This window comes from Nostoc sp. (assembly GCF_036917935.1).
Lineage (GTDB): Bacteria > Cyanobacteriota > Cyanobacteriia > Cyanobacteriales > Nostocaceae > Nostoc.
Window position 1 is genome coordinate 1 of the sequence record NZ_JBALEL010000033.1, and the last position, 57,671, is coordinate 57,671.

Sequence of the window (57,671 nt, forward strand, 5' to 3'; positions counted from 1 at the left end):
CGGAACGAACATTTGAGTCAACGGATTTATCCCTGAGGATGTCAGCGATGTCTTTGACGTAGGGTTTGGCAGCCTCCCCCAGATTTCCCAATGCCGATGCTGCACCGGAACGAACATTTGAGTCAACGGATTTATCCCTGAGGAAGTCGAGGATGTCTTTGACGTAGGGTTTGGCAGCCTCCCCCAGATTTCCCAATGCCCATGCTGCACCGGAACGAACATTTGAGTCAACGGATTTATCCCTGAGGATGTCAGCGATGTCTTTGACGTAGGGTTTGGCAGCCTCCCCCAGATTTCCCAATGCCGATGCTGCACCGGAACGAACATTTGAGTCAACGGATTTATCCCTGAGGATGTCAGCGATGTCTTTGACGTAGGGTTTGGCAGCCTCCCCCAGATTTCCCAATGCCTCTGCTGCACCTCTACGAACAATTGAGTCAACGGATTTATCCCTGAGGATGTCAGCGATGTCTTTGACGTAGGGTTTGGCAGCCTCCCCCAGATTTCCCAATGCCACTGCTGCACGGGAACGAACATTTTTGTCAACGGATTTATCCCTGAGGATATTGGCAGCTTTCTCGGCAATTCCCTCTGCTTTGTTGCCCACGGATTTTAAATCTTTGAGATTATATTCAACTAATTTATCCAGAGCATATCCCTTAACTTGGTCGTATCCGTCATCAAGGGCGGCTACTATCCCGTTAATCTGCCAATCTTGGGGTTGGGGTTTGGGGGTTTCTTTAGCGTTTACCCAAGGTAGAGAGAGGAGGAGAGTTAGGAGTAGGGTGAAACAGAAAAGGAAAAAGAGCGGCTTGCTGGTGTGGCGGGGTGTGGTGAGCATAGTTCGGGGCAAGATGGCAGATTACACGCGGCTATGAGTATAATATCAAGCTTGCAATTCCTAATTCCTGATGAGAGTCTTTAATGCCAGGACTTACGCAAACAATAGCCGAAACCCTTATTTTTGGGTAGGGGCAATTCATGAATTGCCCCTACCGCGTGTAGTTTTGCGTAAGTCCTAAATGCTCGTGAGCGAGTATTAAAGACTCATTAACGAAGCTCCGAGGTTCATCGATGATGCTCTGAGGTTCATCGTCGATGCTTTGAGGTTCATCAACGATGCTTTGAGGTTCATCGACGATGCTCCGAGGTTCATCGGCGAAGCTCTGAGGTTCATCAACGATGCTTTGAGCTTCATCAACGATGCTCTGAGGTTCATCGACGAAGCTCTGAGGTTCATTCACGATGCTTTGAGGTTCATCGGCGATGCTTTGAGGTTCGTTCGCCAAAATAAATACATCTCGTTTTGCAAATCAGGAGACTCTCAATACAATTCGGTTAAGAGGATGAATGAACAAGTCCTCTTCTTGGTAGCAAAATCGTTGGAGATCCCCCTAAATCCCCCTTAAAGAAGGGGGACTTTGATTCTAGTCCCCCCCTTTTTTAAGGGGGGTTAGGGGGGATCTAGAAGTGCCTAAAATCACAGCCAACCACTTTTCAAACATCCTCTAAGGTGCATAGTCCTTAATGATCCCCCTAAATCCCCCTTAAAGAAGGGGGACTTTGATTCTAGTCCCCCCCTTTTTTAAGGGGGGTTAGGGGGGATCAGACGCTGTATCTGCTCACACACACTATCAAAGTGATTTAAAACTTGACTATTTGTAAACCTAATAATCTTTAAACCATAGCCTTCCAAAATGTTTGTTCTCTCCAGATCATAATCTTGACCTTCATCTGTAAAATGGCTATCTCCATCAATTTCAATCACTGTTTGTAAAGTAGGACAGTAGAAATCAACTATGAAATGATTAATCGGTCGTTGTTTGAAAACCCGAAATTGAAATTTTCTCAAATATCCACACCACAGCTTTTTTTCTGCTGGGGTCATATTTTTACGAAGTTCTTTTGCTCTTTCTACAAGCTTTGGATTGTAAGGTAAATGGAGATTGCTACTATTGAGTTTGTTTGTCATAGTTTCTAGTGTTTATACCCCCTACCCAATACTGCGTAGGTTTTGGTGCATAGTCATTCGAGATCCCCCCTAACCCCCCTTAAAGAAGGGGGGAACCGGAGTCAAAGTCACGCTTTTTAAGGCAATGGGGTTCAGTTAACGTTTTGATCCCCCCTAACCCCCCTTAAAGAAGGGGGGAACCGGAGTCAAAGTCACGCTTTTTAAGGCAATGGGGTTCAGTTAACGTTTTGATCCCCCCTAACCCCCCTTAAAAAAGGGGGGGACTAGAGTCAAAGTCCCCCTTCTTAAGGGGGATTTAGGGGGATCTCCAACGATTTTGCTACATCACTAAAGGCTTTTAAAAAATCCTTTAAGAATCGACAGCAGCTTTAGCAGCTTTACTTTTAATCGCTTTAAACCGTTCGCCTAATTGTTGAGCAATAGTTTTTAACCCTGGAGTTTTCTTTGCAGCAGTCTTCACGTAGTCGTAAACTGTCAAACTGCTACCCATTGCTTCGCTACCGACTGCCATTAAGGTATCATCTACCTGTTCCGTCAGTTGTCGCAGTCCAATCAAAACTTCGGTGAGGTTAGCGGCTAGTTGATAATCCCGCGCAAATTCATCTAAATCAAAACTGGCTGGTAAAATGTCTCGGTTAGATTGGGCAGCAATCAGGCTAGTGTTGACAAAAGATAGTCTTTTATCGCCCATCTTAAATAAGTTGCGTCGTTCTTCTGCACTCAGAGTCACGAGAAAGGGTAACTTTGCTTCAATAGTCGCAAAGGCTGCTTTAATTTCTTGGATATCTGCTGCGGAAAGGGAGGCGGTAATATTTTGGTAAGGCATTGGTTATTTACTCAGGTGAATCTGTTTGTTATGATTCCCACTGGTAAATGCGATCGCACAATCTTAAAGAATGGGGAATAGGGCAAAGTCATGCATAAATTTAGACATTCGGTGCGTTAGCCTACGGCGTAACACACCCTACGAAAATATTTACAGTCATTGCGAACGGAAGGAAGCAATTCGCTTGCGGCTGGGATTACTTCGTTCCGCTCGCAATGACATTGTGTTTTATTTAATATATATAGATACCATGTAGGCCTTTGGCTCTTGTTAATGACCAAATTCTGTGACAATGATTAACAACCAGCCAGAATACTGTATCTAAGCTACTCATGAGCCAAAGTTCTCAAAACAGCCCTTTACCAGGCAAACCTGTTCAATCATCTTTCAATTGGTTATACGCTTTCTGGAAATTCTCTCGCCCTCACACGATTATTGGTACAAGTCTGAGTGTTTTGGGTTTATATTTAATTGCCATTGCCATTAGTACAGACGCGATTAATCCCATCTCTACCTATTCCCTACTCCCTGTCTTCGGCGCATGGATTGCTTGTCTGTGTGGCAATGTCTACATTGTCGGGCTGAATCAATTAGAAGATGTGGAAATTGACAAGATTAATAAGCCTCATTTACCCCTAGCATCTGGTGAGTTTTCCCAGCAAACTGGGCAATTAATTGTCGCTTCTACTGGGATTTTGGCGCTAGTTGTGGCGTGGCTAACTGGCCCATTCTTATTGGGGATGGTGGCGATTAGTTTGGCCATTGGTACTGCATATTCTTTACCGCCAATTCGCTTAAAACAGTTTCCCGTTTGGGCGGCGCTGTGTATTTTTTCGGTGCGCGGTACGATTGTTAACTTAGGGCTATATCTGCATTACAGTTGGGCATTACACCAAAGCCAAACAATTCCGCCTGTGGTATGGGTGCTGACGTTATTTATATTGGTGTTTACCTTTGCGATCGCCATCTTTAAAGACATCCCGGATATGGAAGGCGATCGCCTCTACAATATTACTACTTTCACGATTAAACTCGGCCCGCAAGCTGTGTTCAATCTGTCTCTTTGGGTAATAACTAGCTGCTATCTGGGAATCATTCTGGTTGGGGTGCTACGCGTCGCCTCAGTTAACCCGATATTCTTGGTAGTTACTCATTTGGGGCTATTGGCTTGGCTGTGGTTGCGGAGTTTGACGGTAGACTTACAAGATAAAAGTGCGATCGCTCAATTCTACCAATTTATCTGGAAACTCTTTTTTATGGAATATCTGATTTTTCCTATCGCCTGCCTTTTGGCTTAGACAATGCTAGAAACCTTTCCCACTAGTTCGATTATCGCTGCTGTTGTAGTTGTTCTCAGTCTATCAATCCTGGGCTATTTCGCCTGGAAAACTTTGATTACCTCAGACTTGTTTCAAAAAGGCATCAATCTTGCTCAAGCCAAAGATTACCAAGGTGCAGAAGCAGCCTTTCGCAAAGTGATTTCCATCAACTCTACTAATGATGTGGTGCGCTTGTTTTTGGGAGATGTTTTAAATCAGCAAGGACAAGTAGAAGAAGCAACAGAATTATTCCGGGAAGTCATTCGCCGTAGTCCGAAAAATCCTGATGCTTACTTGCGTCTGGCGAATATTCTCATGCAGCAAGAGCGAGAAGAAGAAGCTAAAACTAACCTACTACAAGCTAAAGATTTATTACAAAAACAGCGCCAACCTGAAAAAGCTAAAAAAATCACTCAACTGTTAGATAAGATGAGTGCTAAGTTAAGCGAATCTTAAATTTAATGAGAATTGCAGAGATTAAATCTTCCTGTTGTGTCTCCTAATTTTTTTACCATTCCCATCATTATGGTGAGAATGGTTTTTCTTTTGGAACTTTGCTATCTATGGCAAACGAATTTAGTTTGGTTACACATATTATCTGACTCGCTCATTGCACTAGCTTATTATTCAATTCCAGCAATTGCCTTGACTGCCTTTGCAAGAAACGATGGCCAGGAATATAGGAGAGTACACTTGTATCAAGTTAGCTTAATCACTTATAATTTCTGCTATAACCCCGCGAAAGCTACGGTTTTGCTTCCCTAAGAGCAAGCAAAGAGGGGCTGGGGTGGGGTATTTTTTTGATGGGAATTAGCCCAACTTGATATTAGATGTAAACCAAGCAGGTAAGGTAATAAAAATGCTGAAAAACAAGAATCTACTGGTAGCAGCTATTATCTGCTTGTGTTTGAGTAATGGGAATACTGCCTTTGGTAAAGATGTTGGCGTTATTTTAGCAAAAATTCAAAACTCCCCTCAGTCCCCAGTTATTCGGAATAAAAACGCAGTTGCTAACTTCGAGCAAGGAAACAATCTCTACAAACAAGGAGATTTAAAAGGAGCGGAGGCGGCTTTTCGGAAGGCAATTGAATTGGAACCCAACTTTGCACAAGCTTATATTGCCTTGGGAAATACTCTCGACGATCGAGGTAAACCACAAGAAGCGATCGCACAATACAATAAAGCCATTAGCCTTGCTCCTCAAGACTCTGTAGCATACTTTAATCTGGGTTTGACTTTAGCAAGACTGAATCAGTTAGAAGCTGCGATCGCACAATATAAAAGAGCCATCAGCCTTGAACCCAAGTATGCTGAAGCTCACTATAACTTAGGAAATGCTTTTTACACTCAAGGCAAGCTCACAGAAGCAGTCACCGAATATACAGCAGCTATTCGCCTCAAACCAGATTATGCACCGACTTATACGCGTTTAGGAAATGTTCTATACGATCGAGGTGAGCTAGCAGAAGCAGTTGCCCAATATAAAAAATCCATCAGCTTCGATCCCAACTATGCAGACGCTCACTATTACTTAGGAAACGCCTTATACGCTCAAGAAAAGCCAGCAGAAGCAATCGCCGAATATACAGCAGCCATTCGCCTCCAACCGAAAAATCCAGCCGGTTATAATGCCTTGGGAAATACTCTGTACGCTCAAGGTAAACTAGAAGAAGCGATCGCACATTACAAAAAAGCCATTAGCTTCGCTCCCAACTATGCAGACGCTCACTATAATTTAGCAAGTGCTTTTTACGCTCAAGGCAAGCTAACAGAAGCAATCGCTGGCTATACCGAAGCGATTCGCCTTGATCCCAAACACGCACAAGCTTACACTGGTTTGGGAAATGCGATGGACGATCGAGGTAAACCTCAAGAAGCGATCGCACATTACAAAAAAGCCATTAGCCTTGTACCCAACGATGCATTCACTTACTATAATTTGGGAATCACTTTAGGAAGAGAACAACAGCCAAAAGAAGCGATCGTTAATCTCAAAAAAGCTAGAGAATTATTCCAAGCTGATAAAAACAAGGAGATGGTTGAGCAAATTGATCGGCTAATCCAAAAAATTAATACCGAAACGAATTGAAATTATCGGGATTGGGGATTAGGGATTGGGAAAGCAGAACTATTGATTATTGACAAATGACAAATGACAAATGTCCATGACTCAAGAAAGGGGTAAAGTCTACCTGGTAGGTGCTGGCCCTGGAGATGCGGCATACCTAACAGTAAAAGCTTACAATCTCTTAGCTGCTGCTGAGGTGTTAGTCTACGATGCTTTAGTAGATGCTCAATTATTGCAGTGCGTACCAGATGATTGCCTGAAGTTGGATGTCGGCAAACGCGGCGGCAAACCCAGTACAAGCCAAGCACAGATTAACAAGTTACTGGTAAAGCACTGTCTGCAAGGAAAACAAGTTATACGGCTCAAATCAGGCGATCCGTTGATTTTTGGGCGTTGCACTTCCGAAATTGAAGCGTTGAAAGCATCCGGTTGTGATTTTGAACTAGTACCAGGAATTTCCTCGGCCCTGGCAGCACCTTTGTTAGCAGGAATTCCCCTAACAGATCCGGTGTTAAGCCGCACTTTTGCAGTACTTACAGCTCATGAACCAGAGGTTTTAGACTGGGAGGCACTCTCACGGTTAGAGACACTGGTAATTTTGATGGGAGGGCGACATCTCGCAGAGATTGTAGATCAACTGGTGCAGCATGGGCGATCGCACCTAACGCCCATTGCGATCATTCGTTGGGCGGGAACTCCCGATCAACAAATTTGGATAGCGCAACTGGGCAATATTCTGGAACAAACCACCGGATTATCCCTTTCGCCGGCGGTAATTGTTATTGGCGAAGTTGTTGGGCTACGGAAGTACTTACAACCTGAGAAAATAGATTGTCAGGTTTCGATTACAGCCAAAACTTTTAGCCCCCCTGCTATGTCAAACAATTTCCCCCTATCTCCCCTTCCCCTTACTGGTAAAATGATCTTGGTGACACGTTCAGTTGGACAGTCGAGTCAATTTAGCGATCGCCTGATTGCATCAGGTGCAACAGTCATCGAAATGCCTACCTTAGAAATCGGCCCGCCCTCCAGTTGGGAAGCTTTGGATAATGCGATCGCTCATTTATCTGACTTCGATTGGTTAATTCTCACTTCTACCAATGGCATAGACTACTTTTTTGAAAGGCTAATTGCCCAAGGTAAAGATAGCCGTGCCTTAGCTGGCGTCAAAATTGCCGTCGTTGGTGAAAAAACAGCCCAAAGTCTCAAACAACGCTCTCTGCAAGCAGATTTTATTCCCCCCAACTTTGTTGCCGATTCTTTAGTGGAAAATTTCCCAGATAAATTAGATGGTAAAAAGGTTTTATTTCCCAGAGTTGAAAGCGGCGGCAGAGAAGTTTTGGTTAAGGAATTAACTCTCAAGGGAGCTAAGGTGATAGAAGTTGCGGCATATCAATCTTGTTGTCCTAGTGGTATTCCACCTGCGGCAAAGTTAGCTCTCCAAAACCGCAAAGTAGATGTGATTACTTTTGCCAGTTCTAAAACTGTACAATTTTTCTGTCAACTTACTAACAATATATTTCCCAACAACTCTGATGCTAGCCAATTCTTAGAGGGAGTTTGTATTGCCTCTATCGGCCCCCAAACCTCCAAAACTTGTCATGCTTTATTCGGACGTGTGGATGTAGAAGCCCAAGAATATACTTTAGATGGTTTAACCCAAGCACTGATCGCATGGGCGACAAATTCTGAGATCAGGGAGTGAGGGAGTAGAAGAGAATAACTAATGAAAAATGACAAATGACAAAACGTATAATCGGCTTAACCGGAGGTATTGCCACAGGCAAAACCACTGTCACCAATTATTTAGCTAGCGCTTATAATTTGCTGATTTTGGATGCAGATATTTATGCTAGAGAGGCAGTATCTTTAGGTTCGCCTATTCTGGGCGCGATCGCTCAACGTTATGGGGAAGAAATTTTACTACCAGATGGCAGCCTCAACCGCCAAAAGCTAGGCGAAATTATCTTTAATCGTCAAGATGAACGCAACTGGATAGACAATTTGATTCATCCTGATGTGCGCGATCGCTTCCTCAAAGCAATTGCCCAATCTTCCTTACAAACACTGGTGTTAGTAGTACCTCTATTATTTGAAGCGGGAATGACTGATTTGGTTACAGAAATCTGGGTAGTACATTGTTCCCAAGAGCAACAGCTACAAAGATTGATACAACGAAACCATTTAAATAGAGAACAGGCACGAGCCAGGATTACCAGCCAATTATCTATCGAGCAAAAAGTGGCTGATGCAGATGTCGTTTTAGATAACTCTTCTACCCTAGAAGTATTACTGAAACAGGTAGATGTAGCTCTAAAAACTACAACTAGAGACTAGATCCTATTTATATTAAAATATATACATATATGACATTTTTTAGACATAAAAAGCTGATCAATTAATACTAGAGATTCAAGCAAAAAAACTCATATCTCACCTAATCTTGTCCCATAGTTCGGTGATTTTACAGTTGAATCTACGGTTAATAGTGTTGTAGATTTAAGTTATATCATGTCCGGCTGATTAGTTGTCATTGCGAACGAAGAGAAGCAATCTCCGAACCCTTGTGATTGCAACTCTTGGAGACGCTACGCGAACGTTGCACTCGCAACGACTATCGTAAGTTATTAAGCGGACATGATATTAATCGGTTTGAAAATGAATCATCAGTTCTATTTTTTAATTGTTTTTAAGTGCCTTCTCTTCAATCAGAACAGGTATGAACTTAAGTTTTAGTTTTTTAAATAAATTAGCTCTGGTTATCTCTCCAGCAACCGAATTAAAACAAAAGAATAAAACCCATGATTACAGACAACAAATTTGGGGAGGCGACTACATATTTGAGCGCCTCAATGAAGGAAGAATTGGGCACATGACTGGAGTAGGTAAAGGCATCAAACCCTGCGATCGCATTATTTTACGAGAAGGTTGTGAATCTTATCAATATCAAGTTGAAGAAATTGATTACTACTCCGATCCATCTGATATGTGGATAGCTTTACTCAAGCAAGTACCGAATGAGTAAATATGAAAGTCAACCAGTTGCTTCAATTCTATAGATGAAGATTCTCCTTCTCTTACTAGATAATAATGATCAGGGGGTTAGGTTTTTCCTGGGCTTTTCTACATCAGGTGAATTTTGAATTTTGAATTGTTATGCTGGGTTCCAAGTGCCGTGGAAGCTGTGAGGAATGACGCTAGGTAATCCTAGTTTGCAAACAGGTTCTGCATCCAGGCGATCGCTATCAAATACCCAAACTTCACTACTATGAGAATTACCATCGTATACAACGCTTAACACCCAGCCTTGCTCAGGGTTTTGGGCATCTTGGGCATGGATGGGTTCTGAAGGATAGCGGTTTTCTCCTAAGTCTGCTTCGGTGAGGGTTTCGGTTTTGTAGTCGAAGCGGGCGATCGCACCGAACCATTCTTTGTCTATATCCCCTCTTTCGGGCATTAATAATATGTAAGTATAGCGCCAAGGTTGCCCAACTTGCGTAGCTTGCCGCCCTAAGCATCGCTGCACAACTGGAAATTCACACTTGCGCTTGACAACTTCCTGTATTGCTGTCACTTTAGCAGTTTGGGGATTGAGACGCACTTGCCACAATGTTCCTCTAGGAACTGTGTGCGTCTCACCACTTGCAAATTCTCTGAGATACTCATTAGTTTGGTGAAAATCTGCATATCGCACCATGTCCAGAATCACAGAACCGTCTTCATCTTCATAGCCATTGCCAAAATGCCAATTAAACCAAGGATCGGTTTCGCCACGACTAACTAAAGATAAGTTTTCCCGGTCAAAGATTAACACCTGGGTTCCTAATTGAGGTTCCCACAACAGAGATTCACTAAAGGTAGTCAAACCTAGCAAAAGTGAGAGCATTTTCATCCGCATCGGTGGCATGAAAAACACCAAATACCTTTGAGTTAAAACAAAATCATGCATTATCGAGTAGCGATCTAGCTTAAAAGCAGTTTTTTGGATAATTTTGCCAGTGCCATCGCTTTTGTAGAGATTCAGTTGTACAGTACTTCCGATGCTGATGCCAAAGTTAAAAATCTCGCCTGTTTGTGAATCACGCTTGTAGTGAGCAGAATAAGGTAATCCGTTATCCAAAGCACCTAAATCATCTAATCCCTTCGTTTCTAAAGTTTGCAAATCAAGGGCGTAGGGATTGGTTGCTTCCCATAAAGCCAATAATTTATCAGGTAAAGCCAACACTGAAGTATTGGCTGCATTCTTGACCTTTTGCCCCCAGCGCTTCCAGATGGGGCCTGGCGGATGCATCCCATAGATACCATAAAGAAACCTATCCGCTTGAGTTTCAGCTAAATATTCTGCTGTTTCCACATAGCGATAGACTCCGGTAACTCCTGCATCCGTGAAATGGACGCCGAGAATTGCCCCATCTCCATCAAACCAGTGTCCCACGCTATCGCCACCGCGTTCTAGCCGTGCGGGGCCATTGCGGTAAAGTGTGCCACGCAAGCCATCTGGGATTTTGCCAGAAATAATTGACAGTTGGGTAAGAGGAAATTCTTTTGCTGGTTCTGCGATCGCACTAGCCCAAGATTTTTTTATTGACTTTTTAGTGATAGTATGCATCTTAATACTTTTTGAAATATTGATGTAGACAATTGCATTCTTACATTGTGGCAATTTTTGAAAGATGCAAAAAATGGAGTGATATGATGTCCACTTAATTGCTTATTAAACTCCAAGAACCCCACCCCGACAAAGCGAGGCTTTGGTGGGGTGGGGTGTAATGACTGTGGTTTAGCATAACTAAATTATGCGTACATGATATGAACGTTGTTGGTTTAACAAAAACTGCTTCTTACTACTCTGGTAAAAAATGCTGAAACTATTAAGATTAGAAGCATCTGCCTACTAAAATACTTACTAATCTTTCCCAGCCATGCCTCTGTCACGCATAGTAACGCTGATTGTTGGTCTGATCGTCATTTTGGGGCTAGCCCTATGGCTTATTGATTCCCTATCACGGCTCTACTGGCAATTGTCCTATTCGCCGTTGCTAGGCAATTTGCTGTTGTTGCTGCTGATTGTCCTCATTGGAGCCTTGGTTGCCGCTTTCGTTTATTATGTATTGGTGATTCGGACTGGGGAAAAGCGATCGCGCCGTAACCCGAAGCGAGTGACTGCGGCACAAATTCCGGCTGCTAAATCTGACGCTGCTTCGACAACTCTCCAGGCTGTACGGCAACAGGTAGGGCAAATTCAAGATGAAGTCGCACGCCAAGCTTTATTAAGTCGCTCGCGAGAGATTGAAGCCAACCTAGCACGGGGTGAAATTCAAGTAGTGGTATTTGGTACGGGGAGTGCTGGCAAAACTTCCCTGGTTAATGCGATTATGGGACGGATGGTCGGTCAAGTGGATGCACCAATGGGTACAACTCAGGTTGGGGAAACCTATTGTCTGCGGTTGAAGGGATTAGAACGCAAGATTTTAATTACAGATACACCGGGGATTTTAGAAGCAGGGGTGGCGGGAACGGAACGGGAACAGATGGCGCGAGAACTGGCAACAGAAGCAGATTTACTGTTGTTTGTGGTAGATAATGATTTACGACGCTCAGAATATGAGCCGCTGCGGGGGTTGGCAGAAATTGGGAAGCGATCGCTTTTGGTGCTGAACAAAACTGATTTATATACAGATGAAGATAAAGAATCTATCCTCGCGAGATTGCGTCAACGGGTACGGGGATTTATTGCTACTAATGATGTGGTAGCGATCGCTGCTAATCCCCAATCTGCACAACTAGAAACTGGCGAAACCTTCCAGCCAGAACCGGATATTGTTCCCTTGCTACGGCGCACGGCTGCTGTTTTACGCGCCGAAGGTGAAGATTTGGTAGCGGATAATATTCTTTTACAATCTCTGCGATTGGGAGACGAAGCGCGAAAACTCATCGATGGCCAGCGTCGCCGTCAAGCTGACAAAATCGTAGAACGGTTTCAATGGATTGGTGCTGGTGTGGTATCAGTCACGCCGATACCAGTTGTAGATTTATTGGCGACAGCTGCTGTTAATGCTCAAATGGTTGTGGAAATTGGCAGAGTGTACGGCTGTGAATTGAATATGGAACGGGGACGAGAATTAGCCCTTTCTTTAGCGAAAACCATCGCTAGCTTGGGCATTGTTAAGGGAGCAATTCAATTATTATCTACAGCGTTGCAACTCAATGTAGCCACCTTTATTATTGGTAGAGCAATTCAAGGCGTGACAGCAGCTTATTTAACGCGAATTGCTGGTAAAAGTTTCATTGAATATTTCCGTCACGACCAAGATTGGGGTGATGGTGGAATGACGGAAGTTGTACAGCGACAGTTTCAAATTAATCGCCGAGATGAATTTATTAAAGCTTTTATTCAAGAAGCGATCGCGCGAGTGGTGAAGCCGTTACAAGATAAATCGGAAGTCGTTGAACACGATGAAGAAATCAATAGTTAAACAATTAAAAAATCAATGTGTTTACTGTTTAGCCTATTGACAAAACTAAAAATATTTTCATCTGGAATAAGTATTCTTTGGTAAAAGAGAAATTAGCCCCTTGGCATTTCCAGAAATTATAGTTTCTATGCAGTGACTCTTAGAGGTTGTTTGAAAAGTGGTGACTGAGGTATCCAAAACTTTAGATCCTCCTAAATCCTCCGATAAATTGGAGGACTTTGAGAACGTTATTCCCCCCTTAAAAAGGGGGGCTAGGGGGGATCTAGATACAAGCGTAGACTTTTCAAACATCCTCTTAGAGGATGTTTGAAAAGTATTGAGCGAATAGAATGAGACTGTTGGCGAATTGCGATCGCTATCCTCAAAAGCTTGAGATGTCGTAGCGTCTCACCGCAGAAATTGCGGTTTACATGAATTCGCCAACAGTCTCATAGAATTCGCTACTACACAAAACTTAATCCACGGAGGTGGACTAATGAAGAATCAAGGTTTTTTAACCTGCGGAGGCAGGTAAAGTCTCGTGTAGCCGCGACTTCTAGTCGCCACGGCTAGTAATCAATTAGACTTTTCAAACATCCTCTTAGATAGATTAAGAATTTTAATAAAATATTATCTTTGGTTACGCAATAATACTTAACAAATTAAACTTGGATTCAAGGTATCAAAACTCTGGTTATTTATTTCTAAAGCATTCCGGAAACAGGAGGGAATGTCAGAAAAACTAAATAAAAGGACTTACTGAGTAACCAGGTCATGACCTACCACATAATCGGTAAATTACTACAAGGGCGTTACCAAATTGTCCAAAGCCTGGGTGCAGGGGTGTTTGGACAAACATACATTGCTGTAGACGTAGATTATCCAGAGAATCCCAAATGCGTTATTAAGCAGATTAAAGTTAGCAGTTCCGAATCCGGCTACTTGGATATGTTGAGGTTAATGTTTCTGACTGAAACCCAAACCCTCGAACTTCTGGGAAGCCATGACCAAATTCCTGAATTCATCGCCTCCTTTGAAGAAAACGAGCAATTTTATTTAGTGCAAGAGTGTATTGAAGGACATGCGCTAACTGCGGAATTGCCCATTGATCAACACTTCGGGTGTCTGTGGAGTGAAAACGAAGTTGTAGAATTTCTGATCGATGTCTTAGGTATTCTAGAATTTGTTCACTCTCAAGGCGTGATTCATTGCGATATCAAACCGGAAAACTTGATCAGACGTACTGTTGATAACAAGCTAGTTTTGATTGACTTTGGCTCAATCCAGTCTATCGATTTTGGGATAGGTGCAGAATTGCCCATTTATAGAATTCCCGTCACTTCATTGGGATACATACCGCCAGAGCAATTTATTGGTCAAACACAGCCCAACAGTGACATTTATGCTTTGGGTATGATTGCTATCCAGGCTTTAACCGGGCTAGAACCACTACAATTAAAAGCTGATCCTTATACTAATGAAATTTTTTGGCGTTCTCAAAACACGCCAGTTAACGATTATCTAGCTGCTGTTCTCAGCCAAATGATCCGCTATAATTACCAAGACCGCTTTCAGTCTGCGGGTGAGGTGCTGCGGGTACTCAAACAAATAATCTGGGAACCTCAGCCATCAGAAACATTAGAGGAAGATTCTCAATTTTCCCTAGAAGTAGCGAAAAATCCTGCGTGTGGAAAATTATCCCCATTATTAACGGGAATGAAAGTAGGACTGGCAGCTAATTCTTTATTGATGGGATTTGGTGTATATTCTTTAGTTAATAATGCACCTGCATATTCAGAAACAGATACTTTATATAAAGCAACAAAAGAATATCAAGCAGGAGATTTAGAAGAAGCGATCGCACTCGCTAAATCAATTCCCTCCCACAGCAATGTTTATCCAGAAGCGCAAGCTACAATTGAAGAATGGCAAGAGCAATGGCAAGTAGCCGCACAGCAATACGAAATAGCCCAAATAGCTTTTCATGAGAGTAGATGGTCAGATGTTCTTCATACTGCTGCGAAAGTTCCGAAGATTTTATATTGGCAATCTAAAACAGATAAACTGGTTCAGAAAGCATCCGTCAACATTGAAGCACAGACGCAAGATTTATTAGCAAAAGCTTACGAAAGAGCCACTGAAAAAGATTTTTCTGCCGCTTTACAATATCTGCGTCAAATTCCTCAAGAAAGTCATGCGGGTGCTTTAGTTCAAGACAAGTTAGCTGAATACAATCGAAAGCGGCAGATCAGAGCAGCCTACTTTTTACAGAAAGCCTATAAAAAAGCATCTATTGGTGATTTTGATCGGGCTGTAAAATTTCTCAAAAATATTCCCCAAGATACTCTAGTTTATGCTCAAGCTCAAGTCAAATTGAATGAGTATACTCAAAAACAACGTGTGCTAACTGACAATCAAAAGATAGCTTCTGCAAAAAGAAAAAATTTATTCGTCCCGAAAAACTCAACTACTAAGGTTGAATATCTTCAAGGAGTAAATTACGTGCAAGAAGTTAATATTCGCTAACTTTAGTAATTTGTAATGACGTAGCTGGCGATCGGACAAGGGGAATAACCCATGCCCAATGCCTTCTACTTTTTACCAAGGAACCACACCATTTTCATCAAAAAACCCTCCGCTAGAACCATCATTAGGTAGAGTAGCGAGTCTCACTACTGCGTAGGCGTAGCCCCCCGTAGGGATCGCTCCCTGCTCAACAGTGCGATACCCTTGGTATTGATTAATGTCAGTTGCGGTAAAACCAGGATCGGCAGCATTGACTTTAATTGGGGTATTTTTAAGTTCGGCAGCCAACAAAACTGTGATTGCATTCACTGCTGTCTTTGATGAGTTATAAGCAAGAAGCTTAAAGTCAGCGAATTCAAAATTTGGATCGGAGTTCTGAGTTAGAGAACCTAAACCACTTGATAAATTCACTATTCGCCCTGCATTTGACTTCTTTAAGAGCGGTAACAGCGTTTTTGTAACTGCAAACACTCCAAATACATTCGTTTCATAAGTGTATCGCAGTGTTTCAATATCAACTTGACTAGGTGGAAGGCGTAGTTTACCGCCGTAGGCATCGCCATCACTTAGTATTCCAGCATTGTTCACAAGGATATCAAGTTTTCCGAATTCGCTCTCGATTTGTTTACCCGCAGAGTCGATTGTTTTTTGGTCGATCACATCAAGTTGAATTGTTCGGGCATCGATCTGGCTAAGAGGGCGTTTGAAAAGTCCTCTTGTTGGTATCAAAAGTTCTAGATCCCTCTAAATCCCCCGATAAATTGGGGGACTTTGATTCCGGTTCCCCCTTTTTTAAGGGGGGTTAGGGGGGATCTAAAAGTGCCTAAAGTCACACCAAAACACTTTTCAAACATCCTCTAAGACGAAGTTTATTCGCCGCTTCTTCACCACGTCCTATATCTCTTGAACCAACAAGAACAGTAGCACCTCTAGAACCTAATTGGCGGGCAATCTCATACCCAATACCTTTGTTTGCACCTGTGATCAGCGCAACTTTGCCTTTTAAATCTTCTGACATATTGCCTCTCTATTTTGATCGACACTGACAACTGTTACTATCTTCGAGCAAGTTTAGTATATAAGTAGTGTGTATCAACACAACATTCAAGATTTAGTAATCCTACACAAGTAGTGATTGGCTATCGTGTTTGCACTAGTAGTAATTCATACTTCAGATAGCGGTTGAGAGAATATTTGCAGCTTAAACTAGCAATTGACTCAAAAATTCTTGCAGAAGGTAGATATGCAAACCAAACAGCTTGGCAATTCGGAGCTTAACATTACCCCAATCGGCTTTGGTGCTTGGGCGATTGGTGGAGGTGGATGGGCTTTTGGTTGGGGTGAGCAAAATGACCAAGAATCGATCGCTGCGATCAATCGCGCTCTTGACCTCGGCGTTAATTGGATTGACACCGCAGCTATTTATGGTCTAGGGCATTCTGAGGAGGTTGTTGCTAAAGCGCTCAAAGGTCGATCTAGTCGCCCTTACATTTTCACGAAATGCTCAATGATTTGGGATGAAAAGGGCGAAATTGGTCGCAGCCTCAAAGCGGATTCTGTGCGGGGGGAGGTTGAAGCTAGTCTGCGCCGACTCGATATTGAAACCATCGACCTCTACCAGATTCACTGGCCCAACCCTGACTCAGACATCGAAGAAGGCTGGACAACTCTGGCCAAGCTGAAGGATGAGGGGAAGGTTCGCTATATCGGAGTTTCCAATTTCAATGTAGAACAGTTGAAACGTATCCAAGAGATTGCACCAGTTACGTCATTGCAACCGCCTTATTCTCTGGTGAAGCGTGATGTCGAAAAGGAAATTCTGCCTTTTTCTCAGGAAAATAATATAGGTGTGATTGTATATTCACCTATGCAATCTGGCTTGCTCACAGGGGCGATTACACCTGAGCGGGTTGCTAATTTCCCAGATGATGATTGGCGCAAAAACAGTAGTGAATTTCAGGAGCCACGTCTATCTCGTAATCTGAAGCTAGTCGAGGTGTTGCAACACATTGGTCAACAACACGATCGCTCATCAGGTGAAGTTGCGATCGCTTGGACTTTAAATAATCCGGCAGTGACTGCGGCGATCGTTGGCTCCCGCAATCCCAAGCAGGTGGAAGGAATCATTGGTGCTGGAGAATTTCGCCTCAATCAGCAGGAACTAAATGATATTGACACTTTCCTGCGCGAAAATCCATAAAATCTCTGATTGAAAACCTCACAAACCCCACGGCTTTAGCCGGGGGGTTATTCATACTTTTATTCAGCAACCGCTAAAAGTTATTTCACTTTGTCGCTACGCCGATAATATGAGGACTAACAATCGGCAATTTTGCATCAAATCGCTCATAATTGATGCTACTAAAACCAGCTTTTCCTAATCCTATCCAAGTTTCTCTATCTGGATGACAACCATCACCGATCACTTTCCAAATCGGAGTAACTGTGTTTTGTACTTGTCGCAATAAACTTCCTTGAGGTGCGGCGACATGTTCAATAAATAGGAAGCGCCCACCTGGTTTAAGTACTCTTAAAATTGCCTGCAATGTATAATCTATATTTGGCACTGAGCATAAAACCAATGTACTAACAACAGTATCTATACTGTTATCTTCTGCATCTAACCACTCAGCATTACCAATGCGGAGGTCGATATTTAAACCCAGTTTTTTTGCTTGTTTTTGGAGAGAGGAATGCCTATGTGGATTTGGCTCGATTCCTATCCAGTGGATATCTTTAGGATAGTAGGGTAAGTTAGGGCCTGTTCCGGGGCCAATTTCTAACACTTTACCTTGAAGATTAGCAAAAAGAGAACGTTTGCGATCGCTGACAATTTTATCGTATTTACTGGTACTTGGAGCGATCACCCAGGCAAAGAAATGTTTACCAAAGTTTGCAAAAATCTGATTTTTTGAATCTCCAATAATTTGGTTTACAGTCATTCTCTACTTCCTAATTTTTGAGCCGATAAATTGGTGTGCAAAACAACCATTTATAGCCTCAAGGTACAATACTTCGTGTTTCTTGTACCTCACCCATTAGACTCACCCGATAGGATGAATTTAATTAACGTATTACGCGTAGCAACTGACCGCAAGATATCACAGAAAGGCCAAAAGGTAGATGCGTCTACATATAGGGCGATAAGCGATCGCTATGGTTATACAATTTTGGGTAATCATAGCCAGAGATTTTTGAATAGCCGCTTCGGTTTCATTATCTAACGCAGAGGTATCCTCATCCAAAATCAAAATTGGCGGATCTTTGACAATAGCAGTATGCGATACCTGCGGTTTTTGCTAGCCTACGCAATTCGCTGTGGCTGACCTCCAGAAAGTTTCTCACCCCGTTCGCCAATAGCTGTTAGAGGTTGTTTGAAAAGTCTAATTTATTACTTGCCTCGGCGATTGGAAATCGCGGCTACACGAGACTTAACCCTTGTTTTGTATTAGTCCACGGAGGTGGACTAAGTTTTGTGTAGTAGCAAATTATATTCGCCCAATACTTTCAAACATCCTCTTATATCAAGTTCGGATAATTAGTTATGCTGACTACAGTCATTGCAGCCCACCCCGCCAAAGCTGTGCTTTGTCTCGCCTCCCCAAAGCATCGGGGAGGGGATTAAGGGGTGGGGTTCTCCGGGTTTAATAAGTAATCAAGCAAACATGATATTAGGGGCAAGTCAAAGAGATTGCTGTTTCCCATTTTAACAAAGTTTGGGGGTTTAATTCCCCAGCAAGACAGGCAGCAGGTTTTGATGCCTAATTAAAATCCCCGTCACAAAACGTAATTGCGAATTGCGAATTGCGAATTGCGAATTGCGAATTGGTTTAAGTATGCCTGCGAAAAGCTAGCATAACTGCGGATGTTATAATCCAAAGTGGGTTTTGCAAAACAGCGTTTATTAGACTTCTTGCATAAATCAAAAATTAAGAACCCCACCCCGCATTTGCCTACGCAAACGCTCCCCTCCCCGCAAGCGGGGAGGGGTTGGGGGTGGGGTGTTTGGGACTTTTGCAAGAGGTCTATTGGACTCCAATCGCTCTCATCAAGTCCGAGATACCAAATTAGCAGCGATCGTAACGAAATTGTACGATGAATAGTGACAGAAAAATTAGCTGAAAACAATTGTTTCATTCAATAAAAACTATGAGCTTTAAACTTCAAGCTTTGGAACTTCCTACTCTCCAAAAAAAATCTGAAGGGCTGATTGTAACTGCTTGGCAGAAATTTCTTTTAGATCGTGACTTCCCCATTGCTGCCGTTGATGGAGATTTTGGGAATATTACAACTCAAGCAACTCGTGAATATCAGGCTAGTAACGCTTTAACAGTAACGGGAATTGTCGATACTGCTACTTATAAAAAAGCGCTAGAGCAAGGTTTTGCAATTTATTTCGCTATTTATACCGATGGCGGAAAAAAATTATTAACCTATCTTAACTTTGGAGAAAATGAGGTCAAAGATTTACAAAAAAGTTTAACAGCGATCGGTCGTTTAAATCCTCCATTAGTAGCTGATGGGGACTTTGGCCTCAACAGTACAAAAGGACTAGCCGAAACTTATAAAATAAGAGACATCAATTTTCGAGCCGAATTAGCTCAACAGCTTTCTAATACAACAAAAACCAAGCTTGGCATTGATTTGGAGTTGGCTTTAGACAACATAACTGAATACGCCAAAAAATTAAGACAACGATTGAGTGGAAAAGCCTGGGTTAATTTTTTCCTAGACAGCGACTTAATTGATGATTTAGCTTCTCCCTTCCGTCAAAAAGTACAAGCTTTTGAGCAAGCCTTAAAAAATGCCGGAGCTAATATCAGTATCGCTTCCGTATTTCGTTCCTCAGAACGGGCTTATTTAATGCACTATTCTTTCCGTATTAGTAATAATGAAATTGCTGCCAAAGATGTTCCACCTATGCCGAATGTAGATATTAATTGGCTACATTACACCACAGCTGCCTCTGTCCAAGCTGCTAAAGAAATGGTGTCTGCTTATAATATTGCTTTTCGACCTGTTCTTACCTCTCGTCATACCCAAAGATTAGCAATTGATTGGGAAATTACTTGGTTAGGAACCTTAAAGATCAAAAACGCTAGTGGAACTATAGTTAGTATTGATCAGCCACGAACGAGTTATGAAAATTCTATTTTATGGCAGATTGGCCGTTCTTACGGTGTGATTAAATTATCTAGCGATCGCCCCCACTGGTCTAATGATGGACATTAATAGATAGGAGGAACCGCAGATATGGAGAAGGCAGTTCCAGAGTTCTAAGTGGAATTATTGAAGAAGAATTCAGAAGTCAGAATTCAGGAGTGGAGCAAGGAAAGCTCTGCCAAGGCTTCAGAATAACTCTTCGTGGGGGATTTCTATTTGCGTCTCCCAATCTCTGCATATTCTTTGAGTACGGTAAACCGTATTTGCTCGTTAGTTCCCAAAGATTAATTAAATTGTTAAGTTTAGTTACATAAATAAATAAAAAAATGCTGCAAACATTACTAGATGGGAGAAATTATGAGAAGCGGTAGTATACTTAACGATCGAGACAAGCTGAAGAACTTGGCGTCACCGTTAGCGAGTCTTCTGCCAAAAGGAGATGCAAGGGCGAACGAGGATCATGAGCGTCACAGCCCGTCATAGACATTGCTCAGATTGGGCGAATATACCAGCATTTTTGACCAGTCTTTAATCAAGTTTCTCAAAGCGTTAAGGGAAAGCAGGGTAAAACCTATGCCCAATGCTCCATACCCAATTTTCAAGTTAGTTTTCATTATCAGGATTGGTAATATCTATGGGAATTAAAGAACAGCCTAAGTCACCTCGGTTTCGGATCGTTGCTAATATATTGCTGGCAGTATCAGGGCTATTCTTGCTCTTAAATTTATTTTTGCCTGGTTTATTTGCTTCTGGCCCTACTGGTGTTCCTTATAGCCTATTTATTCATCAAGTACAGGAAGGGGAAGTCAGCCGTGTTTCCGTTGGTCAAAACCAGATTATCTACCAATTAAAAGCAGAAAATGCCGAGTCGGCTCAAGTGTTTGCAACGACACCAATCTTTGATTTAGAGTTACCCAAACTTCTAGAAGAAAAGGGAGTTGAGTTCGCGGCTACACCGCCACCCAAGAATACTTGGTTTACAACCCTCTTGAGTTGGGTGATTCCACCACTGATTTTTATTGGTATTTGGCAGTTCTTTCTCGCCCGTAGTGGTGGCGGTGGCCCCCAAGGTGCGCTTTCCATTGGTAAGAGCAAAGCTAAGGTTTACGTTGAAGGCGAATCTGCTAAAATCACCTTTGCAGATGTGGCTGGGGTAGAAGAAGCAAAAACTGAGTTAGTGGAAATTGTGGATTTCCTCAAGACTCCGGCACGGTTTACGCAAATTGGCGCTAGGATTCCCAAAGGTGTGCTGTTAGTTGGCCCTCCAGGTACTGGTAAGACACTTTTAGCGAAAGCCGTTGCAGGAGAAGCAGGAGTTCCATTTTTCAGCATCTCTGGTTCGGAGTTTGTAGAATTGTTTGTCGGCGTGGGTTCTTCCAGAGTGCGAGATTTGTTTGAACAGGCCAAAAAACAAGCTCCCTGTATTGTATTCATTGATGAATTGGATGCGATAGGTAAGTCTCGTAGCAGTAATGGCTTCTACGGTGGTAACGATGAGCGAGAACAAACCCTGAATCAATTACTAACTGAGATGGATGGGTTTGCGGCTGGGGATGCAACGGTGATTGTACTAGCAGCTACCAACCGCCCGGAAATACTAGACCCTGCGTTGCTGCGTCCAGGCCGCTTTGACCGCCAAGTGTTGGTAGACCGTCCCGATTTATCTGATCGTGAAGCAATTCTCAAGATTCACGCTCAAAAGGTAAAATTAGGAGATGATGTAAATTTAAAAGCGATCGCTACTCGTACCCCTGGTTTTGCTGGCGCAGATTTGGCAAATTTGGTGAACGAAGCCGCATTACTGGCAGCTCGCAATCTGCGTCAAAGCGTTGCTCAAGAAGACTTTGCCGAAGCAATTGAGCGGGTAGTTGCCGGTTTAGAGAAAAAGAGTCGGGTGATGAACGAGACTGAGAAAAAAATTGTTGCATACCATGAAGTTGGTCACGCAATGGTGGGGGCGCTGACAACAGGAAACGGTCGTGTAGAAAAGATTTCGATTATTCCTCGTGGGATGGCAGCTTTAGGCTACACTCTGCAATTACCAACTGAAGACCGCTTTTTGATGAATGAAGCAGAATTGCGGGGTCAGATTGCGACTCTGTTAGGTGGACGTTCCGCCGAAGAGGTGGTGTTTAACAGTATTACAACAGGTGCTTCCAACGATTTGCAACGAGCAACTGACTTGGCAGAACGGATGGTAACAGCTTATGGCATGAGTAAAGTCTTAGGGCCATTGGCTTATCAACAAGGACAACAAGCGATGTTCTTGGGTAATGGTGCTAGCAATCCCCGGCGGGCGGTAAGTGAAGAGACATCCAAAGCGATTGATAGCGAAGTCAAGGAAATCGTGGAAACAGCCCACGAACAAGCCCTAGAGATTCTCAGACAGAACCGAGACTTGCTAGAAGCGATCGCTACTCAACTCTTAGAAACAGAGGTCATTGAAGGCGAAAAACTGCACAGTTTGTTGAGTCAAGTGAAACCTGTAGCTAAGACTAATTCGTAATTCAAAAAGTCAGGTTTTAAACGCAGAGGTACGCAGAGAATAACTTTGCGTACCTCTGCGCTTTCCTCTCCTACCTAAAGCGCTTTTAATACTCTGGAACTGAGGGATCGATTTCTCGACTCCAAGCGGTAATTCCGCCTTTGACGTTCGTCCCGACAATCCCAGCTTCCTTGAGAATGGCGAGGGCTTTTGCCGATCGCCCGCCTAACTTACAATGAGCAATTAAGCGGTGGCCGTTTAATATTTCCTTCACCTTAGCAACGCCATTCCCATTTTCAATGTCTGGTAAGGGCACCAACACTGAACCCGGAATCTTGGCAATTTCGTACTCATTCGGGTTGCGGACATCCAGCAGTACAAAATCCTTCGCACCGCTATCCAACAACTCTTTCAAATCTTTGACGGTCATTTCTTGACTTTCCATCTGCTGTTTTGCCTCCTCTGCCTTAGCTTGTGGAATTCCGCAGAATTGTTCGTAGTCTATCAGCTTTTCAATCACTGGGCGAATCGGGTTCGGACGCAGCTTTAACTCCCGAAATTTCATATCCAAGGCGTTATATAGCAGCAATCGCCCGCTGAGAGTGTTGCCTTGTCCCAGAATGATTTTAACAGTTTCGGTTGCCTGGATTAAACCAATAATTCCTGGCAAAATTCCCAATACGCCACCTTCTGCACAAGAGGGAACCATTCCTGGTGGTGGTGGTTCTGGAAAAAGGTCACGATAATTCGGGCCACCTTCGTAATTAAATACACTAGCTTGCCCTTCAAAGCGTAAAATTGAACCGTAGACGTTTGGCTTATTCAGCAATACGCAGGCGTCGTTAACTAGATATCTGGTGGGGAAGTTATCAGTACCATCCACTACGATATCGTAAGGTTGAATAAGCTCCAGGGCGTTTTCAGAACTCAGACGAGTTTCGTATAAATCAACTTGACAATAGGGGTTAATTTCGTGAATGCGGTTTTTTGCCGATTCAATCTTGGGTTTACCCACCCAGGATGTACCGTGAATTACTTGGCGTTGCAGATTAGAAGTATCGACAACATCAAAATCGACAATCCCGATGCGTCCAACACCCGCCGCCGCCAAATATAAAAGTAGTGGTGAACCTAATCCACCTGTACCGATACACATTACACTAGCGGCTTTCAGGCGCTTCTGTCCTTCTAGTCCTACTTCCGGTAAAATCAGGTGTCGGGAGTAGCGTTCGTAATCGTCTTTGGTCAACTGGATTTCGTCCAGATTGGGATTTAGCATAGCAGTTATGATGTGGGAAAGCGGAATATTAATCCTATCGAAAAACTGGATCTTATATAGAGATAGGAGTGGGAAAGACGAATTTTCATCTGTGATAGCGGCGAAAACCGCTATCAGTGACTGTCTTTAAGCTTAAGTCAGTTATTTTATATTTTCAATTTTCTCTGTTTGAAACTGATGAGTCTCATCAAGGCTCCAACTTTTGAGTTCTCCAGCTTTGCCATTTTGGACAGAAACTATTATATACGAGTATCCCTGCCAAGCGTATAGGCGATCGCATTCTGAGGGTATAGCAGGATGATCTGGATGGGAGTGAAAAATCCCGATAATGTTCAATGAGCGAGCCTCGCTACCGCGACGAGCTTCGCTAACGCGTGCTTCCCTTTGTGTTTTTAACATAACTTCGGGTGCGATCGCATATTGCCGTCTTTTACTTTCTGCTGTGCGTTCTCCTGAAAACTCAGCCGCCGCTTCTGTATTCCAAGCATTCTCTGTTGGTATGACTTCCACCACAGTTTTGCCCTCATTAGTCAGATAGCCCAAAATTATACCACAGCACTCATCTGGGTAGGTGCTTTCGGCATGGCTGCGGATGGTTTGCAAGTGTTCTTCGCTAAGTTGGATCATGTCTGCGTTTGTAATTCTAGCAATTTCTAACAATTCAGCATTCAACAAGGAAAATATCTATTTTGTATCACTCCTTCAAACATTTTTTTTACTGCTTTCTTATTACCTATAAACTAAAAGAATATGAAGAATACACAAAGCCCAGTAGTTGTATCAGTTTAGGCAAGTAGAAAGTTATGGCAAATATCATTGGAACCAAACCTAATGACGTTCTCAATGGCACAACCAGTAATGACATTATAATTAACGGTTTAGCAAGCGACGACACCTTGATTGGTGGCGGCGGCAAGGATAAATTTCTTTACAACTTCAACAACATATACAAATCATTCGGCACTGATATCATCACTGATTTTGGTGGCATAGGTAAAGGCATAAATCCCTCGGCAGCAGTCATTGCCGAAGTGGACACCCTAAAATTTGAGGGCGATGCCTTCACTGTCCAAAATCTGCTGCTGAACCAGAACGGCAGTAATCTGGAAATCACCTTTCAAGGGTCGGTTGCTAACAAAGTCATCCTGCAAAATTTTGCCCTGGAAAACCTGGATAACCTCAACAAATCTACAGGAGCCACTGTAAACTTGGGTAATATCCTGTTTAATGGGCAAACTAGCACCACAGACAGCTTTGATGTCTTCAATGCCAACTCCACCCAAAGCACTATCTTTAACAAGAACACTGTCACCTTCCTTAACGACCTCTCCAACAATGTTAACGGCTTTGACAACTCAGATGATGTCATCAATGGTCAGGGGGGTAATGACAAAATCGACGGCTTGAGTGGGAACGACATCCTGAGAGGTGGTGCAGGGAATAACACCCTCGAAGGTGGTGCTGGTAACGATACTTTAAATGTCGATCTTTCAGAAGGCGATAACTTGCTCTCTGGAGGCGATGGCAATGATTCTCTCTTTGCCTCTGGCTACAGGGAAGACGTAACCTATTACTATGAAGGAACTTACTACGGAGAAGCACGCTATTATAGTGCGTTTGGCAATAACACCCTCAACGGTGGCACTGGTGACGATTACTTAAATATTGATCTTTCAGAAGGTGATAACTTGCTCTCTGGGGGTGATGGCAATGATACTCTCTCTGCTTCTACCACGCGGGGCAATAACACCCTCAACGGTGGCGCTGGTGACGATTACTTAAATATTGATATTCCAGAAGGCGGTAATTTGGGGCTTTCAGAAGGTGATAACTTGCTCTCTGGGGGCGATGGCAATGATACTCTCTCTGCTTCTAGCACGCGGGGCAATAACACCCTCAACGGTGGTAATGGGAATGATACCATCTATCATAATTTTGATAACGTTGGGGGTAATGAGATCCTAACTGGTGGCAGCGGCAAAGATAAATTTGTTTACAAGTTCACTTACTACCGAGGCAGTAATCCCGTTACCATCACCGATTTTACTGCCATTGGTAAAGGCTCAAACCCATCAGCGGCAGTGATTGCCGAATTGGATACCTTGCAATTTACAGGATTTGAGGGATTTGAGAGATTAACTCCAAAAAATCTGCTATTAACTCAAAATGGTAACAACTTAGAAATCACCTTTGACGGCGGAGGTGGCGCCAAAGTCATCCTGCAAAACCTTACCCTGGAAAACCTAGACAATTTAGCCCAGGTAGGCAATATCGTATTTGATGGGCAAACTACCACCACAGATAGCTTTGATGTCTTCGATGCCAACTCCACCCAAAGCACCATCTTCAACAAGAACACAGTCACCTTCCTTAACGACCTCGAAAACAATGTCAACGGCTTTGACAACTCAGATGATGTCATCAATGGTCAGAGGGGTGATGACATCATTGACGGCTTGAGTGGCAACGACTTGCTCAGGGGTGGTGCGGGCAATGATACTCTCATTGGTGGCACTGGTAACGATCTTCTGTTGGATAATTTCGATTCAACAGGGGAAAATCTACTCTTTGGGGACGATGGCAATGATTCTCTTGACATCTCTGGCTCGTTTGACGGAAGCGAATACGGCGGATCATACTTCTATGGCTATGCCTCTGGCAATAACACTCTCAACGGTGGCGCTGGTGACGATACATTGTCTGCTCAGTATTCAACAGGCGATAACCTGCTCTCTGGGGGCGATGGCAATGATTTGCTCTTTGCCTCTAAGGAGACCACGTCTGGCAATAATACCCTCAACGGTGGCACTGGTGACGATACTTTAAATGTTGATGATTCAAAAGGCGATAATCTGCTCTCTGGTGACAATGGCAATGATTATCTTTCTGCCTCTGGCTTTGTCTACAATCTCTATCAGCCCAACTATATCACGTCTGGCAATAACACACTCAACGGTGGCACTGGTGACGATACTTTAAATGTTGACGATTCAACAGGCGATAATTTACTCTTTGGGGGGGATGGCAATGATACTCTCACAGCCTCTGCCTTCTTACTTGAGCAATACAGAGTCTCTACAATTTCTGGCAATAACACCCTCAATGGTGGCGCTGGTGTTGATACCTTGATTGTTGATTATTCATCAGGTGCTAATCTCTTGGATGGAGGAGATGACAATGATACTCTCACAGCCTCTAGCGCCTCTGGTAATAATACCCTTTATGGTGGTAATGGCAATGATTACCTCACAGGTGGCAAAGGTAATGATAGCCTCTATGGAGGAAATGGTACTGACACCTTTGCTTTCAATAGTTACAACGAAGGCATTGATACTATTTATGACTTCAACGCGACTAATGAATTGATTCAGGTCTCGACTGCTGGTTTTGGTGGCAGGTTATCAACACCTTCACTTAAGACAAGCCAGTTTACAATCGGAACATCTGCAACGACGATCGCTCAACGATTTATCTATGACAATATTACAGGTGGACTGTATTTTGACCTTGATGGTAGTGGTGGTGCATATACTCAGGTAAAATTTGCACAACTATCAGGTGGATTGTCACTAACCAAAAACAATTTTGTGATTGTTTAATCTTAATTAGCTTTCTTCTGTCACTCAGTGGCACGGAAATAGGAGGTTCTATTTTAAGCACCTCCCATTAGATTGTTCAGTACAATTACTGTTAGTAGAGAGTAGATATTACGTTTGGTTCCTCAACTTTCGGCATGAGTGCAGTCTGTTCGTGTCTGCGTTGTTAATTTTGCTCATCTATAACGATTCTTGCACAGATATAAGACATTGGCCGGCGTAGGCTAGCAAAAACCGCAGGCATCGCAGCTTTCAGAAAATATGTATTTTGTATCACTCCTTCAAACATTTTTTTACTGCTTTCTTATTACCTATAAACTAAAAGAATATGAAGAATACACAAAGTTTAGTATTTGTATATACATTTTTAGGCAAATAATGTGAAGAATATGCAAAGATGAGTATTTATATATAGACATCTAAGTAAGATATTCACTATGTAGTTATTTTGAGGATATTGAAACATTCTCTATTTTCAAGTTACACACCCACGGAGAATAGTCCACAAGGGGGGCATCAAAATCTCTTTCCCGATCAAGACTCAACTGTTGACTATTTTCTCTTCTAGTTAGGACTTAAGCGCTGGCAAAAAATCAAATAGTAAGGGTATGTTTTAGAACACTGAAACTGAGTTTTTCGCTCATTTATACTTAGGGAATGATGCTTAAAAAAGCCTGAAATCACCAATTATCCTAAATGAACATACTCATTAATTTGTACAGTGCTTAAGACTTAGATAGTTTGAAGATAGTTAGAGAAGTGATAGTTACAAGCCTTTTGATCGGATGAATTTTCAATAAATTTGCCGCTCCTCAAAGTTGACATATAAAGTATGCCGAAAATGTCAAATTTCAGTGGATTTTTGTGCATGGGAATCATACAAACAACAGACAGATTGAGAACTGAAGTTACTAAAAAAATCGATTGAGATAGGTAAAAGTTATGGCAAATATCATTGGAACCAACGGTAACGATACCCTAGTGGGCAGTAGCAACGACACCTTAACTGGTAGAGGCGGCAAGGATGAATTTGTTTACGACTCCGACAACACTGACAACGGCACTATTATCATCACCGATTTTGGTGGTATGGGTAAAGGCGTAAATCCCTCGGCAGCAGTCATTACCGAAGTGGATACCATCAAGTTTAAAGGCTTCAGCTTAACTGCCCAAAATCTGCTGCTGACTGAGAATAGCAACAATCTGGAAATCAGCTTTGAAGGGGAGTTTGGTAATGCCAAAGTCATTTTGCAAAACTTTGCTCTGGAAAACGTGGAAAACCTCAGCAAATCGACTGGAGCTACTGGAGACTTGGGCAATATTCTGTTTGATGGGCAAAATAGCACTACAGACAGCTTTGATGTCTTCAATGCCAACTCCACCCAAAGCACTATCTTCAACAAGAACACAGTCACCTTTCTTAACGACCTTTCCAATAACGTTAGTGGCTTTGACAACTCAGATGATGTCATCAATGGTCAGGGGGGTGATGACAAAATCGATGGCAAAAGTGGCAACGACCTTTTGAGGGGTGGTAGGGGGAATAATACTCTCATTGGTGGTGTGGGAAATGATATCTTGAATGTTGAATTTTCAACAGGCGATAACATCCTCAACGGTGACATTGGTGACGATACCTTGGATGCTGGAGCTTCAAAAGGCAATAACTTACTCTCTGGGGGCGATGGTAATGATTCTCTTTACGCCTCTAAGATTTCTCTGACTTTTCCTCCTAACTATGTGGGATACGCCAATTTTACCTCCTCAGGCAATAACACCCTCAACGGTGGTGCTGGTGACGATACTTTGAATGCTGAGTCTCCATCAGGCAATAACTTACTCTCTGGGGACGATGGCAATGATTCTCTCTCCAGTTCTGGCATCGATGAGTATAGAGAGTATACTTCTAGCTCTTCAGGCAATAACACCCTCAACGGTGGCACTGGTGACGATACCTTGAGGGCTGAGTTTTCAACAGGCAATAACTTACTCTCTGGGGGCGATGGCAATGATTCTCTCTCCATCTCTGCGTCTTTCTTAAAGGGCGGTGACGGGGGTTATTTGTCCTCTTCAGGCAATAACACCCTCAACGGTGGCGCTGGTGACGATACTTTGAGTGCTGAACATTCAACAGGCAATAACTTATTATCTGGGGGCGATGGCAATGATTCCTTCAATCTAAGCCCCACATTCGCAAATACTGCTTTAGTGACTCAAACGATAGATGGAGGTAAGGGTGACGATTTATTGTCCGTCAATTACAGCGATGCTACAGGGGGGATCGCTTCAACTTTCAATGCCACTACTAACATTAGCTCAATTACGGCAGGCACGTATCGGGTTAACTACAGCAATATCGAGCGATTCAATATCTCAGGTACAGCTTACGATGACAACATTGTGGGCAACAGTGGGAACGATACGCTCACCACGGGCGTTGGTGGCAATGATACGATCGATGGGGGGACAGGTGATGATTTGTTGTCTGTCAATTACAGCAATACTACAGGGGGGATCGCTTCAACTTTCAATGCCACTACTAACATTAGCTCGATTACGGCGGGCACGTATCGGGTTAGCTACAAGAATATCGAACGATTCAATATCTCAGGTACAGCCTATGATGACAACATTGTGGGCAACAGTGGGAACGATACACTCTCCGGGGGCACAAGTGGCAATGATACGATCGATGGGGGGACAGGTGATGATTTGTTGGTGTACTATTTTTCTAATTATACAGCGGGTATCACAACGACATTCAATGCTACTACTAACATTGGTTTGATTACGGCGGGCACGAATCGGGTTAGTTACAAGAATATCGAACGATTCAATATCTCAGGTACAACCTACAATGACTTGATTGTGGGGAACAGTGAGAACGATACACTTGACGGGGGCAACGGTGGCAATGATACGATTATTGGCGGTGCAGGTAATGATATCCTGACAGGTGGGCAGGGTAACGACACCCTAACTGGTGACGCCGGCAATGATAAATTTGTTTACATGGGCGACAGCTACTTTGACACCGGCACTGATACAATCACCGATTTCGGTGGCATTGGGAAAGGCTCAAATCCCTCAGCAACCGTGATTGCCTCCTTAGACACCTTGCAATTTACAGGTAGTGTCTTAACTGCTCAAAATCTGCAATTAACTCAAAATGGTAACAACTTAGAACTTACCTTTGAAGATTTATCTAATACCAAAGTCATTCTCCAAAACTTCAAATTAGAAAACCTGGATAATCTGTCAGCAACTTCTTCACGACCAGCTATTGGCAATATCCTGTTTGATGGACAAACCAGCATCACCGACAGTTTTGATGTGTTTGATGCTAATTCTACTCAAACTAGGCTGTTCAACAGGAACACTGTTACCTTCCTCAATGACCTCGACAACAACATTACGGGTTTTGACAACTCCAATGATGTTATCAATGGTCAGGGAGGTGACGACATCATCGACGGCTTGAGTGGTAATGACATGCTCAGAGGTGGTGCAGGAAATGATATTCTCATTGGTGGTGTGGGAAATGATACTCTCATTGGCGGTGTGGGAAATAATACCTTTGACGGAGGTGCAGGTGACGATCGCTTGAATGCTGGCGGTTCAACAGGCAATAATACCCTAGACGGTGGTACTGGTAACGATCGCTTGAATGCTGGCGGTTCAACAGGCGATAACCTGCTCTCTGGGGGCGATGGCAATGATTCTCTTGACATCTCTGGCTACGTCAACTACTCCCCCTACTCCCCCCGCCAAGACTCTGGCTCATTAGGCAATAACACCCTCAATGGAGGTGCAGGTGACGATAGCTTGAGTGCTAACGGTTCAAAAGGTGATAACCTGCTCTCTGGGGGCGATGGCAATGATTCTCTTGACATCTCTGGCGGCTACTACAGCGACTTCTACACCGATTCTCGCTCATTAGGCAATAATACCCTCAATGGAGGTACAGGTAATGATCGCTTGAGTGCTGGCGGTTCAAAAGGCGATAACCTGCTCTCTGGGGGCGATGGCAATGATTCTCTTGACATCTCTGGCGACTACGAATCCTACTCTGATTACAACGAAAACCGCGACAACCGCTCTTTAGGCAATAACACCCTAGAAGGTGGTACTGGTGACGATACATTGAGTGCTGGCGGTTCAACAAGCGATAACCTGCTCTCTGGAGGTGATGGTAATGATTATCTTAACATCTCTGGCTACTCCTACTCCTCCTACACCGACTCTCGCTCATTAGGCAATAACACCCTCAATGGAGGTGCAGGTAACGATACATTGAGTGCTGGCGGTTCAAAAGACGATAACCTGCTCTCTGGGGGCGATGGTAATGATTATCTTGACATCTCTGGCTACTACAACTCCGAATACTCCTCCGACTATCGCTCATTAGGCAATAACACCCTCAACGGTGGCGCTGGGAACGATCGCTTGAATGCTAGCGGTTCAACAGGTGATAATCTTCTCTCTGGGGGCGATGGTAATGATACTCTTACAGCCTCTGGTGGCTCTGGTAAGAATATCCTCAAAGGTGGTAGTGGCAATGACTACCTCACAGGTGGCAATGGCAATGATAACCTCTATGGAGGATCGGGTACTGATACCTTTGCTTTTAATAGTTACAATCAAGGCATTGATCAACTTTATGACTTCAACGCGACTAATGAACTGATTCAGATATCGGCGGCTGGTTTTGGTGGCGGGTTATCAATAGGTTCGCTGAAGACAAGTCAGCTTACCTTTGGAGGATCTGCGACGACAAGCAATCAACGATTTATCTATGACAATATTACAGGTGCGCTGTATTTTGACCAAGATGGCAGTGCAGGTACGTTTACTCAGGTAAAATTTGCACAACTATCTGGTGGTGTGACACTAACTGAAAATAACTTTGTGGTTGTTTAATCGTAATTAGCGTTCTCAGATCGTTAAACGGCAAGGGTTGTGAGGTGCTTTTGTAAGTACCTCGCATTCGATTTATCAATGCAATGAATGTAGAAATTATAACTAATTATCCGAACTTGATATTATTGGCTAAATCTGATTATGTCTGCGTTGGTAATTTTGATCGCCTATAGCGGATCTTGCACAGATATAACATATTAGACCTCTTGCATAAATCAATAAATTTGAACCCCACCCCGCCAAAGCTACGCTTTGTCTCCCCTCCCGAAGAGCGGGGAGGGGTTGGGAGTGGGGTGTTACGGACTTTTGCAAGAGGTCTATTGCCCAGGCGTAGGCTAGCAAAAACCGCAGGTATCGCAACTCATTAGCCTTAAAGTAGTAACAACAACTTATTGTGGAATTGCGATCGCGAGACGATGAATGCTCTAATCAATTTACTGCTTTTTTTGCTGCCGATTCTGAGTAGCCTGTGGATTGCCCAAACTTTCAACCCTTTATCTTCTTATCAGCCTCTCCAAGCTGTAGACGGGGCAGCTTTATATAAAAAACAATTAACGAATGGTAACGAAGCGTATTTACAAGTTATCGATCTGGGCAAAATGCACATAGACCAAATTATCGGAGAGGTAGATAATATGGGTCTAAATGAAGGTAAGTATTATAAAGGAGAAGGTGGACATTACAGCCCCTTTTTCCAAAATAAGTTGTTTTCGGAAGTTACAGAAGAATATAAAAAACTTTACGGAAACAACGTTTTTTCGATGATTAATTGTTCTTTTTTTGAGCAATATCAATCTAGTACTCAATTATCCTTTCCAATTAAACTCAATGGTGTAGTCATCACTGGCGGCACTAGCCCTTATGGCCCAATCAAGCAACCAAAAGATAAATATTATAGTAATATTCGCCTCAAGACCTTAGTCTGGGATAATAAACAGGCATACATTACCGATTATAACCAAGCTAGTGGTGCGCCTCTTAACCAAAAAGTAGTCAAGAATGCAATCGTCACTTACCGATATAGCGATCATCCGGCAAAAGTCTTAGCCCAAAACCAAGCGAATAAGTATCAAGTCATCGGTACTCTGAACAAGGATGCTGTCGAGTTGTTGTTGATCATGACGGTGAACCAAGCAACTCTGGATGAAGCAGCCGATTTATTACGTAAATTAGGAGTCAAAGGCGATATCATTACCGTTGACGGCGGCAGATCAACTTATTTGTTCAATTCCCAAAAGGGAAACATTATTGTTCCCCAACTGTCTAATCTGCAAGAAAATCCTACTTTCCGACACCTACCTCATTATCTGGGATTTCGTAAGAAAAGCAAAAATCAGGTTGCGCCAAAAATCTTGATCAGTCAGCCAGTTGGTAAAGTGCTTCCAAAAAAGGATCAACCTTATTTAATATTGTGGCGGGATAATTTTGATGGCGATGTCTCGATTAAGTTGTACGATGGAAACAAACTTATCCAAAACATTTCTTCCCGTACTGCTAGCGATGGAGTTTATGAGTGGACACCACGGATTTCCGTAAAAGAAGGCTATTTTATTCGTATTTCTAGCTGGAAAGAGCGGAACATTTTCGGGCAGTTGCAATTGTAGCAGAATGGGAAAATGAAATGGATAACTAGCTAAACGCAAACCTCTCAACAAGGTTGACGGTGTGGCCGCGATCGCAATTGTTATCGTTTCTCACAGTAAACAACTAGCTTTGGGTGTGCGGGAACTCGCCGCGCAGATGGTTCAGAACCAAGTTCCCATTGCTGTTGCAGCAGGTATTGAAGATCCGGAAAATCCATTGGGTACAGATCCAATTCAGGTTTATGAGGCGATCGCTTCTGTTTTTTCTGATGATGGTGTCTTGGTGTTAATGGATTTGGGTAGTGCTTTGCTGAGTGCAGAAATGGCAATAGAGTTTCTGCCAGAAGCACAGCAGGAGAAAGTGTATTTGTGTGAAGCACCTCTAGTAGAAGGCGCGATCGCTGCTGTAGTGGCGGCGGCGGCTGGTGGAGATATTCACCAAGTTATGGCCGAAGCACGCGGCGCACTCCTGGCAAAAGCAACTCAATTGGGTGTAAGTACTCCGTTGTCAGTTGTCAGCCCAACAACAATCAATATAGAATCGCCAACGCCAGAAATCCGGCTGATTGTGAGTAATCGTTTAGGATTACACGCCCGCCCCGCAGCGCAGTTTGTGGCAACCGCAGCCCGGTTTCAATCTCAAATTCTGGTGCGGAATTTAACCAGAAATACTGAGCTAGTCAGGGGTGACAGTATTAACCAAGTTACAACTTTAGGGGTGCGTCAAGGACACGAACTGCTGATTACTGCCACTGGTTCTGATGCAGATGAGGCGCTGGCAGCATTACAGACATTATTTGCAAATAACTTTGGTGAAGATAATGTTGTCTTGAGTTATCCACCAGCATTTCACCATGAAATTACTCCAGCAACTCACGGCGAATTTTCGGGGATTGCAGCTTCTGGTGGAATAGCGATCGCACCTATTGTTCATTATCAACCCACTCATATTTCTATTACGGAATACCACGTAGACGATCCTGATGTAGAGTGGCAACGATTACAGGCGGCGATTCACACTGCTAGACAAGAAATTCAAGCAGTTTTCTCACAAGCATCTCTGCAAATTGGTGATGCTGAAGCCGCCATCTTCGATGCCCAACTACTATTTTTAGAAGATCCAGTACTGTTGTCAGCGGCTCATCAGCGCATTTTAGACAACCATATAAATGCTGAAGCAGCTTGGCAAGCTGTAGTCGATGAAGTAGTGACTTCCTACCGCGCACTTGAGGATTCTTATCTGCAAGAGCGAGTTGACGATGTTGTCGATGTTGGGCGAAGAGTGCTGCGATTACTAGCTGGGAATGCCGCTGCTAACCTGTATCTTGAGAAACCGGCGATTTTGGTGGCGACTGATTTAACCCCCTCAGATACCGCTAGACTAGATCCGACAAAGGTGTTAGGTATTTGTACAACTTCTGGTAGCGCCACTTCCCACAGCGCAATTATCGCCCGAACATTGGGTATTCCGGCAGTTTTGGGAATAGATGCCCAGGTGTTGCACTTGGCAGATGGTACACTTATGGCACTTGATGGGGAAAGTGGCAGAGCTTGGGTAGAACCAGAATCAGATATCCTGGATTTACTTGCAGCCAAACAGTCAGCTTGGCAAACTGCCCAACAGGAAGCAAGAGCTACAGCACACCAGCCAGCGATTACTCGTGATGGTCGGCAAGTTAGCGTCTTCGCCAATATTGGTAGTATAAGCGATGTGCAAGTGGCTGTGGCTAGCGGTGCAGAAGGTGTGGGACTACTCCGCACTGAGTTTCTGTATTTAAACCGGACAAGCGCCCCCACTGAAGAAGAACAACTAGCAGTGTATCAGGCGATCGCCCAAGTTTTAGATCATCGTCCGCTAATTATTCGTACCCTAGATGTCGGTGGTGATAAGCCACTTCCTTATCTCAGAGTAGGGTTAAGAGAAGCTAACCCTTTCTTAGGTTGGCGGGGAATTCGTTTCTGTTTAGATCATCCAGAACTCTTCAAAACTCAGTTACGGGCAATTTTGAGAGCCAGTGTAGGACACCAAATTAAGATCATGTTACCGATGATTGCTACGGTGATAGAGGTACGTGCAGCTAAGGTAATTTTGGGTGAAGTACAGGCGGAACTAAATCAAGCTAGTATCGCATTTGATGCAGCGATGAAAGTCGGAATTATGATCGAAGTACCCTCAGCAGTTGCGATCGCCGATCAGTTAGCTGCGGAAGTAGACTTCTTTAGTATAGGGACTAACGATCTGAGTCAGTATGTCATGGCTAGCGATCGCACTAATCCCCGCGTGGCAAATTTGGTTGATGCGCTACATCCAGCCGTGTTACGAATGGTGCAGCAAACTATCCAAGCTGCCCATACAGCGGGGATTTCGGTAGGATTATGTGGAGAATTGGCAGCAGATATTTTAGCAACACCAATTTTATTAGGTTTAGGGCTGGATGAGTTGAGCGTAAATCCCCAAAGTATACCTGGAGTGAAACAGGCGATCGCTAGGTTTTGTATAGTTGAAAGTGAAGCGATCGCGGCATCCGCATTACAACAAGATTCCGCAGTGCATGTCAGAGAACTAATCTCAACTTCAATTTCTCCCCCTGCGTAATTAATTCGTAATTAATCGTTAAAATCTTATTCCCAATTGCCCGTTAAAGCCACGAATAGAATTGTAACCAGCACCAACAAAAACGTTATTAGTAGCACTTACCTGAACGCCACCTGAAACTGCAACGCCTTTATCTTCTGAATAAAGTCCAACTCCTACATAAGGTGAAATTACAGGCAAACTGATAAATTTTAAAACATCTACTCCCGTAGCACCATCAGGGCCAGTTCCGACTTCAACCCCGAAATTCAAAGCTCTAGCTCCGACAGCATAAGTTATATCACCATCTTTTCCACCGACTGAAACCCAAGGTTGCGGTATCAGTTGAGCCGATGCTTGACTTGGGGCAAATAAAGCTAACAAACCTATAGATGTAATTAATGTTTTTGCAATAATCGCTATTTTCACGTTGTTCTCCGATTAATTGTTTTTAGGACTTATACCGTTTCTTTATGAAGACGCATAAAAAGAACTCCAGTGCCGTCGCACCTCCCCTTGGTAAGGGCAGGGCTGTTTCATTTTATATCTTAGGGATTTTGTCAACAGTATAGGTGAGAAAATTAGAGAAGTTAGTATTACACCTCTACAACGTCTATTATTAGTTTCGTTAAAAGCTAGGTTATACCATTTGGAAAAAAAACCTACAGATTCAAAGCTGAAAATCCAGATGAAATCTAACGTCTCTTAATTACGAATTACGAATTACGAATTACAAATTGGTATTATTATCTCAACAATTTGCTAAACTCCAACTTCATAAATTCCTCTGGGTTTGAAACCCCGTGCTTCTAGCACGGCTTTATATTGAGGGCTGTGTATCTCACAAAGAGAATGATACAATGTGAGGATGACACAAAAATCTTTCAAGTACCGCTTTTTTCCGACACCTGAGCAAGAAACCTTGCTTCGGAGAACGATGGGCTGTACTCGATTGGTATATAACCGTGCCCTCGCCGCAAGGACTGAGGCATGGTACGAGCGACAGGAACGAGTAGGCTACGCTCAAACATCTAGTTTGCTGACAGACTGGAAAAAACAAGATGAACTTGATTTCCTTAACGATGTCAGTTGTGTACCATTGCAGCAAGGATTGAGGCATCTGCAAACCGCTTTCACTAACTTCTTTGCAGGAAGGGCTAAATACCCAAACTTTAAAAAGAAGCGCAATGGAGGTAGTGCAGAGTTTACCAAGTCTGCTTTCAAATGGCGCGATGGTAAATTGTTCCTGGCTAAAAGCTCCGAACCTTTGGATATCCGATGGAGTCGAGCTATTCCCGATAATGCCGAACCAACGACAGTCAACGTAAAACTCTCGCCTTCTGGACGTTGGAGCGTTTCTCTGTTGGTGGATATTGAAATTGAACCATTGCCGGAATCTCCTAACTCTGTTGGGATTGATTTGGGTATCACAAGTTTGATTGCTCTCTCGACGGGTGAGAAAGTTACAAACCCCAAAGGATTTAAGGCGAAACGCGCCAAGTTGCGTATTGCACAAAAATCTTTGAGCCGTAAGCAGAAAGGGTCTAACAATCGCCATAAATCCCGTCTCAAGGTCGCTAAAATCTATGAGGAAATTAGTGACGCTCGAAAAGATTTCCTTCACAAGTTGACAACTCGGTTGGTGAGAGATAACCAAACCATCGCCGTAGAAGATTTGGCTGTGAAGAACATGATGAAGAACCGGAAACTCGCCCTTGCTATCAGCGATGCTAGTTGGGGTGAATTGGTCAGGCAACTTGAATATAAGTGCGGCTGGTATGATCGTACATTGGTCAAGATTGATCGATGGTTTCCGAGTTCTAAACGATGTGGTAATTGTGGACATATCGTTGATAAATTGCCGTTGAATATACGAGATTGGTATTGCCCCAAATGCGGGACACACCACGACCGGGACATCAACGCAAGTAAGAATATTTTGGCGGCAGGGCTTGCCGTTTCAGTCTGTGGAGCGAACATAAGACCTGACAGAAATATTTCTGAAAGGCAGTTGCGAAAACCCATTAGTGGGAAGAAACAGAAACCTAAGTTGTGAGTCTTAGGAATCACCGTGGCTTCAGCCCGGTGAGGATGTCAAAGAGAGCAAATAAAAACAATTTGAGCATTGGGAATTTGCAGGGGGTTGTAGAGTGGCTGATGATGAACGCATAGTCAATACACAACAGATTTATCCAAAGGATTTTTCCTGGGGATTATGGCCTGTTGTGCCACTCTATCCCTATGGTAGGCGGCAGACAATTCGTCAAGAAGTGCTTAAGGAGACAATCTGGAATTTTGACCAGATTCAGGGCATTTTCTACGTTGTTGTACCGATTCGGATGACTGTTGTGAAGCTGGAAACTGGGGGTCTTCTCGTCTATGCACCTGTTGCACCAACCCCAGAGTGTATCAGACTTGTGAATGAGTTGGTGGTAGAGTATGGCAACATTAAGTACATCATTCTGCCAACTATCTCTGGTATAGAACACAAAGTCTTCGTTGGCCCCTTCGCCAGATATTTTCCGACTGCACAGGTGTTTGTGGCTCCCCATCAGTGGAGTTTCCCGCTAAATCTTCCCCTTAGCTGGCTTGGCTTACCTCCAAAACGAACTCAAGTACTTCCAGAAGATAGCAGCAAAACACCGTTTGCTGACGAGTTTGATTATGCAATGCTGGGCCCCATCGGGCTTGGCCCTGGTAAGTTTGCGGAAGTTGCTTTTTTCCACAAGCGATCGCATACTCTTTTAGTAACTGATTCTGTGCTTTCGATCCCAGAAGATCCACCTGCGATCGTTCTATTAGATCCATATCCTTTATTATTTCATGCCAAGGATCGTGCTTCTGATCTTGTTGTAGATAGTCAGGTAAATCGCCGTAAGGGATGGGGGCGCATCTGTTTGTTTGCTTTGTACTTTCAACCAAGGGCATTAGATATACGCCGATGGAGTCAGGTTTTACAAGATTCCTTAAAAGCCCCAGAACGCTCAAGGAAAGCTTATTTTGGATTTTATCCCTTTAAATGGCAGTCAGATTGGCAGCGATCGTTTTATGCCCTGCAAGGGAATGGGCGTTTGTTTGTCGCACCAATTTTACAGACGCTGATTCTCAACCGCGCACCAAAAGAAACCATTGACTGGGCTGATAAAGTTGCAAGTTGGGACTTCGAGTGGATTATTTCTTGTCACTTTGATTCACCGATTAAAGCCCAAGCGGATCAGTTTCGCCAAGCTTTCTCTTTTTTGGAAAAGCAGTCTGCTGTCAGTGGGAGTTTGTTCGGCAGTAACAGCTATCCTTTGCCAGAGGAGGATTTTAAAGCACTTAGAGAAATCGATGCAGGTTTAAATAAGTTTGGCATTGTGCCAGCAGCAAAGGAGAAGGTGTAGCAGAATTTTTGGTAACTGCTGTGCTAAAGAATGCAAAACTAGCTGTTGTTTAGTTCCATTAATGAAACATTTTCGTGGGAATAAAGCCATTTTTCAAAATTGCTTTTACAGCGCGGCCATTCTTTATCTGTCATTGCGAACCAATCAGTATCTCTGTTTTTTCCACGAACAAACATGTGTTGTCGAAAACGACCTTCATAAATAAATCCCATTCTTGTAGCGCTAGTTCGACTCGCATGGTTGAGGGAATTACACTTCCACTCAACTCGACGATAAGAATAGCGATCAAAAAGATGCTGAAGTAACAAAAACTGTGATTCTGTATTGATTTTACTTTTATGGACTGCGGGAGTAAACCATACATGACCAATTTCAGCACGACCATGATTTGATGCGATCGCAAGTAATGCCACACTACCCACCTGAGTATTTGTTAAGTTCTCAAAGACTGTCCAAGTCAGAGGGTCAGATTTACTTACGATGTTTTCTTCCATCCAGTCTTTCATCGTGGAAGGGCGATCAAATGGGCCGTAAAATAGATAATTCCATACGGCTTCCTTTTCTGGAGTGCCGTGTGAAGCTGCATACAAAGCATCTACATCCCTTTCTGGAATCAGAGGTCTGAGTGTGACAAATTGACCGTTGAGTTGAAGAAATTCTGGTGGCTGCCAAGTTCGGTGTTGCATGATTTTATTGCTTTTCCACAGACAAATAATCTTATATTAAAGATATATTTCTCTGGTCGCTATGTGGGCAAATCACTAAGTATTTGCTTTGAGAAACAGATTCTTGAATCTTATCGTTTAATTCCCTTAAACCGTTCTTGCGCTGCCTTAAATGCTTCTTGCATCACCAACTGAATTTTCTCTTGATCGGGCTTCTTACCTCCCATTAAATCACCAAAGTAAACACAGGCTGCTTCGCCTAGTGCCCAAGTATAGGCGGCTGCCCAAGAAGCGGCGATCGCACTCCCAATACCTGGTATAAATTTAATTAACTCCCGTGCAATTGCCTGTGCTAAAAAACCACCTGCGATCGCACTCACAACGCCTCCCGCCTGAGATGGAGTAACTGTCTGCCCATATAATTTACCCAACAGTCCCACCATTGATACTTGCAAAGCAGTGAGTACGGGCATTGTGGCAAATGGCAGAGGTACAGCGGCGAGGGTTGCAGACATAATCGCAAATGGCAAAATATAACGGCGTGCAGCATCTCGGTAAAGGTTGCCAATTTGCTTCCCAACTTCTTCTCGATCTAATAGCTGATAAATCGCCTGGGCTTCTGCTTGTGGGAGTAGTTCTGCCAAAGAATCTCGCAGTGCTTCTAAGCCATAAAATACCTGAGTGTAGCCATCTTCTTCTAAGGTAAAGTCAATGAGTACAGAGCGATCTGTTATTCCTGCGAAGGCTTGTTGTATTGCGGCAAATGCGCGGTTGACTTCCTGATAATCTGGCGGATAGGTGGGATGATCGACAGTATCACCAGGATAAACTTCGTGCAAGCAGGTAACTACCAGCAGACAGGGAATGTCTGGATACTTCTGGCGCAGTTGTTGAGCAATTTGTCGTAGCGTCTCAGTTGCAAAATCATTAATTTTGACAGTCAAAAGCAGGATTCTGGCGGAACGAGTTTGCTGTTGTAGATCGCCAACTAACTCCTGAATAATTGTTTGAGTATCTTGTTTGACATCACCCAACCCCACCGTATCAGTAAAAATCAGTAACGGCAGATCATTGGAAGGATAGGCATAGCGCTGGGTGTGTTGTGTGTGTGGGCGAAATCCTTGACCGACAATTTCAGCAGCAACTCCCGTCAATCCTCTGACAATGGAACTTTTCCCGGCTTGAGGTTTACCAATTAAGAGGGCTTCTGTAGTTGGCAGTTCGGCTCGGATTTTCTCTAAAATCTCTGCAACCTGAGTTTCGCTCACACTAAACCATTCCACAACTGTCTGTGCCAGTTGTTCTACGGGTAAGAGTTGTGTTAGACGTGTTGTCGCTTTGTTCCAGACACCAGCAATCTGATTTGTCCAGGAATTATCGACCGACTTGGTAATCGTTTTGTCGGTCGGTTCACTCAATTGCTGAGAATCAGTTGATGGTAAGTCAGCATCACGTTGCTCAGTCATTTTCATCCAAACGTAGAAGACCCTTTTAGTCATCTTATAGCGATTCTCAAAGGGATAACTAGTACCTTTAGTAGTGTTCCTGAGCGATCGCGTTTTGGGGGCTGACAATGCCATTAGACCTCATGCATAAATCAAAAATAAAGAACCCCACCCCGCATTTGAGTAAAGCAAACGCTCCCCTCCCCGCAAGCGGGGAGGGGTTGGGGGTGGGGTGTTATGGACTTTTGCAAGAGGTTTATTGTTTCGGCTGACAATGGCATTGTTTCGGCTGACAATGCCATTGTTTCGACCGACAATGCCATTGTTTCGGCTGACAATGCCATTGTTTCGGTTTGCAATGCCATTGTTTCGGTTTGCAATGCCATTGTTTTGGCTTGCATTGCCATTGTTTCGGCTTGCATTGCCATTGTTTTGGCTTGCAATGCAAAATATGCCCACCCTGCGGGAAGCGAGCTACATCCCCCAAGCTTGGGAGAGGGATTTAGGGTGAGGGCTTTTGATTCATGCAAAAAGTCTATTACTTCAAAAACGGATTCAGTAAGTAGTCGGACAAAAATATTTACAGTCATTGCGAGCGAAGCGAAGCAATCCCAGCCCTTGCGATTGCTTCGCTTCGCTCGCAATGACATTGTGTAATTAATTCTGTCTGACTACTTATCAGCTTGGTTCAATCAAATCAGCGATCGCCTTCAGCAATACATCTGGATCTACTGGTTTGGAGATATGCATTTGAAATCCTGCTGCTAATGCTTGCTGCTGATTCATTTCCCCTGCATAGGCTGTCAGAGCGATCGCTGGTACGTGTCCTCCTTGTTCGGGCGATCGCGATCGCACTTCCCGCATCAGCATATAACCGTCTGTTTTTGGCATTCCAATATCGCTAATTAAAACATCTGGTATCGACTCAGACAGTACTTGTAGTGCTTCTTGTGCTGATGAGACGGCGGTTACTTGCACACCGTAGTCTTGCAAAATAAAGGTAATTAAGTCGCGAATATCTGGTTCATCGTCCACTATCAAAACTTGAGTGTCCGAAAGCAGCAAGGATTCCGGCTCAGAATGTGAAGACTGATTATCTTCACCCCGAATCTGTTCACTTCTGATCAAAAGCGGTAACTCGACAGTGAACATTGCACCCAATCCTTCTCCAAGACTATCGGCTTGAACATTTCCCCCATGCATTTCTACAACCTTACGCACGATCGCTAATCCTAAACCTAGTCCACCAAATGTCCGTGTAGTTGTGCCATCAGCTTGGCGAAAGTAATCGAACACATAAGGTAAAAAGTCTGGGCTAATTCCCTTACCTGTATCACTGACCTGAATTTGAGCCTGATTACCAGCTTCCATGAGTCGAATTTCTACCCGTCCTCCTGCTGGTGTAAATTTTACCGCATTAGAAAGCAAGTTCCACACAACTTGTTGCAGCCGGTTTTGGTCGCCCATCACTTGTCCCAAATTGGGATCAAATGTGGTCTGAATTTGAATTGACTTGGCAAGTGCTGCTAGTTGTACTGTTTCTAGTGCTGCTTCAACTACCATTACTAAGCTGACTGGACAGATATTTAAGTTTAATTTTCCTTGCAGGATGCGAGACACATCCAACAAATCTTCAATTAGCTGGGTTTGTAACTTGGCGTTGCGTTCAATGGTTTCTAAGGCGTGGCTAGTAGTTTTTTCATCAAATTTGCGAGTCCGCAGCATTTTCGACCATCCCAGAATGGAGTTGAGTGGGGTTCGCAGTTCATGGGAGAGAACCGCCAGAAATTCATCTTTAATTTTGTTGGCGATTTCTGCTTGTTGCCGTGCTGCCTTTTCGCAGTCGAGTAGGCGATCGCATTCTTGTTCAGCCAATTTGCGCTCGGCAATGTCCAGTACAAAAGCAACACCGTTGTCTTGGGAGTCATTTAGTAGGGCCATCCCCAAAACAATTGGTACTCGCCTTCCGTTGCGGTGGATGTACTCTTTCTCGTAAATTTTAGAAACTCCAGTGGTTTGCACCTCTAAGAGGATGCGATCGTCTAAATCCTGATACTCAACAGGAGTAAGTTCTTTCCAATTAATTCTACCTAAAGTGGCAAATTCATCACGAGTGTAGCCAGCTAGTTGAAGAAAAGCATCATTGGCATCAATCACAAAGCCATCTACAGTCCAAAAAGCAACCCCAATCAGGTTAGATTCAAACAAACGCCGAAATCTTGCTTCACTTTCGCGTAAAATCTTTTCTGCCCGTTTGTGTTCGGTAATATCGCGAGAAACAGTGATTACGCCTTCAATAGTTTGCTTAGAATTTCGTAATGGTGTGAGGATGTATTCATAATAATGCAACCCATCGGCGGTAAAATATTTACACTCATCTTTAATCGGCTGCCCAGTTTTCATCACAGCTTGTCGTTGATTATCTACTTGCGTTATCAGGTCTGCGGGTAAATCCATTTCTGGCAAACTTTTCCCGACAATATCCTGGGGCTTTAAACCTAGTAAAGTTGCTCCATCACGGCTGACATACTGATAACAGCCTTGGCGATTAAAGATGTAGATATGATCGACTGAGGCAGTAAGGATGGCATTTAAAATATTTGCCTGTTCTTGGACTTGTGTCGTGAGTTCGCGAGTACTTTCTTCTGCTTGCTTACACACAGTAGTTTCCATACAAACGCCGATCATTCGCACCGCTTGCCCCTGAGCGTCATAGATAAATTTTCCCTTGGCAGAAATCCAATGTGTACTTTTGTCTGAGCGAACTATCCGAAATTCATCATTGTAGTCAGTTTTTTCTGCCAAAGCGTGGGCGATCGCTTGCATTACAGCTTGGCTATCTTCAGGATGAACGCACTTTTTAAACGTCTCATAAGGGCTATCAAAACTACTGGGAATTAGACCAAAAAGCAGTTCATAATTTTCCGACCAGATGACTTGATTGCTAACAATATTCCAATCCCACAAGCCCATTTGGGATACATCTAGAGCTAGCCTTAGCCGTTCTTCAGTCTCTCTGAGAACTACCTCTACCTGCTGTCGCTCCACAATTTCTTGTTGGAGTTGCTGTAAAATTACTCCCACATCTGTTGGTAGATTGACAACTGTGGAGGCATTCTTCTGAATATGCCACTCGACAGCTTGAATATGAGGATTTTCGGCTTCTACTGGCAGCTTTATTTTTAGTTGTCTTAATTGCTCCTCAAGCGCTGTTTGCCTTTGTTGATAATATCTTTCTGATTGCTCTAACTCAGCTATCCGCTGCCGCATCGCGGCTAATTTATCAGTGATTTGAAAGTTAGCTTTATCAATATTTTGCATATTGTACACCGCTTAGACTTAATAATATCGACTTGAATAGTAGATATCCCCTAGTTTGATCTATGAATTTTTTAGCTATAAAATGTAATCTATCAAAAGGTACATAAATACTTCCAAAGTAAAACTTTAAAATATGCTCGTAGCAATCATTTTGAATATCAACTATATGCTTGATTAAGCAAAAGTAGCTTAATGATTTCAGCACAAAGGTATATATGAGTTTCCAGAATTGTAGAGTAAGCCCTGCCAAAAATATCAAAATAGAGGTTTTTGGCATCAGTCAGTTAATAGTGCCCACCCTCCAAAAATAGCAAAAGAAAGTTTATCTCTTGAATCGGATAAAAGCTGCACCAATTAATAATCCCACAACCTGCCCTAAGAAGACAACACCCGATTGATTTACGCCAACAGGAGGAATATTTAAACTACCTATACCATAAAATAATTGTTGCACAAACCACCAAAATATATAGAAAATGGCTGGTAGTTGGATGGGGATATACAAAATTATTAGCGGCAAAATGGTGTCAATTTTAGCTTTAGGAAACTTCATAACGTATGCTCCTAAAATAGCTGCGATCGCAGCATTTGCCCCAATCAATGGAACTGTCAAACTCGGTTCAGCCAGAATTTGTATTACCCCTGCGATCACACCAGCAGCCAGATAAAATCCTAGATAGCGTCTGTGTCCCAGAATATTTTCTACAGTTTTCCCAAAAACCCACAAAAAGAGCAGATTTCCTAATATTTGACTAAAACTACCGTGCAAAAATATCCCAAAAAATAGCGAAAATACCCGCCAAATTACAACTATCCAAGCAGCAGAATTGAAAAAGAGAGCATTTGTAACTGCTCCATTAATCTGCGCCGGAATCACACCCCAACTATTGACAAAATAGCCTAATTCACCGTTAAACTCTAGTTTAAGTTCCCATAAAAATACAGCTAGGTTAATGCCAATCAACCAGTAATTAATAATTGGCTTACTTCGACAACGAATATTATCACTAATAGGAATCATATAGATTTGTCATTAGTCATTGGTCATTCTTGCCTCCCCTGCCTCCCCCACTCCCTCACTTCCCCTTAACGTGTGGCAAGATTGAAATCAGATCGCATCGCACTTAACTAGGCAAACGAGATGCTAGGAAACACACTTGTAGGAAGATACCAAATTATTAGTAACTTGGGAGGTGGGGGTTTTGGTGAAACTTTTGTGGCTTGTGATACCCAATTACCAGGTTCACCTCTATGTGTCGTTAAGAAACTCAAACCCCAGGCAAGCGATCCAGTAACTTTGGAGACAGCTAGGCGTTTATTTGATACGGAAGCACAAGTTCTGTATAAATTAGGAACTCACGATCGCATTCCCCAACTTTTAGCTTATTTTGAAGAAAATGCCGAATTCTATCTTGTACAGGAATTGATCGAAGGTCATGATCTGAGTCAAGAATTAACATCAGGTAAAACCCTAAGTCAAGAGGAAGTAATTTCACTTTTACAAGAACTTTTGGCAATCTTAGAATTTGTCCATCAACAGAATGTAATTCATCGTGATGTCAATCCCCGAAATATCCTCAGACGCCAACCAGATGGCAAATTAATTTTAATTGATTTTGGTGCAGTTAAACAAATTGCTACTCAAGTTATTACTCCCCAAGGTCAAACTATTGCAACAGTAGCTATCGGTACGCCTGGATATATTCCTGGTGAACAAGCTCATGGTACGCCCAAATTGAGCAGTGATATCTATGCTGCGGGAATAATTGCTATTCAAGCTCTCACTGGATTATCAGCAGAGGAAATAGTAAAAGATGCTGATACTAACGAAATTATCTGGCATGATAAAGCCACGGTAACACCAGAATTTGCTCAATTCTTAGATAAAATGGTCTGCTACGACTTTCGGCAACGCTATCCTTCGGCAACGGTGGCATTACAAGCGCTGAAAGAGTTAACACAACCACCTATTGAGACAATAGTGTTAACTCCTTTTTCTCCACCAAAAAATATCAACAAACCTCAACCAAAAAAAGGTATATTAGGTAAAGTTTTACTAACAATATTTTTCTTTGCTGTTGGCGGAGTTGCATCGATATTTATTTGGAATCACATTAATTCAAATAATGCCATAGAATTATCTAAACAAGGAAATACGCTTTTTGATTTGCAACGCTATCAAGACGCGCTAGAAGTATATGAAAAAGCCGTTAATATTAGACCAGATTATGCTCAAGGCTGGAATGGTCAAGGCAAAACGTTAGATAAATTAAAAAAATACAAAGAAGCATTAGTGGCCTATGACAAAGCAATTCAAATTCAACCAGATTATTTAGATGCTTGGATTGGACGTGGCTCTGTATTGGGAAATTTACAGCGATATCAAGAAGCGATCGCCTCTTTTGACAAATCCTTAGAATTAAATAATGACAACTCAGAAGTCTGGAATGCTAAGGGTGAAGCTTTCAGTAATTTAAACCAATATGACCAAGCGATTAAATCTTATGAAAAGGCGGTTGAACTCAAACCAGATAATTATGAAGCTTGGTATAAAAAAGGATTAGCTTTACAGAGTTCTAAGCGATATGAAGAAGCGATCGCAGCCTATCAAAAAGTCGTTGATTTAAAACCAGACTACGAACAAGCCTGGTATAATTTGGGTAATGTACTAGTCAATTTAAAACGTTACCAAGATGCGTTTACAGCTTATGATAAATCGGTGCAATACCAGCCAAATTATTATCAAGCTTGGTTGTCGAGAGGTAATATACTGCTGAATTTACAACGTTATCCAGAAGCGATCGAATCTTTTAATCAAGTAATTAAATACAGTCCCAGAAACTATCAAGCATGGTATAATTTGGGCTGGTCGCTGCATCAAAACCAACGCTATGAAGAAGCAATAAAATCTTATAATAAAGCGGCAACAATTAAGCAAAACGACTATCAACTCTGGTATAATTTAGGGAATTCACAATACATATTGCAGAAATACGAAGATGCGATCGCTTCTTATAATAAGGCAGTTCGTTATAAACCAGACCATTCCGAAAGCTGGTTTAGCAGAGGCAATGCCCTATTAAATTTGAAACGTTATCAAGATGCGATCGCTTCTTACGATCAAGCAATAAAATACAAGCCTAATTACCAACAAGCAATAGACGCCCGCAATCAAGCCCAAATTCAACTGCAAGGTGAAAAATCAAAGCCTGTAATCGTACCAATTCTTCCATTTCCTAATTCCACCAATCCACCACAGACGACACCCTAAGTAACCAAATTGACGGGTTAGAATTGATCTCAAATTTGCAAAGTTTATCAGTTTGAATCTACCTTTTTTGGTTGGAAACTCGCTCTCGGTCAACTTGTGTGTACACTTAATTTAGAGGAAAATAACTTATGTCTGATTTAATTAATAAACAAATCATCCTCAAAAGTCATCCAGTCGGCGAACCAAAAGAGAGTGATTTTGCTCTGGTAGAAACACCAACTCCTGAACCAGGTGAAGGCGAAATTCTTAGCCGCACCATTTACCTATCTCTCGACCCTTACGTGCGTGGTAGCATTAGTGTAGGAAAGTCTTATGCTGCACCAGTAGAGTTGGGTTCAGTTATTGTCGGTGGTACAGTCAGCCAAGTAATTAAATCAAATCATCCTCAATTTCAAGTAGGAGATTTTGTTCTTAACAGTAACGGTTGGCAAACTTATGCTGTATCTAAGGGTGAGACACTCCGTAAACTTGATCCCACTCAAGCACCTTTATCTTATAGTCTAGGTGTACTGGGTATGCCTGGTCTGACTGCTTATGCTGCTCTACTTGATATCGGTCAACCGAAAGAAGGTGAAACTGTTGTGGTTTCAGCCGCTTCTGGTGCTGTCGGTGCAGTAGCAGGTCAAATTGCCAAAATTAAAGGTGCGCGAGTCGTGGGAATTGTCGGGAGTGACGATAAGCGGGATTATATAGTTAAAGAATTAGGTTTTGATGTTGGTATTAATCGCAAAACTCAAGAGCTTAATTCAGCCCTTAAAGAAGCTGCTCCTAATGGCATTGATGTTTACTATGACAATACAGCAGGTGTAATTTTAGAAACTGTGTTGCAGCAGATCAATCTTGGGGCAAGAATTCCACTAGTAGGTTTGATTTCGGAGTATAACGCTACATCTACTCCACCAGGGCCTAATTTAAGACCACTGCTAATCAAGCGGGCATTGATTCAAGGTTTTCTTGTTGTTGATTACCAACATCGGTTTAATGATTTTTTACATGATGTTTCTGGATGGTTACAGTCTGGTCAACTCAAGTATAGAGAAGATGTAACTGATGGTTTAGAGAAGGCTCCTAGTGCATTCATCGGTTTACTTCGAGGTGATAATTTTGGCAAGGTGATTGTTAAGGTTAATGACGATCCAACAGCAGCTTGATCGGTTATTAAGCTAGGTATGTGCTACGTTGACGCAAATCAGTAGCACATTAGACTTCTTGCATGAATCAAAAGGGCGAATTTTGCATTTGTGCAAGAAGTTTATTACTGGACAAGAGGGAGCAAATTGTTGAAATTCAGCGTCAAGAGTAGATAATTCAACTAAAGTTTTAGGTGTAACTAGATGCACACTGGTTTTAGGAGTAAGCTGCCACTACTGCTGACATTCTGCTTATTTACTAGCTTTTTACCTGCCTCTGGTTCAGTTTTATGTCCAGCCGTTGCCTCTGACGAATACTATAAAGTAGCCAGAAATGACGGCAGAGATGGACGCACAGGAACCGATGGGCGATCAGGTAGAGATGGTGGTAGCGGTGAAAACCAAAATATTTTTGTCAATGGTTCACCTGTAAATCTTGACTTATCGGGTAAAGATGGTGAAGACGGGGAAGACGGGGAACACGGCGATCAACCTGACTGTGGTTCTCAACGCGAGCGCGTCAGCCACGACATAAACGCACCAAATGGTGGTAGTGGCGGTAACGGTGGCAAAGGAGGAGATGGGGGTAATGGTGGTTCCCTGACAGTGTATTACAGCAATTTGCCAGACTTGCGAAACATTTCCGTCCGGGCAACTGGTGGAGAAGGTGGGCGCGGGGGTAGAGGTGGCAACGGTACAGAGGGTTGTAACTGTCACAGACGAAGATGGGAAGTGAAAACCTGCGAGGGAACTCCCGGTAGCCCTGATTATAAGTGTACTGACAAGGTTTATAGATGTAGTAATGGTAGCGATGGGCGAAATGGCAGCGATGGTAGCGATGGTAGCCAAGGGCGCTTAGGAACTTTGAGTATTGTCAATAGCAAGGAAGCTTTGGCAGCTGATACTCCAACTGTGCAGCTAGCAATTTCCGAACTGACAAACAAACAGTTCCACCTCTCGAAGAACAAGTGGAATCAACGCAAAGGGGCAGTTTCTCTACTTGCGCCTGGTGCTGCGATCGCTGATGATTATCGAGAGTTTGAACAGCGTCTAGAAGAAGCTTTTCAAATAGTTTGGCAAGAAAGACAACCGATCACCAGCTTTGGTAATCAAGCTGTAACACTGAATTTAACTGATAACAAACAAGTAGAAATTACTTTTTCTGAGGAATTATGGGTTGAGGGTAACACCAAAAGCGAGGCTAACTTAACAACATTTACTGTTAACCATGCCATTCCCAAAAAAGATGTCACCCGGTTAGCTGTGGCAGAGTTTGCCGATGCCGGACAAAACCTTAACTTAAAAATAGTTGATTTGGCAGCAAAGTCTGATGCCATTAATACTCAGTTTCGCGTAAAATTCCGCGCCCAGGATAGCTTGCACGGTTTTTCTGGCTACAAAACTGAATATGAAGGGGATATTCCTAACGAACTTGTGACTCGTGACTACAACCGTTTTATTCTAGCTTTGGGTAAACTCAAAATTCCTGACGAAGCTTTACGCCCTGGTGTCAATGTTGATATTGAAGTCGTAGCAACTCGTTCTTTGGGAATACGTTCTGCCCAGCAAACTATTAGCTGGCAGGGTGCAATCCGCAAGCCTAGATAAAATTTAGGAAGATTTTTTCCCATCTGAAACCATTTGCGAGAGAATATAGGCTGCAAAATCTAGTAACTGATCCAGCAAAAAGCCAATGATACCGATGTATAAGATTACCTGGATTATGTAATCAGCATTGCCAGCTTTATAAGCATCCCAGAGGGTAAAGCCAAGTCCTTTTGGGCCTGTTAACATTTCTGTGGCAATAACTATAAACCAGGCTACCCAAATACTAACTTTCAAGGCATGAAATATATGAAATATAGCTACTCGAAAGTTTTTATTTTGTCTCTGAAAATGCTGCATCCCTATTGCTGTATTAATAATCATCGTCCAGAGAGTTCCCAGAAAAACTACTACAATAGCAGCCGAGTCGCTCTCTTGAAACGCGATTAGGGCAATAGGTAGCAAAGCTATCGGAGGGATACTATGTGGTATCTGAAATATCAGCCTAAATAGCTGATAAATCATGCTATTCATCCCAATTAAATATCCGATAAAACTACCCAAGACAGCGGCTGGAATGTAACCGACAAATAACCGTTGTAGGCTAGCTAAAATGTCTAAAAACATATTATTTTATCTGCCTCAGTTCTCATGTAAAATATTTGGGAAATACTGCGGCAACAACACAAAATTGGGCGGACAAAAGTGTATTAAGTTACACTTTGTATTTGATCGCTAAAAGATTTTTTATATCTTTTACTCCTTGATTACTAATCAAAAAACTTACGTATTATTACGATGTGATAGTAGTAGTACAAAGAAGAGGTAGAACTTAGCTTTACTAAACCTTATCAGAAAAGCAAATCCTAATTAGTAAATTAAATACAATTTCCAGAGTTTACAAAAGAAGGCAGTTATTGCTGGAGTTTTGCCAATACGGTTCGGTTAAGCTCAAAAAATAAAAATATTCTGAACCGAACCGTATTGAGAGTGTGGCGATCGCTCCTTGATTATCTCTGACAAAAACCGTACCCACATCAGAGACAATCAACCTTTCAGTATTAATCCTTAAATTCCCATATTTGTAACCTTGTAATTTCTACAATATAACGGGCTAAATTACAATGCAGTTTTCTGCAATCTTACATACATTATCTTGCATATAAGATTGCAGAAAAGGTGAATGACTAATTTTCGTAATTTTTTTACTCTGTATTTTGTGGATGAATTGGTTGCAAGCATAATCACACCTACATGCAAAATGCAAAGCTCTAAGGGATTTTAGTTTTGCTTGTATTTATTAAAAACCTAACTACATCTACGCCAAATTATTTGAAATAACCATCTAATTTTGATTCTGAAAAGGAGAAACAGATGTCTAATTTTGTTGCTTCTGCTGGTGGTGTTACTAAAACTGGTTCAATCTATGTAGATAGCTTACTATGGGGCAGTCGTTGGAAGATTGAAAATGACAATAGAAAAATTACTTATTCGTTTGTTGATAATAAGTCTTGGGATTATAACTTCGATAATGCTGAAATAAATGCCTTTACTAAGGCAATCAATTCCTGGGCTAATGTTGCTAACTTCCAGCTAGAGTCTTCTGGTTTTAATGATTCTCAAGCTGAGTTAACCTTTCATAGTGTTGATTCTTCTGTTTTTAGCAGTGCTAGCGTACTAGGTCAAGCAGAGCCACCAGGAGAATCCTCTAATCTTTTTGCAGAAGGAGATGTTCTAATTAACTGGGAGTTTTACCAAGGTGATTCTGATGCAGAACTCTTAGTTGGTAGCTACTACTACGACACTTTTGTCCACGAAATTGGTCATGCTTTGGGATTAGCTCATCCTCACGATAATGGAGGAAGTTCTTCCATCTTTCCTGGCGTTGACAATGCTTCAGATTTTGGCGACTTGAATCTCAATCAGTATATTAACAGGTGGTGCCGGAGGCGATCGCTTTACTTTCCAATCTCGCAGTCAAGGAATCGACCGGATTACCGATTTTAGCGTACTGGATGATACGATTGTTGTCTCTGCGGCTGGTTTTGGTGGAGGGCTAGTTGCTGGTGCGGCGATCGCTGCTAATAAATTTGCGATCGGTACAGCAGCCACTACAAATAGTCAAAGATTTATTTACAACACAGGTAATGGTTCTCTCTTCTTCGATCAAGATGGCACAGGAGCGATCGCCAAAATCCAAATTGCTACCCTCAATACCGGATTGTTCCTGAATAATGCAGATATTTTCGTTGCTGCTTAGGTATTTTGAAGTCATAAATCATTAATCTCGATTCAGCTAACACTAAAACGCTTTGTCAAAGTCAATTTTTTTAAGTAACCACAGAAACGCAGAGGAAAGGAACTAGATTGCCATATAATACGGTAAATCAATGAACTTGTCGGTGTTTTACCGGAAGTTTACTGAAGCCTAATATTTATTGACCCCTGAAAGCAGAGTGATGATGTTGACTAAGTTCTCTCCAACCCGATTGTTGGGTATGGCTTTTGCCTTCCTCCAGAGGTTCCAACAACGAAGAATCCGCACCTTTTCTATACTGTTTGCAGTGGGACTTAGTTTAACTTTGGCTGTCTCTGCTTGTTCTCCCAGCGCCAGCGAGAACTCTGGCACACCGCAGACAACCCAAAACCCCAGCGGCACTACAATTCGCATCGGCTACCAGAAAGCATCAACTGTCCTCTATGCGTTGAAGGCCAGAGGGGAATTAGAGAAAGCCTTTGCAACTTCAGGATCTTCCGTAATTTGGGCAGAATTTCCCGCTGGCCCCCCAATGCTAGAGGCATTGAATGCAGGTAGTATTGATTTTGGCTATACCGGAGAATCACCACCTATATTTGCTCAAGCTGGGGGTATTCCTTTGGTTTATGTTGCCTACGATCCTTGGAGTCCCAAAGCTGAAGCCATCCTAGTACCCAAGGATTCACCGATTAAAAGTGTGGCTGAACTCAAGGGCAAAAAAGTTGCTTTTTCCAAAGGTTCTAATGCTAACTACCTATTGCTGAAAGCGCTGGAAAAAGCAGGGGTACAGTACAGTGATATCAAACGAGTAACTCTGACTCCCGCCGATGCTCGTGCTGTATTTGAAAGAAATAACGTTGATGCTTGGGCAATTTGGGATCCTTACTTAGCCGCAGCAGAAGCAGCAACAGGCGCACGTACTTTAGTAGACGCGACGGGATTAGCTCCCAATCGTGGTTATTATCTGGCTGCAAAATCTTTTGTTGATACCAAACCGGATGCTTTGAAAATAATTTTGGATGGGGTGAACCAAGTTAGTAACTGGGCAAAGAATAATCCTACTGAAGTTGCTAAATTTCTTTCCCCTGCCTTGGGTATAGATCCTCCTGTCTTGGAAATAGCAGAAAAGCGGCGTGAGTATGATGTACTTCCGCTCACAGATGAAGTGATTACTAAACAGCAAGAGGTTGCAGATACCTTCTACAAAATTAAATTGATCCCGAAAGAAATCAAAATTAAAGAAATTGTTTGGCAAGGAAAACTGAATAATTCATAATTTTTAATTTATCGCCCCGACTTATTTAAGAAGTCGGGGCGATAGGTTTTAAAAAATGATTTATAAATGCTATACTAGCAACTTGACATTAAACTTTGCCATCAAACTTTAGTATTGATTTGCTACCATGCTAAAACTACGCTACAGCGAATCCTGTGTATGGTCGAACATCTGGCTCATGGAATCCCAGCTTGGACTAATTCATTGGCAATTCCGTCTTCTGTTCCATCTCGTTGCACCCAAACTTTTGGTCTTTGATTAAGAGGTTGTTTGAAAAGTGGTGACTGAGGTATCCAAAACTTTAGATCCTCCTAAATCCTCCGATAAATTGGAGGACTTTGAGAACGTTATTCCCCCCTTTTTAAGGGGGGCTAGGGGGGATCTAGATACAAGCGTAGACTTTTCAAACATCCTCTAAGACATTTCTCATACTATCGTGATAGAAATCTTTTGGTGGCACTCTAGATTTTGAGATACCAAATGATTACACTATTTAGTATATCTCTAGTTCTCATTTTGGTTATACAGGCGAATATTCTCTAAAACGTTAATGCCGGTAAGTACTATTTCTGCGGCGTTGCAGAATATAAATATGAATTAACGTGATTGTGGGCATCAACTCACACATCAGGGCTGAAATTGTGGTTTAATACTATAGTTGTAACAAAAAAATATTCAACCACTGATGAACTATAAAATTTATTATGCCTTTTTTAGAGCCGAGAAATCGATTTATCAGTAAGTTTAATCGCCGATATTTAAATGCTAGCCAGTTAAGTTGGCTAATTATATCCAGTATCTTTTTATTTCTCGGAACTACTGTTGCTGTGGCGCAAGTGAAAACAGCACATAAATCAGGGTTCACGCTACAACTTTTACATACTTCCGACCAAGAAGCAGGTGTCCCCGCGCTGAAGGATGCACCAAACTTTTCGGCGGTGTTGAATGCACTCAAAAATCAAGATACTAATCGTGACGGCAAGCCTGATTATCCTAATACCTTAATCCTTTCATCTGGAGATGCTTATATTCCCAGCCCCTTCTTATTTGCCAGTGACACAGTTTTTGGTGGTCAGGGACGAGGAGATATTTTAATTCTAAATGCTCTTGGGTTTGGTGCGATCGCCTTTGGTAATCACGAATTTGACTTAGGTACGGGTGTTGTTGCCGACTTACTCCGTGCTAAAGAAGATTATCCAGGGACAAAATTTCCCTATCTCAGCACAAATCTCGACTTCAGCACTGATAAAGACCTGGCAAAATTAGTTACCGCTGATGGACAAGAGGCAAGTAAAATTCCGAATAAAATTGCCCGTAGCACGATTATTACGGTCAATGGTGAAAAAATTGCTGTAGTTGGGGCGACAACTCCCACACTGCGGACTATTTCTTCTCCCGGTGGTGTGACTGTGTTACCTAAACAATTTAATGACCGTGATGCCGCAGATATCGCCGCCTTAGCTGCTGAAATTCAAACTTCTGTTGATACACTGCTGACAAAAAATCCAGAGATTAATAAAGTCATTCTCTTGGCACACATGCAGCAAATTGCCATTGAGCAAAAGCTCGCAAAATTACTTAAGGGAGTAGATATTATTGTTGCTGGTGGTTCCAATACCTTACTAGCCGACAAAACAGACCGTCTGCGAGTCGGTGATAAATCTGCTGGAACTTATCCAATCATCAAAAAAGCCGCAGATGGTAATCCGATAGCCATAGTTAATACCGATGGAAACTATCGCTATGTTGGTCGTTTAGTAGTTAACTTTGATGCTAATGGAGTGATTATTCCTAAAAGTATTGACCCCAAAATTAGCGGTGCTTATGCGACTGATTCCCAAGGTGTCGCAGCTGTCGGCGGGAAACCCGATGCCAAAATTGTCGCCATTACAGAAGCACTCAAAAAAGTGATTATTGCCCAAGATGGCCAGATTTTTGGTAAAACTGACGTTTTCCTCAACGGCTGGCGGGGTGATGTCCGCACCCAAGAAACCAATTTCGGGAATTTGACAGCCGAAGCTAATTTAGCGATCGCTAAACGATATGATCCTAAAACTGTCATTTCCATTAAAAATGGTGGTGGTATCCGTGACAATATCGGTACTTATACCTTTCCCCCAGGTTCGACTCGCTCACAGGATGTTATCAAACTGCCACCCCAAGCGAATCCTGTGGCAGGTAAGAAAGAAAAAGAAATTTCCCAACTTGATATCACTAATGCTTTACGGTTTAACAATAGCTTGACTTTAGTAACTTTAAATGCTAAAGAACTAATAGAAGTAATTGAACATAGTGTAGCAGCCATAGCGCCGGGTGCTACCCCTGGCAGTTTTCCCCAAGTAGCGGGATTAGCCTTTAGCTTTGACCCAGATTTGCCAGCAGGTAAGCGTGTTAAATCCCTGGCTATCAAAGATGCAAAAGGCAAAATTATTGATGTAGTGGTGAAGAATGCAGAGTTAGTGGGTGACTCTAATCGCATCTTCCGGACTGTCACCCTAAACTTCTTAGCAAGTGGTGGTGATGGCTATCCTTTTCCCAAAAGAGAGCGGGTTGATTTAACATCAAAAGATACTGATAAGAGCAAACGCACAGGTTTAGCCACCTTTGCTGC

The 57,671-nt window shown here is 42.7% G+C and carries 42 protein-coding genes and 2 pseudogenes (1 of these 44 running past the window's edge); 24 read left to right on the forward strand and 20 right to left on the reverse strand.

Annotated elements, in window-relative coordinates:
• The 4 genes from V7K62_RS13805 to V7K62_RS13820 all read right to left on the reverse strand — a co-directional run.
• Positions 1-841 (reverse strand): HEAT repeat domain-containing protein (locus V7K62_RS13805; protein WP_334864798.1); only part of this gene is annotated, 841 nt, incomplete at its 3' end.
• A gap of 151 nt (positions 842-992) precedes the next feature.
• Positions 993-1,289 (reverse strand): hypothetical protein, encoded by a 297-nt coding sequence (locus V7K62_RS13810; RefSeq protein ID WP_334864800.1) that lies wholly within the window; start codon positions 1,287-1,289, stop codon positions 993-995.
• A gap of 296 nt (positions 1,290-1,585) precedes the next feature.
• Positions 1,586-1,972, reverse strand: a complete 387-nt coding sequence (locus tag V7K62_RS13815) for an endonuclease domain-containing protein (protein WP_334864802.1) — start codon at positions 1,970-1,972, stop codon at positions 1,586-1,588.
• A 349-nt stretch (positions 1,973-2,321) separates the two neighbouring features.
• A complete protein-coding gene (locus V7K62_RS13820; RefSeq protein ID WP_334864804.1) occupies positions 2,322-2,798 on the reverse strand; it encodes a hypothetical protein in 477 nt (158 codons plus the stop codon).
• Positions 2,799-3,130: 332 nt separating this feature from the next.
• Here V7K62_RS13820 and V7K62_RS13825 point away from each other — a divergent pair, with 332 nt between their 5' ends.
• From V7K62_RS13825 to V7K62_RS13850, 7 genes and pseudogenes are all read left to right on the forward strand, one after another.
• Positions 3,131-4,096 (forward strand): homogentisate phytyltransferase, encoded by a 966-nt coding sequence (locus V7K62_RS13825; protein WP_334864806.1) that lies wholly within the window; start codon positions 3,131-3,133, stop codon positions 4,094-4,096.
• Between the two features lie 3 nt (positions 4,097-4,099).
• Positions 4,100-4,573 (forward strand): tetratricopeptide repeat protein, encoded by a 474-nt coding sequence (locus V7K62_RS13830; protein ID WP_334864808.1) that lies wholly within the window; start codon positions 4,100-4,102, stop codon positions 4,571-4,573.
• 69 nt (positions 4,574-4,642) lie between these two features.
• Positions 4,643-4,780, forward strand: a pseudogene (locus V7K62_RS31555) (hypothetical protein); the annotation flags it as partial.
• A 196-nt stretch (positions 4,781-4,976) separates the two neighbouring features.
• A complete protein-coding gene (locus tag V7K62_RS13835) occupies positions 4,977-6,206 on the forward strand; it encodes a tetratricopeptide repeat protein (RefSeq protein WP_334864810.1) in 1,230 nt (409 codons plus the stop codon).
• Between the two features lie 76 nt (positions 6,207-6,282).
• On the forward strand, positions 6,283-7,890 hold the full coding sequence (cobA, locus tag V7K62_RS13840; protein WP_334864812.1) for a uroporphyrinogen-III C-methyltransferase: 1,608 nt from the start codon (positions 6,283-6,285) through the stop codon (positions 7,888-7,890).
• A 35-nt stretch (positions 7,891-7,925) separates the two neighbouring features.
• Positions 7,926-8,522 (forward strand): dephospho-CoA kinase, encoded by a 597-nt coding sequence (coaE, locus tag V7K62_RS13845; protein WP_334864814.1) that lies wholly within the window; start codon positions 7,926-7,928, stop codon positions 8,520-8,522.
• A gap of 382 nt (positions 8,523-8,904) precedes the next feature.
• A complete protein-coding gene (locus tag V7K62_RS13850; protein ID WP_334864816.1) occupies positions 8,905-9,210 on the forward strand; it encodes a hypothetical protein in 306 nt (101 codons plus the stop codon).
• A gap of 129 nt (positions 9,211-9,339) precedes the next feature.
• Here the strand turns inward: V7K62_RS13850 and V7K62_RS13855 are convergent, their stop codons facing one another.
• A complete protein-coding gene (locus tag V7K62_RS13855) occupies positions 9,340-10,794 on the reverse strand; it encodes a carotenoid oxygenase family protein (RefSeq protein WP_334864818.1) in 1,455 nt (484 codons plus the stop codon).
• 313 nt (positions 10,795-11,107) lie between these two features.
• Here V7K62_RS13855 and V7K62_RS13860 point away from each other — a divergent pair, with 313 nt between their 5' ends.
• Positions 11,108-12,661: a YcjF family protein gene (locus tag V7K62_RS13860; RefSeq protein ID WP_334864820.1), complete on the forward strand. Its 1,554-nt coding sequence runs from the start codon at positions 11,108-11,110 to the stop codon at positions 12,659-12,661.
• Positions 12,662-13,414: 753 nt separating this feature from the next.
• Positions 13,415-15,166 carry a serine/threonine-protein kinase gene (locus V7K62_RS13865; protein ID WP_334864822.1) on the forward strand — a complete coding sequence of 584 codons (1,752 nt, stop codon included), beginning with the start codon at positions 13,415-13,417 and terminating at the stop codon, positions 15,164-15,166.
• Between the two features lie 72 nt (positions 15,167-15,238).
• On the opposite strand, the gene V7K62_RS13870 is transcribed toward V7K62_RS13865, so the two are convergent.
• Together V7K62_RS13870 and V7K62_RS13875 are read right to left on the reverse strand one after the other, a co-directional pair.
• Positions 15,239-15,895, reverse strand: a complete 657-nt coding sequence (locus V7K62_RS13870) for an SDR family NAD(P)-dependent oxidoreductase (protein WP_334864824.1) — start codon at positions 15,893-15,895, stop codon at positions 15,239-15,241.
• 100 nt (positions 15,896-15,995) lie between these two features.
• Positions 15,996-16,184 carry an SDR family NAD(P)-dependent oxidoreductase gene (locus V7K62_RS13875; RefSeq protein WP_334864825.1) on the reverse strand — a complete coding sequence of 63 codons (189 nt, stop codon included), beginning with the start codon at positions 16,182-16,184 and terminating at the stop codon, positions 15,996-15,998.
• A gap of 225 nt (positions 16,185-16,409) precedes the next feature.
• Between V7K62_RS13875 and V7K62_RS13880 the strand changes: the two genes are divergently transcribed.
• Positions 16,410-17,366: an aldo/keto reductase gene (locus V7K62_RS13880; RefSeq protein ID WP_334864827.1), complete on the forward strand. Its 957-nt coding sequence runs from the start codon at positions 16,410-16,412 to the stop codon at positions 17,364-17,366.
• 85 nt (positions 17,367-17,451) lie between these two features.
• On the opposite strand, the gene V7K62_RS13885 is transcribed toward V7K62_RS13880, so the two are convergent.
• Both V7K62_RS13885 and V7K62_RS13890 read right to left on the reverse strand, forming a co-directional pair.
• Positions 17,452-18,108: a class I SAM-dependent methyltransferase gene (locus V7K62_RS13885; protein ID WP_334864829.1), complete on the reverse strand. Its 657-nt coding sequence runs from the start codon at positions 18,106-18,108 to the stop codon at positions 17,452-17,454.
• A 198-nt stretch (positions 18,109-18,306) separates the two neighbouring features.
• Positions 18,307-18,530, reverse strand: a pseudogene (locus V7K62_RS13890) (ABC transporter); the annotation flags it as partial.
• A gap of 785 nt (positions 18,531-19,315) precedes the next feature.
• Here V7K62_RS13890 and V7K62_RS13895 point away from each other — a divergent pair.
• A complete protein-coding gene (locus V7K62_RS13895) occupies positions 19,316-20,398 on the forward strand; it encodes a peptidoglycan-binding domain-containing protein (protein ID WP_334864831.1) in 1,083 nt (360 codons plus the stop codon).
• A 565-nt stretch (positions 20,399-20,963) separates the two neighbouring features.
• Positions 20,964-22,835: an ATP-dependent zinc metalloprotease FtsH4 gene (gene ftsH4 / locus V7K62_RS13900; protein WP_334864833.1), complete on the forward strand. Its 1,872-nt coding sequence runs from the start codon at positions 20,964-20,966 to the stop codon at positions 22,833-22,835.
• 85 nt (positions 22,836-22,920) lie between these two features.
• Here the strand turns inward: ftsH4 and moeB are convergent, their stop codons facing one another.
• Both moeB and V7K62_RS13910 read right to left on the reverse strand, forming a co-directional pair.
• Positions 22,921-24,093: a molybdopterin-synthase adenylyltransferase MoeB gene (gene moeB / locus V7K62_RS13905; RefSeq protein ID WP_334864835.1), complete on the reverse strand. Its 1,173-nt coding sequence runs from the start codon at positions 24,091-24,093 to the stop codon at positions 22,921-22,923.
• 141 nt (positions 24,094-24,234) lie between these two features.
• On the reverse strand, positions 24,235-24,720 hold the full coding sequence (locus tag V7K62_RS13910; protein WP_334864837.1) for a M67 family metallopeptidase: 486 nt from the start codon (positions 24,718-24,720) through the stop codon (positions 24,235-24,237).
• A 176-nt stretch (positions 24,721-24,896) separates the two neighbouring features.
• Between V7K62_RS13910 and V7K62_RS13915 the strand changes: the two genes are divergently transcribed.
• From V7K62_RS13915 to ptsP, 4 genes are all read left to right on the forward strand, one after another.
• Positions 24,897-27,692, forward strand: a complete 2,796-nt coding sequence (locus tag V7K62_RS13915; protein WP_334864839.1) for a beta strand repeat-containing protein — start codon at positions 24,897-24,899, stop codon at positions 27,690-27,692.
• Between the two features lie 939 nt (positions 27,693-28,631).
• Positions 28,632-32,609 (forward strand): beta strand repeat-containing protein, encoded by a 3,978-nt coding sequence (locus V7K62_RS13920; protein WP_334864841.1) that lies wholly within the window; start codon positions 28,632-28,634, stop codon positions 32,607-32,609.
• Positions 32,610-33,025: 416 nt separating this feature from the next.
• Positions 33,026-34,213, forward strand: a complete 1,188-nt coding sequence (locus V7K62_RS13925) for a hypothetical protein (protein ID WP_334864843.1) — start codon at positions 33,026-33,028, stop codon at positions 34,211-34,213.
• Between the two features lie 61 nt (positions 34,214-34,274).
• Positions 34,275-36,788: a phosphoenolpyruvate--protein phosphotransferase gene (gene ptsP / locus V7K62_RS13930; RefSeq protein WP_334864845.1), complete on the forward strand. Its 2,514-nt coding sequence runs from the start codon at positions 34,275-34,277 to the stop codon at positions 36,786-36,788.
• Between the two features lie 18 nt (positions 36,789-36,806).
• Here ptsP and V7K62_RS13935 read toward each other — a convergent pair whose 3' ends face one another.
• Entirely contained in the window at positions 36,807-37,196 is a 390-nt protein-coding gene (locus V7K62_RS13935; protein ID WP_334864847.1) for a hypothetical protein, read from the reverse strand.
• Between the two features lie 439 nt (positions 37,197-37,635).
• On the opposite strand from V7K62_RS13935, the gene V7K62_RS13940 reads away from it, so the two are divergent.
• Together V7K62_RS13940 and V7K62_RS13945 are read left to right on the forward strand one after the other, a co-directional pair.
• Positions 37,636-38,823 carry an RNA-guided endonuclease InsQ/TnpB family protein gene (locus V7K62_RS13940; protein WP_334864849.1) on the forward strand — a complete coding sequence of 396 codons (1,188 nt, stop codon included), beginning with the start codon at positions 37,636-37,638 and terminating at the stop codon, positions 38,821-38,823.
• A 94-nt stretch (positions 38,824-38,917) separates the two neighbouring features.
• On the forward strand, positions 38,918-40,150 hold the full coding sequence (locus V7K62_RS13945; protein WP_334864851.1) for a DUF4336 domain-containing protein: 1,233 nt from the start codon (positions 38,918-38,920) through the stop codon (positions 40,148-40,150).
• 38 nt (positions 40,151-40,188) lie between these two features.
• Here the strand turns inward: V7K62_RS13945 and V7K62_RS13950 are convergent, their stop codons facing one another.
• The 5 genes from V7K62_RS13950 to V7K62_RS13970 all read right to left on the reverse strand — a co-directional run bounded on the left by V7K62_RS13950 (position 40,189) and on the right by V7K62_RS13970 (position 46,602).
• Positions 40,189-40,836, reverse strand: coding sequence for a GNAT family N-acetyltransferase (locus tag V7K62_RS13950; RefSeq protein ID WP_334864853.1), 648 nt, complete (start codon positions 40,834-40,836; stop codon positions 40,189-40,191).
• Positions 40,837-40,946: 110 nt separating this feature from the next.
• Positions 40,947-42,281 carry a GTPase family protein gene (locus tag V7K62_RS13955; RefSeq protein ID WP_334865029.1) on the reverse strand — a complete coding sequence of 445 codons (1,335 nt, stop codon included), beginning with the start codon at positions 42,279-42,281 and terminating at the stop codon, positions 40,947-40,949.
• 131 nt (positions 42,282-42,412) lie between these two features.
• A complete protein-coding gene (locus V7K62_RS13960) occupies positions 42,413-42,850 on the reverse strand; it encodes a hypothetical protein (protein WP_334864855.1) in 438 nt (145 codons plus the stop codon).
• A gap of 88 nt (positions 42,851-42,938) precedes the next feature.
• A complete protein-coding gene (locus tag V7K62_RS13965; RefSeq protein ID WP_334864857.1) occupies positions 42,939-45,581 on the reverse strand; it encodes a hybrid sensor histidine kinase/response regulator in 2,643 nt (880 codons plus the stop codon).
• Between the two features lie 322 nt (positions 45,582-45,903).
• A complete protein-coding gene (locus V7K62_RS13970) occupies positions 45,904-46,602 on the reverse strand; it encodes a rhomboid family intramembrane serine protease (protein ID WP_334864859.1) in 699 nt (232 codons plus the stop codon).
• Between the two features lie 120 nt (positions 46,603-46,722).
• On the opposite strand from V7K62_RS13970, the gene V7K62_RS13975 reads away from it, so the two are divergent.
• From V7K62_RS13975 to V7K62_RS13985, 3 genes are all read left to right on the forward strand, one after another.
• A complete protein-coding gene (locus V7K62_RS13975; protein WP_334864861.1) occupies positions 46,723-48,852 on the forward strand; it encodes a tetratricopeptide repeat protein in 2,130 nt (709 codons plus the stop codon).
• Positions 48,853-48,980: 128 nt separating this feature from the next.
• Complete coding sequence (locus V7K62_RS13980) at positions 48,981-50,003, forward strand: NADP-dependent oxidoreductase (RefSeq protein ID WP_334864863.1); 1,023 nt, start codon at positions 48,981-48,983, stop codon at positions 50,001-50,003.
• A 183-nt stretch (positions 50,004-50,186) separates the two neighbouring features.
• A complete protein-coding gene (locus V7K62_RS13985) occupies positions 50,187-51,590 on the forward strand; it encodes a collagen-like protein (protein ID WP_334864865.1) in 1,404 nt (467 codons plus the stop codon).
• A 3-nt stretch (positions 51,591-51,593) separates the two neighbouring features.
• Here the strand turns inward: V7K62_RS13985 and V7K62_RS13990 are convergent, their stop codons facing one another.
• Positions 51,594-52,154, reverse strand: coding sequence for a nitrate transporter (locus tag V7K62_RS13990; RefSeq protein ID WP_334864867.1), 561 nt, complete (start codon positions 52,152-52,154; stop codon positions 51,594-51,596).
• 747 nt (positions 52,155-52,901) lie between these two features.
• Between V7K62_RS13990 and V7K62_RS13995 the strand changes: the two genes are divergently transcribed.
• Complete coding sequence (locus V7K62_RS13995; protein WP_334864869.1) at positions 52,902-53,534, forward strand: matrixin family metalloprotease; 633 nt, start codon at positions 52,902-52,904, stop codon at positions 53,532-53,534.
• Between the two features lie 49 nt (positions 53,535-53,583).
• Here V7K62_RS13995 and V7K62_RS14000 read toward each other — a convergent pair whose 3' ends face one another.
• The gene (locus V7K62_RS14000; protein WP_334864871.1) at positions 53,584-53,802 is read right to left on the reverse strand and encodes a hypothetical protein; all 219 of its coding nucleotides are present in this window, start codon (positions 53,800-53,802) and stop codon (positions 53,584-53,586) included.
• A 187-nt stretch (positions 53,803-53,989) separates the two neighbouring features.
• On the opposite strand from V7K62_RS14000, the gene V7K62_RS14005 reads away from it, so the two are divergent.
• Complete coding sequence (locus tag V7K62_RS14005) at positions 53,990-55,060, forward strand: sulfonate ABC transporter substrate-binding protein (protein ID WP_442937282.1); 1,071 nt, start codon at positions 53,990-53,992, stop codon at positions 55,058-55,060.
• 176 nt (positions 55,061-55,236) lie between these two features.
• On the opposite strand, the gene V7K62_RS14010 is transcribed toward V7K62_RS14005, so the two are convergent.
• The gene (locus tag V7K62_RS14010) at positions 55,237-55,299 is read right to left on the reverse strand and encodes a hypothetical protein (RefSeq protein ID WP_334865031.1); all 63 of its coding nucleotides are present in this window, start codon (positions 55,297-55,299) and stop codon (positions 55,237-55,239) included.
• A 465-nt stretch (positions 55,300-55,764) separates the two neighbouring features.
• Between V7K62_RS14010 and V7K62_RS14015 the strand changes: the two genes are divergently transcribed.
• Positions 55,765-57,671, forward strand: the 5' portion of a protein-coding gene (locus V7K62_RS14015; RefSeq protein ID WP_334864875.1) for a bifunctional metallophosphatase/5'-nucleotidase. The gene runs 139 nt beyond the window's last position; only the first 1,907 of its 2,046 coding nucleotides appear in the window; its start codon is at positions 55,765-55,767; its stop codon lies off the right edge, out of view.

Bases quoted from the DNA above. Each gene is read 5' to 3' on its own strand.
- V7K62_RS13815 (WP_334864802.1), bottom strand. From the start codon at position 1,972: ATGACAAACAAACTCAATAGTAGCAATCTCCATTTACCTTACAATCCA.
- V7K62_RS13820 (WP_334864804.1), bottom strand. From the start codon at position 2,798: ATGCCTTACCAAAATATTACCGCCTCCCTTTCCGCAGCAGATATCCAA.
- V7K62_RS13825 (WP_334864806.1), top strand. From the start codon at position 3,131: ATGAGCCAAAGTTCTCAAAACAGCCCTTTACCAGGCAAACCTGTTCAA.
- V7K62_RS13830 (WP_334864808.1), top strand. From the start codon at position 4,100: ATGCTAGAAACCTTTCCCACTAGTTCGATTATCGCTGCTGTTGTAGTT.
- V7K62_RS13835 (WP_334864810.1), top strand. From the start codon at position 4,977: ATGCTGAAAAACAAGAATCTACTGGTAGCAGCTATTATCTGCTTGTGT.
- cobA (WP_334864812.1), top strand. From the start codon at position 6,283: ATGACTCAAGAAAGGGGTAAAGTCTACCTGGTAGGTGCTGGCCCTGGA.
- coaE (WP_334864814.1), top strand. From the start codon at position 7,926: ATGACAAAACGTATAATCGGCTTAACCGGAGGTATTGCCACAGGCAAA.
- V7K62_RS13850 (WP_334864816.1), top strand. From the start codon at position 8,905: ATGAACTTAAGTTTTAGTTTTTTAAATAAATTAGCTCTGGTTATCTCT.
- V7K62_RS13855 (WP_334864818.1), bottom strand. From the start codon at position 10,794: ATGCATACTATCACTAAAAAGTCAATAAAAAAATCTTGGGCTAGTGCG.
- V7K62_RS13860 (WP_334864820.1), top strand. From the start codon at position 11,108: ATGCCTCTGTCACGCATAGTAACGCTGATTGTTGGTCTGATCGTCATT.
- V7K62_RS13865 (WP_334864822.1), top strand. From the start codon at position 13,415: ATGACCTACCACATAATCGGTAAATTACTACAAGGGCGTTACCAAATT.
- V7K62_RS13875 (WP_334864825.1), bottom strand. From the start codon at position 16,184: ATGTCAGAAGATTTAAAAGGCAAAGTTGCGCTGATCACAGGTGCAAAC.
- V7K62_RS13880 (WP_334864827.1), top strand. From the start codon at position 16,410: ATGCAAACCAAACAGCTTGGCAATTCGGAGCTTAACATTACCCCAATC.
- V7K62_RS13885 (WP_334864829.1), bottom strand. From the start codon at position 18,108: ATGACTGTAAACCAAATTATTGGAGATTCAAAAAATCAGATTTTTGCA.
- V7K62_RS13895 (WP_334864831.1), top strand. From the start codon at position 19,316: ATGAGCTTTAAACTTCAAGCTTTGGAACTTCCTACTCTCCAAAAAAAA.
- ftsH4 (WP_334864833.1), top strand. From the start codon at position 20,964: ATGGGAATTAAAGAACAGCCTAAGTCACCTCGGTTTCGGATCGTTGCT.
- moeB (WP_334864835.1), bottom strand. From the start codon at position 24,093: ATGCTAAATCCCAATCTGGACGAAATCCAGTTGACCAAAGACGATTAC.
- V7K62_RS13910 (WP_334864837.1), bottom strand. From the start codon at position 24,720: ATGATCCAACTTAGCGAAGAACACTTGCAAACCATCCGCAGCCATGCC.
- V7K62_RS13915 (WP_334864839.1), top strand. From the start codon at position 24,897: ATGGCAAATATCATTGGAACCAAACCTAATGACGTTCTCAATGGCACA.
- V7K62_RS13920 (WP_334864841.1), top strand. From the start codon at position 28,632: ATGGCAAATATCATTGGAACCAACGGTAACGATACCCTAGTGGGCAGT.
- V7K62_RS13925 (WP_334864843.1), top strand. From the start codon at position 33,026: ATGAATGCTCTAATCAATTTACTGCTTTTTTTGCTGCCGATTCTGAGT.
- V7K62_RS13940 (WP_334864849.1), top strand. From the start codon at position 37,636: ATGACACAAAAATCTTTCAAGTACCGCTTTTTTCCGACACCTGAGCAA.
- V7K62_RS13950 (WP_334864853.1), bottom strand. From the start codon at position 40,836: ATGCAACACCGAACTTGGCAGCCACCAGAATTTCTTCAACTCAACGGT.
- V7K62_RS13955 (WP_334865029.1), bottom strand. From the start codon at position 42,281: ATGACTGAGCAACGTGATGCTGACTTACCATCAACTGATTCTCAGCAA.
- V7K62_RS13960 (WP_334864855.1), bottom strand. From the start codon at position 42,850: ATGACTGTAAATATTTTTGTCCGACTACTTACTGAATCCGTTTTTGAA.
- V7K62_RS13965 (WP_334864857.1), bottom strand. From the start codon at position 45,581: ATGCAAAATATTGATAAAGCTAACTTTCAAATCACTGATAAATTAGCC.
- V7K62_RS13970 (WP_334864859.1), bottom strand. From the start codon at position 46,602: ATGATTCCTATTAGTGATAATATTCGTTGTCGAAGTAAGCCAATTATT.
- V7K62_RS13975 (WP_334864861.1), top strand. From the start codon at position 46,723: ATGCTAGGAAACACACTTGTAGGAAGATACCAAATTATTAGTAACTTG.
- V7K62_RS13980 (WP_334864863.1), top strand. From the start codon at position 48,981: ATGTCTGATTTAATTAATAAACAAATCATCCTCAAAAGTCATCCAGTC.
- V7K62_RS13985 (WP_334864865.1), top strand. From the start codon at position 50,187: ATGCACACTGGTTTTAGGAGTAAGCTGCCACTACTGCTGACATTCTGC.
- V7K62_RS13990 (WP_334864867.1), bottom strand. From the start codon at position 52,154: ATGTTTTTAGACATTTTAGCTAGCCTACAACGGTTATTTGTCGGTTAC.
- V7K62_RS13995 (WP_334864869.1), top strand. From the start codon at position 52,902: ATGTCTAATTTTGTTGCTTCTGCTGGTGGTGTTACTAAAACTGGTTCA.
- V7K62_RS14000 (WP_334864871.1), bottom strand. From the start codon at position 53,802: ATGACTTCAAAATACCTAAGCAGCAACGAAAATATCTGCATTATTCAG.
- V7K62_RS14005 (WP_442937282.1), top strand. From the start codon at position 53,990: ATGTTGACTAAGTTCTCTCCAACCCGATTGTTGGGTATGGCTTTTGCC.